This window comes from Corynebacterium sp. HMSC08C04 (assembly GCF_001807495.1).
GTDB classification, from domain to species: domain Bacteria; phylum Actinomycetota; class Actinomycetes; order Mycobacteriales; family Mycobacteriaceae; genus Corynebacterium; species Corynebacterium simulans.
The window spans coordinates 57,128-114,798 of the sequence record NZ_KV789192.1 but is presented as its reverse complement, the minus strand read 5'-3'; the positions used below and the strand labels follow the sequence as shown (position 1 = coordinate 114,798).

39 protein-coding genes, 1 tRNA gene and 1 pseudogene (2 of these 41 running past the window's edge) are annotated in these 57,671 nt (G+C 60.3%); 23 read left to right on the top strand and 18 right to left on the bottom strand.

Translation table 11 applies throughout. The annotated features are described in order from the left end of the window. A protein-coding gene (locus HMPREF3169_RS00900; RefSeq protein WP_246815571.1) for an AI-2E family transporter crosses the window boundary here: on the top strand, positions 1 to 1,304 show its 3' portion. 130 nt of this gene lie to the left of the window's left edge; only the last 1,304 of its 1,434 coding nucleotides appear in the window; its start codon lies beyond the left edge, outside the window; it ends in the stop codon at positions 1,302 to 1,304. Between the two features lie 181 nt (positions 1,305 to 1,485). Here HMPREF3169_RS00900 and HMPREF3169_RS00895 read toward each other — a convergent pair whose 3' ends face one another. The 4 genes and pseudogenes from HMPREF3169_RS00895 to HMPREF3169_RS00880 all read right to left on the bottom strand — a co-directional run bounded on the left by HMPREF3169_RS00895 (position 1,486) and on the right by HMPREF3169_RS00880 (position 5,094). After that, positions 1,486 to 2,082: a nucleosidase gene (locus tag HMPREF3169_RS00895; RefSeq protein ID WP_070455371.1), complete on the bottom strand. Its 597-nt coding sequence runs from the start codon at positions 2,080 to 2,082 to the stop codon at positions 1,486 to 1,488. A 33-nt stretch (positions 2,083 to 2,115) separates the two neighbouring features. After that, the gene (locus tag HMPREF3169_RS00890; RefSeq protein WP_070455369.1) at positions 2,116 to 3,405 is read right to left on the bottom strand and encodes a sulfate adenylyltransferase subunit 1; all 1,290 of its coding nucleotides are present in this window, start codon (positions 3,403 to 3,405) and stop codon (positions 2,116 to 2,118) included. Next, positions 3,405 to 4,312: pseudogene (gene cysD, locus HMPREF3169_RS00885) on the bottom strand (sulfate adenylyltransferase subunit CysD). Before cysD ends, HMPREF3169_RS00890 begins: the two are co-directional and overlap by 1 nt. Further along, positions 4,309 to 5,094: a phosphoadenylyl-sulfate reductase gene (locus HMPREF3169_RS00880; protein ID WP_061924955.1), complete on the bottom strand. Its 786-nt coding sequence runs from the start codon at positions 5,092 to 5,094 to the stop codon at positions 4,309 to 4,311. The pseudogene cysD and the gene HMPREF3169_RS00880 overlap by 4 nt, the downstream one beginning before the upstream one ends. Positions 5,095 to 5,266: 172 nt before the next feature. Between HMPREF3169_RS00880 and HMPREF3169_RS13305 the strand changes: the two genes are divergently transcribed. The 8 genes from HMPREF3169_RS13305 (at position 5,267) to HMPREF3169_RS00840 (ending at position 17,204) form a co-directional block, all read left to right on the top strand. Further along, positions 5,267 to 5,446, top strand: coding sequence for a hypothetical protein (locus tag HMPREF3169_RS13305; RefSeq protein WP_061924958.1), 180 nt, complete (start codon positions 5,267 to 5,269; stop codon positions 5,444 to 5,446). Between the two features lie 96 nt (positions 5,447 to 5,542). Next, positions 5,543 to 7,285: an ABC transporter ATP-binding protein gene (locus HMPREF3169_RS00870; RefSeq protein WP_070455368.1), complete on the top strand. Its 1,743-nt coding sequence runs from the start codon at positions 5,543 to 5,545 to the stop codon at positions 7,283 to 7,285. Beyond that, on the top strand, positions 7,285 to 9,252 hold the full coding sequence (locus tag HMPREF3169_RS00865) for an ABC transporter ATP-binding protein (protein WP_070455366.1): 1,968 nt from the start codon (positions 7,285 to 7,287) through the stop codon (positions 9,250 to 9,252). Before HMPREF3169_RS00870 ends, HMPREF3169_RS00865 begins: the two co-directional genes overlap by 1 nt. A gap of 169 nt (positions 9,253 to 9,421) precedes the next feature. Next, positions 9,422 to 12,121 (top strand): (Fe-S)-binding protein, encoded by a 2,700-nt coding sequence (locus tag HMPREF3169_RS00860; protein ID WP_070455364.1) that lies wholly within the window; start codon positions 9,422 to 9,424, stop codon positions 12,119 to 12,121. Positions 12,122 to 12,479: 358 nt separating this feature from the next. After that, on the top strand, positions 12,480 to 13,844 hold the full coding sequence (locus HMPREF3169_RS00855) for a cation:proton antiporter (RefSeq protein ID WP_083286025.1): 1,365 nt from the start codon (positions 12,480 to 12,482) through the stop codon (positions 13,842 to 13,844). A 48-nt stretch (positions 13,845 to 13,892) separates the two neighbouring features. Continuing rightward, positions 13,893 to 14,537, top strand: coding sequence for a DUF1707 SHOCT-like domain-containing protein (locus HMPREF3169_RS00850; RefSeq protein ID WP_246815570.1), 645 nt, complete (start codon positions 13,893 to 13,895; stop codon positions 14,535 to 14,537). 44 nt (positions 14,538 to 14,581) lie between these two features. Then, positions 14,582 to 15,811, top strand: coding sequence for a pyridoxal phosphate-dependent aminotransferase (locus tag HMPREF3169_RS00845; protein ID WP_061924969.1), 1,230 nt, complete (start codon positions 14,582 to 14,584; stop codon positions 15,809 to 15,811). Positions 15,812 to 15,905: 94 nt separating this feature from the next. Beyond that, positions 15,906 to 17,204 carry a YibE/F family protein gene (locus HMPREF3169_RS00840; RefSeq protein ID WP_083281207.1) on the top strand — a complete coding sequence of 433 codons (1,299 nt, stop codon included), beginning with the start codon at positions 15,906 to 15,908 and terminating at the stop codon, positions 17,202 to 17,204. On the opposite strand, the gene HMPREF3169_RS00835 is transcribed toward HMPREF3169_RS00840, so the two are convergent. Continuing rightward, positions 17,201 to 18,523 carry a UDP-glucose dehydrogenase family protein gene (locus HMPREF3169_RS00835; protein ID WP_070432263.1) on the bottom strand — a complete coding sequence of 441 codons (1,323 nt, stop codon included), beginning with the start codon at positions 18,521 to 18,523 and terminating at the stop codon, positions 17,201 to 17,203. The genes HMPREF3169_RS00840 and HMPREF3169_RS00835 overlap by 4 nt on opposite strands. 53 nt (positions 18,524 to 18,576) lie before the next feature. Then, the gene (gene dcd, locus HMPREF3169_RS00830) at positions 18,577 to 19,149 is read right to left on the bottom strand and encodes a dCTP deaminase (RefSeq protein WP_062036915.1); all 573 of its coding nucleotides are present in this window, start codon (positions 19,147 to 19,149) and stop codon (positions 18,577 to 18,579) included. 87 nt (positions 19,150 to 19,236) lie between these two features. Between dcd and HMPREF3169_RS00825 the strand changes: the two genes are divergently transcribed. Together HMPREF3169_RS00825 and HMPREF3169_RS00815 are read left to right on the top strand one after the other, a co-directional pair. Further along, positions 19,237 to 19,310, top strand: a tRNA-Gly gene (locus HMPREF3169_RS00825). A gap of 347 nt (positions 19,311 to 19,657) precedes the next feature. Then, positions 19,658 to 20,590 carry a class C sortase gene (locus tag HMPREF3169_RS00815; protein WP_070432262.1) on the top strand — a complete coding sequence of 311 codons (933 nt, stop codon included), beginning with the start codon at positions 19,658 to 19,660 and terminating at the stop codon, positions 20,588 to 20,590. Between the two features lie 86 nt (positions 20,591 to 20,676). On the opposite strand, the gene HMPREF3169_RS00810 is transcribed toward HMPREF3169_RS00815, so the two are convergent. The 7 genes from HMPREF3169_RS00810 to HMPREF3169_RS00785 all read right to left on the bottom strand — a co-directional run bounded on the left by HMPREF3169_RS00810 (position 20,677) and on the right by HMPREF3169_RS00785 (position 32,965). Further along, on the bottom strand, positions 20,677 to 24,168 hold the full coding sequence (locus HMPREF3169_RS00810; protein ID WP_070455359.1) for a prealbumin-like fold domain-containing protein: 3,492 nt from the start codon (positions 24,166 to 24,168) through the stop codon (positions 20,677 to 20,679). Further along, entirely contained in the window at positions 24,168 to 25,019 is an 852-nt protein-coding gene (locus HMPREF3169_RS12560) for an isopeptide-forming domain-containing protein (RefSeq protein WP_083281209.1), read from the bottom strand. Before HMPREF3169_RS12560 ends, HMPREF3169_RS00810 begins: the two co-directional genes overlap by 1 nt. 4 nt (positions 25,020 to 25,023) lie before the next feature. Continuing rightward, positions 25,024 to 25,905 carry a class C sortase gene (locus HMPREF3169_RS00805; protein ID WP_070455357.1) on the bottom strand — a complete coding sequence of 294 codons (882 nt, stop codon included), beginning with the start codon at positions 25,903 to 25,905 and terminating at the stop codon, positions 25,024 to 25,026. A gap of 216 nt (positions 25,906 to 26,121) precedes the next feature. Continuing rightward, positions 26,122 to 27,627: a SpaH/EbpB family LPXTG-anchored major pilin gene (locus tag HMPREF3169_RS00800; protein WP_070455355.1), complete on the bottom strand. Its 1,506-nt coding sequence runs from the start codon at positions 27,625 to 27,627 to the stop codon at positions 26,122 to 26,124. Between the two features lie 636 nt (positions 27,628 to 28,263). Further along, positions 28,264 to 30,048, bottom strand: coding sequence for an ABC transporter ATP-binding protein (locus HMPREF3169_RS00795; protein WP_070433132.1), 1,785 nt, complete (start codon positions 30,046 to 30,048; stop codon positions 28,264 to 28,266). A gap of 3 nt (positions 30,049 to 30,051) precedes the next feature. Then, the gene (locus HMPREF3169_RS00790; RefSeq protein WP_210385658.1) at positions 30,052 to 31,737 is read right to left on the bottom strand and encodes a VanW family protein; all 1,686 of its coding nucleotides are present in this window, start codon (positions 31,735 to 31,737) and stop codon (positions 30,052 to 30,054) included. 58 nt (positions 31,738 to 31,795) lie between these two features. After that, positions 31,796 to 32,965 (bottom strand): glycoside hydrolase family 3 N-terminal domain-containing protein, encoded by a 1,170-nt coding sequence (locus HMPREF3169_RS00785; protein ID WP_246815569.1) that lies wholly within the window; start codon positions 32,963 to 32,965, stop codon positions 31,796 to 31,798. Positions 32,966 to 33,024: 59 nt separating this feature from the next. On the opposite strand from HMPREF3169_RS00785, the gene HMPREF3169_RS00780 reads away from it, so the two are divergent. The 3 genes from HMPREF3169_RS00780 to HMPREF3169_RS00770 are packed head-to-tail and all read left to right on the top strand — an operon-like array spanning position 33,025 to position 36,935. Beyond that, positions 33,025 to 33,522 (top strand): universal stress protein, encoded by a 498-nt coding sequence (locus HMPREF3169_RS00780; protein ID WP_061925158.1) that lies wholly within the window; start codon positions 33,025 to 33,027, stop codon positions 33,520 to 33,522. Between the two features lie 33 nt (positions 33,523 to 33,555). Further along, positions 33,556 to 33,753, top strand: coding sequence for a DUF2613 domain-containing protein (locus HMPREF3169_RS00775; protein WP_061924980.1), 198 nt, complete (start codon positions 33,556 to 33,558; stop codon positions 33,751 to 33,753). Continuing rightward, positions 33,753 to 36,935, top strand: a complete 3,183-nt coding sequence (locus HMPREF3169_RS00770; RefSeq protein ID WP_070455352.1) for an alpha-(1->3)-arabinofuranosyltransferase domain-containing protein — start codon at positions 33,753 to 33,755, stop codon at positions 36,933 to 36,935. Before HMPREF3169_RS00775 ends, HMPREF3169_RS00770 begins: the two co-directional genes overlap by 1 nt. On the opposite strand, the gene HMPREF3169_RS00765 is transcribed toward HMPREF3169_RS00770, so the two are convergent. Next, the gene (locus tag HMPREF3169_RS00765; protein WP_305763936.1) at positions 36,851 to 38,011 is read right to left on the bottom strand and encodes an acyltransferase family protein; all 1,161 of its coding nucleotides are present in this window, start codon (positions 38,009 to 38,011) and stop codon (positions 36,851 to 36,853) included. The two genes, HMPREF3169_RS00770 and HMPREF3169_RS00765, sit on opposite strands and share 85 nt — an antisense overlap. A 61-nt stretch (positions 38,012 to 38,072) precedes the next feature. On the opposite strand from HMPREF3169_RS00765, the gene HMPREF3169_RS00760 reads away from it, so the two are divergent. Then, a complete protein-coding gene (locus HMPREF3169_RS00760; protein ID WP_070433128.1) occupies positions 38,073 to 39,224 on the top strand; it encodes a PorA family protein in 1,152 nt (383 codons plus the stop codon). Between the two features lie 73 nt (positions 39,225 to 39,297). After that, complete coding sequence (locus HMPREF3169_RS00755) at positions 39,298 to 40,719, top strand: MmpA family trehalose lipid delivery protein (RefSeq protein WP_246815568.1); 1,422 nt, start codon at positions 39,298 to 39,300, stop codon at positions 40,717 to 40,719. On the opposite strand, the gene HMPREF3169_RS00750 is transcribed toward HMPREF3169_RS00755, so the two are convergent. Next, positions 40,684 to 41,787 carry a glycosyltransferase family 4 protein gene (locus HMPREF3169_RS00750; RefSeq protein ID WP_061924992.1) on the bottom strand — a complete coding sequence of 368 codons (1,104 nt, stop codon included), beginning with the start codon at positions 41,785 to 41,787 and terminating at the stop codon, positions 40,684 to 40,686. The genes HMPREF3169_RS00755 and HMPREF3169_RS00750 overlap by 36 nt on opposite strands. A 24-nt stretch (positions 41,788 to 41,811) precedes the next feature. Between HMPREF3169_RS00750 and HMPREF3169_RS00745 the strand changes: the two genes are divergently transcribed. Continuing rightward, positions 41,812 to 42,597, top strand: a complete 786-nt coding sequence (locus tag HMPREF3169_RS00745; RefSeq protein WP_070433127.1) for a class I SAM-dependent methyltransferase — start codon at positions 41,812 to 41,814, stop codon at positions 42,595 to 42,597. A gap of 398 nt (positions 42,598 to 42,995) precedes the next feature. Here HMPREF3169_RS00745 and HMPREF3169_RS00740 read toward each other — a convergent pair whose 3' ends face one another. Further along, positions 42,996 to 44,813 carry a phosphoenolpyruvate carboxykinase (GTP) gene (locus HMPREF3169_RS00740; RefSeq protein ID WP_070455351.1) on the bottom strand — a complete coding sequence of 606 codons (1,818 nt, stop codon included), beginning with the start codon at positions 44,811 to 44,813 and terminating at the stop codon, positions 42,996 to 42,998. Positions 44,814 to 45,220: 407 nt separating this feature from the next. Between HMPREF3169_RS00740 and trmB the strand changes: the two genes are divergently transcribed. From trmB to HMPREF3169_RS00710, 6 genes are read left to right on the top strand one after another with little or no spacing between them, the layout of a single operon-like run. Next, positions 45,221 to 45,997 (top strand): tRNA (guanosine(46)-N7)-methyltransferase TrmB, encoded by a 777-nt coding sequence (trmB, locus tag HMPREF3169_RS00735; protein ID WP_070455349.1) that lies wholly within the window; start codon positions 45,221 to 45,223, stop codon positions 45,995 to 45,997. Beyond that, entirely contained in the window at positions 45,997 to 46,593 is a 597-nt protein-coding gene (locus HMPREF3169_RS00730; RefSeq protein ID WP_062043147.1) for an NYN domain-containing protein, read from the top strand. Before trmB ends, HMPREF3169_RS00730 begins: the two co-directional genes overlap by 1 nt. Positions 46,594 to 46,600: 7 nt before the next feature. Next, complete coding sequence (locus HMPREF3169_RS00725; RefSeq protein WP_070455347.1) at positions 46,601 to 48,898, top strand: MMPL family transporter; 2,298 nt, start codon at positions 46,601 to 46,603, stop codon at positions 48,896 to 48,898. Beyond that, the gene (locus tag HMPREF3169_RS00720) at positions 48,895 to 49,911 is read left to right on the top strand and encodes a lysylphosphatidylglycerol synthase transmembrane domain-containing protein (protein WP_062043141.1); all 1,017 of its coding nucleotides are present in this window, start codon (positions 48,895 to 48,897) and stop codon (positions 49,909 to 49,911) included. The genes HMPREF3169_RS00725 and HMPREF3169_RS00720 overlap by 4 nt, the downstream gene beginning before the upstream one ends. A 6-nt stretch (positions 49,912 to 49,917) precedes the next feature. Continuing rightward, positions 49,918 to 50,262, top strand: coding sequence for a DUF3054 domain-containing protein (locus tag HMPREF3169_RS00715; protein WP_061925014.1), 345 nt, complete (start codon positions 49,918 to 49,920; stop codon positions 50,260 to 50,262). Between the two features lie 41 nt (positions 50,263 to 50,303). Next, positions 50,304 to 51,368, top strand: a complete 1,065-nt coding sequence (locus tag HMPREF3169_RS00710; protein WP_061925021.1) for an HNH endonuclease signature motif containing protein — start codon at positions 50,304 to 50,306, stop codon at positions 51,366 to 51,368. Positions 51,369 to 51,608: 240 nt separating this feature from the next. On the opposite strand, the gene HMPREF3169_RS00705 is transcribed toward HMPREF3169_RS00710, so the two are convergent. Further along, positions 51,609 to 53,153 (bottom strand): acyl-CoA carboxylase subunit beta, encoded by a 1,545-nt coding sequence (locus tag HMPREF3169_RS00705; protein WP_070455345.1) that lies wholly within the window; start codon positions 53,151 to 53,153, stop codon positions 51,609 to 51,611. Beyond that, positions 53,153 to 57,671 carry the 3' portion of a type I polyketide synthase gene (locus HMPREF3169_RS00700; protein WP_070455342.1) on the bottom strand. It continues 263 nt past the right edge of the window, so the window shows 4,519 of its 4,782 coding nt (coding positions 264-4,782); its start codon lies beyond the right edge, outside the window — the gene reads right to left on this strand; its stop codon occupies positions 53,153 to 53,155. The genes HMPREF3169_RS00705 and HMPREF3169_RS00700 overlap by 1 nt, the downstream gene beginning before the upstream one ends.

Sequence of the window (57,671 nt, the reverse complement as noted above, 5' to 3'; positions counted from 1 at the left end):
CGCCGAAGCCGATTCGCGAGGACCTGAAGACGGAGGTCCTAGCAAAAGATTTCCGCACGCTGGCAAAAGCCTCTGGCCGCTTTATCCTCATCGTCGCAGCTGCGGCCATTGCTGGTTACCTGCTGAAATTCCTGTGGACCGGCCTCCTGCCAGTCATCCTGGCCATCTTGGTCGCCACGGTCCTCTACCCTGTGACCGCATGGATGCGCACGAAGCTGCGCTTCCCCGGCGCGCTGGCCGCTGCCACGACTCTGCTAGGCTTCTTCGCCATCGTCACCGGCATCTTCGCCGCAATGGCGCCGACCGTGAAAAACCAGAGCCAGGACCTAATCCACCAGGCCCAAGGCGGCATCGACGAGCTCATCAAGCTCGGCGAGAAGCTCCCTGTCGATATTGATGAGACCAAGGTTCAGCAACTCATCGATGATGTAACCAACGCGGTTAAGGGCCAAGCCTCCAACATCGCCACCGGCGTCATGAGCGGCTTCTCCACGGTCAGCTCCATCGTGGTGACCATCGTCATCATGCTCTTCCTGACCTTCTTCTTTATTAAGGAAGGCGAGAAGTTCCTACCGTGGATGCGCAAATACACCGGATTCCCAGCCGGTTGGCACATGACTGAGCTGTGCAACCGCATTTGGAAGACGCTCTCGGGCTACATCCAGGCCCAGGCCACCGTCGCGCTTGTCGATGCCGTTCTCATCGGCCTCGGCCTCATGGTCCTGCAGGTACCGCTGGCATTCGTCATCGGTGTCGTGACTTTCTTCGCGAGCTTCATTCCGCTGGTCGGTGCGATTACCGCCGGTGCCCTCGCCGTTATCGTGGCCCTGGTTTCCCACGGCCTGACAACCGCACTGCTTGCCCTGCTCGTGGTCGTTGCAGTCCAGCAGATTGAGGGCAATGTCCTACAGCCGATCCTGCAGTCCAAGGCTATGGGCCTGCACGCTGCGGTCATCCTTCTGTCTGTCACGGTGGGCTCTGCGCTGGCTGGCATTATCGGCGCATTCCTCGCGGTGCCGGTGGCGGCGACCATTGGCGTCACCTTCCGTTACCAGGCGCTGGTTACCGCCATTCGCGCTGGTGAAGTTGACCCGAACGAGGCGGAGATTGTCACCGGTGCCCCGAAGCCGAAGCGCAAGGCCCGCCTGCAGAAGCAGAAGGAAGACTCCGAAGCCCACATCGATGCTTCCGGCAGCAGCCCAGAGCTCGACGCCGCCCGATCCGTGGAGAAACTCGACCCGGATTCCCCACGCGCCAAGGTCCGCGAGCTCTACAACATGATTGCGCCGAAGGCTTCCGCTTAGTCCTCTTCGCGGCCCCGCTCTCCAAATGGTGAGGTCGCCCCACAACTCCTGCGGCTACAGTTACCTGCTGGGGCGCATGTTGCGTGACCTCACCATTTGTTCCTCACCATTTGGGGCCGGACCATCTAAGGCCGGACCATCTAAGGCCGGACCAAATTGCACCGGCCCCAATTCCGCCGAGCTAGGAGCGCGGTAGAAAGCCCAATTCCCGCACAGCATCAGCTAACTCATGTGCAGCTCGGGGAAGCGCATCATCCCAGGCGCCAACGGAGGACTCGTTGGCTGGGTCAGATACTTGCTTCAACAGGGTGACTGGTACGCCAAAACGCTGACACACTGCGGCGATGGCGTAGCCCTCCATGTCACAAAGTCCAGAGTCGACAGCCAAGCGGTCACGAGTAGCGGTGTCGGAAACAAACGTGTCACCAGTGGCCAGGCCCTGAACCGGGAACTTGCCGCTCGTGGGAAGCTCAATTACCGCAGGCAGCAGGTAACGGGAGATATCGCTTAACACTTTGAGCTGGAAGTCGTGTTTGACCACGCGGTCAACCTCATAGACCCCATCCAGCCCATCGCGCAGCGCGCCCACTGTGCCGATGTTGACCACGCGCTCCGGCAAAGTACCCTCCTCACGCGCGACGGTGAGGTACTCAGTAAGCGAAATTGCCGCAGGCAGAGTACCAATTCCCGTAACGAGTAAAGGCGTGCCTTCCGGAAGAGCGGCTGCTTCTTTATCGACGGCAGCAACAAACAGAATGCGGGCGCTGTAATCAATCACATTAAAGAATTCTACCGTTACACCGGTGAAGCCTTAGCCGCGCAGGCGCTTGCCCACGAAGCCCGCGGCCAGAGTGTTGCCATTGGCCTGGTCGATGAGCAAGAAGTTACCCACCGCGCCGCGCGCCGCGTAGTCCTCAACAGGCAGCTCAGCCTGCGTTTGCACGGTGATGTACGCGATATCGTTGAGGCTCGCCTTCTCCGGCGCCTCATCGTCAGCCACACCATCCAAGTCCAGGATGCGGTCTACCGATGCCACGCGGGCCTTGACCAGCGAGGTTCCATAGCGCAGCTTGAGCATCTGCCCCGGCGTGATGTCCTTTTCTGTGAGCACCACCGCAGTCGCAGCAAACTCACGGACATCGGCCGGGCGGGCGCTGCCCGCCAGCAGGTCACCACGAGTTAGGTCAATTTCATCGGCCAAACGCAGCACCACCGAATCACCAGCAGTCGCGCGCTCGTCGGGGCCAAGTTCGCCGTCGGTGGTGTCGATGTGTGTGACCGTTGTCGTCCGACCATGCGGCGCGGTCACCTCGTCACCGACCGCAACCGTGCCCGCCTTGATGCGTCCCGCGTAGCCGCGGTAGTCCGAGGCATGCTCGCGAATCACGTGCTGAATGGGGAAACGGAAATCCAGCTCCTCCGCGCGGCCACCGGCCACCGGGATGGTCTCAAGGGTTTCCAGCACCGTCGGGCCGGTGTACCACTGCATCGACGCGGATTTCTCCACGACGTTATCGCCCTTCAGCGCGGAAATCGGGATGACCGTGGAATCTGTAATTCCCAGGCGACGTGCAATCTCACCAAACTCCGCCTCAATCGCGCGGAACGTCGCTTCATCATAATCCACCAGGTCAATCTTGTTGACTGCAAAAATCACGTGGCGCACGCCCAGCAGCGCAGCCACGTTCAGGTGGCGACGCGTCTGCTCGACGACGCCGTGTCGGGCATCGATAAGCAGCACCACCGCCTGGGAGGTGGACATGCCGGTGACCGTGTTGCGCGTGTACTGCACATGGCCCGGGGTATCCGCCAAGATGAAGGTGCGCTTGTCCGTCGCAAAGTAGCGGTAGGCCACATCGATCGTGATGCCCTGCTCGCGCTCGGCACGCAGGCCGTCGACAAGCAAGCTCAAATCCATGCCGTCGAAACCGCGGTCCGCCGAGGAGCGTTCCATGGATTCTACCTGGTCCGCCAGCACAGACTTGGTGTCATAAAGAAGGCGGCCAACGAAGGTGGACTTACCGTCGTCCACAGAACCTGCAGTGCACAGGCGCAGCGTCTCGCGGGTGGTGAGGCGTTCGACGAGTGAAGAATTAGTCATCAGAAGTAGCCTTCCTTCTTGCGGTCTTCCATGGCGGATTCAGAAAGTTTGTCATCCGCGCGGGTCGCGCCGCGCTCGGACAGGGTGGAAACGGAAATCTCCGCCAGGATTTCCTCCGGGGTCGAGGCCGTGGATTCAACGGCGCCAGTGCAGGACATATCGCCCACGGTGCGATAGCGCACGGTCTTCTTTTTAAGCTCCTCGCCCTCGCGCGGGCCACCCCACTCGCCCGGGCACAGCCACATGCCATTGCGATTGAACAGTTCGCGTTCGTGGGAGTAATAGATGGAAGGAAGCTGCAGCTCGCGCGCGCCGATGTACTCCCAGATATCAGACTCGGTCCAGTTGGAGATTGGGAAAACGCGCACGTTCTCACCGGCCATCTTGCCGCCGTTGTAGAGATCCCACAGCTCTGGGCGCTGGCGGCGCGGATCCCAGCCGCCAAAGGAATCGCGGATGGAGAAGATGCGTTCCTTCGCACGCGCCCGCTCCTCGTCGCGGCGGGCGCCGCCCAGCACGGCGTCGTACTGGCGCTGCGCGATGGTTTCAACCAGCGGCACCGACTGCAGCGGATTGCGTGTACCATCAGGGCGTTCCTGCAGCTCGCCGCGGTCAATCCAATCTTGCACCTTAGCCACGTGCAGGCGCGCACCGGTCTCAGCAACCAAGCGGTCACGGAATTCGATGACCTCCGGAAGTTATGCCCGGTATCAACGTGCACAAGCTCGAAAGGCACCACCGCTGGTGCAAAGGCACGGCGCGCCAATTCGAAGACCACCACGGAATCCTTGCCGCCGGAGAAAAGCAGGCCGACCTTATCGAACTGGCCCGCTACCTCGCGCAGGATGTGGATGGACTCATTTTCCAAGTCCTTTAAGTGGGGCGAAAGTGTGTTCTTCTGTGTCATTCGTGCAACCCGCATTCTGTCTTGCCGTCTCCAAAAATCCTGCCGGAACGAGCGTCCTCGCCCTTACCCACCGGGAAGGTCAAAGGCGCACAGCCGATAGAGCGATAGCCTTTCAGCGTCAAGGGATGGATAATCAGATCATTGTCCGCGATATAGCAATCCGTATCTGCCAAATCCCAGGTAATCATCGGCGAAATCTTTAACCTTCCGTGCTGGTCCAGGCTCAGCGCTGGGGCCGTGGCGCGGTGTTCAGAATCCGCGCGGCGCAGACCGGTCACCCAACCAACGTATGGGTCCATCGCCATGTTCAGCGGTTCCACTTTGCGCATACGGTTATATGCGCTGGTATCACGTGCATATAACCTCGGACCATAGATTTCGTCCTGTTCCTCCGGGCTCAGCAGCGGTTTCACGCGGACTAGGGGGAGGTCCGCATAGCGCTCCTCAACCTCGTTGGCCACAGCCAACGTCTCCGGGAAGTGCCAGCCAGTGTCGATGAAGAGCAGGTCTGCGTCCAGCTGTGCGCGGTGCGCGAGCTCCGCCAGAACCGTGTTTTCCATCGACATCGTCACTGCCAGCCGGCCCGGCGCGTGCTCTGCAGCCCACGCCATGATGTTTTCGGCGGATTCTGCATAGAGCTTGTCCGCCCATTCATCGACAAGGCGCTCGTTTTTCGCGGCAATATCTTGGTTGAGCGGCGCGGTATCGCGCGTGCCTTCCGGGCTAATGCTGGGGTCGCGGTAGGGCTTGTCGCCGTCCAGCAGGTTTAACGATTGGGTCATGCCGACTCACTTTAGGCAAGGCGGCGCATTCGTGCAGGAGACATTGCGCGCTGAACACGCGAATAGTCCGATGAGCTTGGGGCAATGCAAGAATAAAAATTGCCATAACTGAACAGGTCAGACTAGATTATTAGACAAAACGGTCTATAAACAATAAACCAAGGAGGTTTCCATGCAGCGTGTCGCAATCGTCGGCGATGGCCCGGCGGCGCTATCCACAGCTGAAAGGCTCATCGGCGCCGGCATGTGTGTGGACCTCGTCTGCGCCAGCCCACCGAGCAGCCCGAAGACTGGGCCACCGTCACCCGCCGCGCGCAACTTGCGCCAGTCTGCCTTTAACGCTCAAACGTGATTCAGCCGATACCACCTGCACGCGGCTAGTCACATTCTTCACATTCGCATTAGACTCGACCGAGTTAATTTCAATTCTTAAGTAAAGGTCGGTCTAGTGGAGCTAGTTCGCATTCTGGTCTCTCGATCAAAACCCTATGGTGGCTTCGTGCTTGCAGTCATTGTGCTCCAAGCACTATCCACCGCCGCCACCTTGTATCTGCCCTCGCTCAACGCTGACATCATCGACAACGGCGTGGTCAAGGTGGACATCGACTACATCTGGCACACCGGCGGCATCATGCTCGCCGTAGCTTTCGCCCAAGTCATTACCGCCGTCGCCGCCGTGTGGTTTGGAGCCCGCACCGCCATGGGCGTCGGCCGCGACCTGCGCAGCGAGGTCTTTCGCCGCGTCGCTCGTTTCTCCGCCGAGGACATGGGCCACTACGGCACGCCCACCCTCATCACGCGCGGCACGAACGACGTCCAGCAGGTGCAGATGGTTTACCTGATGATGTTGGACTTCATGGTGGCCGCACCCATCATGTCCATCGGCGGCATCGTCATGGCGGTGCGCGAGGATGCCGGATTGTCCTGGTTGGTCTGGGTCGCCGTGGCGGTTCTCCTCGGCGTGATTTCCGCGCTCATCGCCAAGCTCATGCCGCTTTTCCACAGCATGCAGGACAAACTCGATTCCCTAAACGGCACCCTCCGCGAACAAATCGTGGGCATTCGTGTCGTGCGCGCCTTCGTCCGCGAGGCCCACGAGACCGAGCGCTTCACCAAGGCCAACCACGATCTCACGCAGCTTTCCTTGAAGATCGGCCAGATTTTCGTCCTGATGTTCCCCATCATCACTGTCATCCTCAACGTCGCTACCGGCGCCGTGCTGTGGTTCGGTGGCCACCGCGTGGATGAGGGCCTTGTGGAAGTCGGCGCGCTGACCGCGTTCTTGCAATACCTGCTGCAAATCCTCGCCGCCGTCATGATGGGCACGTTCATGGCCATGATGCTGCCCCGCGCCGTTATCTGCGCTAAGCGCATCACCGAGGTACTGGAGCACGAGCCTTCCATCGCCGAGCCTGCGAAGAACGTGACGCCGGAGCGCAACGACGGCGTCGTCGAGTTCCGTGACGTCACATTCACCTACGCCGGCGCCGACGCCCCGGTCCTCCACGACATCTCCTTCACTGCCCGGCCCGGCCAGACCACCGCCATCATCGGCTCCACCGGCTCCGGCAAGTCGACCTTGCTGCACCTGATTCCGCGTTTGTATCTGCCCACCGAGGGCCAGGTGCTTCTCGACGGCGCGGATGTCTCCCGCATGAACCGCCAGGACATCGTCAAGCGCGTGTCCCTCGTGCCGCAAAAGCCCTACCTGTTTAGCGGAAGCGTGGCTTCTAACCTGCGCCTCGGCCGCCCTGAAGCCACCGACGAGGAGCTGTGGGAAGCGCTGCGCATCGCCCAAGCAAACTTCGTGGAAAGGGACGAAAAGGGCCTGGACATGCCCATTTCCCAAGGCGGAACGAACGTCTCCGGCGGCCAGCGCCAGCGCCTATCCATCGCGCGCATGCTCGTTGCGCGACCGAAGGTGCTGCTCTTCGACGACTCCTTCTCTGCCCTCGACGTGGTCACCGACGCGAACGTACGTCAGGCCCTGCACGAGAGCCCGCTGCTTGCCGACGCCACGATGATGGTCGTCGCCCAGCGCGTGTCCTCCATCATGGACGCCGACCAAATCCTGGTCATGGAAGCCGGCCGCATCGTTGCCCGTGGCACCCACGCCGAGCTGGTCGAAGGCTCTGAAACTTATAAGGAAATCGTCGATTCTCAAGCCACACCAGTAGAAGGTGAGCAGTAATGGCAAGCACTGCACAAGATGCGCACGGCATGACCGAAGAAGAGCTCCACGAACTCGAAGCCAAGACCGCCGGGGACGATTGGTCCGGCAACGCCCCACGCAAGGCTAAGGCATTCTGGCCTTCCGCGAAGCGCTTGTTCGGGCTGCTCATGCCCTTCAAATCGCGGCTTATCATCATCGCATTGATGAACATCGTCTGCGTATTCCTCGCGGTCTACGCACCGAAGGTGATGGGCAAGGCAACCGACGTCATCTTCGCCGGCGTGCTTTCCAAGCAGCTGCCGGCGGGCACCAGCGAGGAGCAGGTCATCGAGGGCCTGCGGGCGGAAGGCAAGGACACCTTCGCGGACATGGCTTCCGCCATGGACCTGCGCCCAGGCCTGGGCATCGACTTCACGCAATTGGGCCGCATCATCACCATCGTCATCGCGATGTACTTGGTCTCCGCGCTCTTCCAGTGGTGGCAGGGTCATATTCTCAACTCATTGGTGATGCGCGCGGTCTATGACCTGCGCCAACGCATCCAGGCCAAGGTCAACGCGCTGCCGCTGAACTACTTCGACACCAACTCCCGCGGCGACCTGCTCTCGCGCACGACAAACGACGCCGACAATATCCAGACCGCGCTCCAGCAAGCGGTCTCGCAGGTCTTCTACGACCTGCTCATGGTGGTGGGCATTACCGTCATGATGTTCTCCGTGTCTTGGCAGCTCGCACTGGTGGCCCTGCTTTCGCTGCCGCTGACCGGCATCGTCATTGGTGTCATCGGCGCGCGCTCGCAGAAGCAATTCGCCACCCAGTGGCGTGCCACCGGCCAACTCAACGGCCAGGTGGAAGAGGCCTTCTCCGGGCACGACCTCGCCTTGGTCTATGGCCGCATGGACGCCATGACCGAAGAATTCGATGAGCGCAATGAGGAGCTTTATAAATCTGCATCGCAAGCGCAGTTCCTCTCCGGCATGATGATGCCGGTCATGCAGTTCATCTCTTATCTGTCCTACGTGGTCATCGCCGTGATGGGCGCGCTGCGCGTGGCCCACGGCCAGCTCACCTTGGGTGGCGCACAAGCCTTCATTCAGTACTCCCGCGAGTTCAACCAGCCGCTGGGCCAGCTGGGCGGCATGATGCAGCAAATCCAATCCGGTGTTGCTTCCGCCGAGCGCGTCTTCGAATTCCTCGACGCTGAGGAACAGCGCCCGGACACCGCGACCTCGCACTTCGAAGGCCGCGCGCGGGGCTTGGTGGAGTTCCGCGGCGTGGACTTCTCCTACTCGGAAGACAAGCCGCTCATCGAGGATCTCAACCTGCGCGTTGAGCCGGGCCAGACCGCCGCCATCGTCGGGCCTACCGGCGCGGGCAAGACCACGCTGGTCAACCTCATCATGCGCTTCTACGAGCTGAATTCCGGCACCATCACTATCGATGGCAATGACACCGCCGAAATGTCGCGCACCGAACTGCGCTCGCAGGTGGGCATGGTGCTCCAGGACGCTGTGCTCTTTGAGGGCACCATCATGGAAAACATCCGCTACGGCCGCCTAGATGCCACCGACGAGGAGGTCATCGAAGCAGCAAAGGCCACCTACGTGGACCGCTTCGTGCGCGCTTTGCCCGATGGCTACGACACACTCATCGACCAAGACGCCGGCGCTATCTCTGCTGGCGAGCGCCAACTTATCACCATCGCACGCGCCTTCCTGGCCCAGCCGGCGTTGCTCATCCTCGACGAGGCCACCTCCTCTGTGGATACCCGCACCGAGATGCTCGTCCAGCACGCGATGAATGCGCTGCGCGCCGACCGCACCTCCTTCGTCATCGCCCACCGTCTTTCCACCATCCGGGATGCGGACCTCATCCTCGTCATGGAGGAAGGCCGCATCGTCGAGCAAGGCACCCACGCCGAGCTGCTTGCCCGCGAAGGCGCCTACTGGCGGCTTAACCAGGCGCAGTTCGCCGAGGAAGACTAGCCTTTCGGCGAGAGCGTCGAAAAGCTGTGCCTTTTATGCTGTCCACCATGAATTGGGCCACCATGAACTGAGTCAATGTCTTAACCGCGATGAATACCGACTCCCATCTTTGCGCGCCCACCGTTTAGGCTGTTTATATCTGCGCGCAACTTTATAAGGAGTCCGTGAAATGACAGCCGTCTTCGGTTGGCTAGCCATCCTCGTTTCGATCCCCGTGTGGGGCTACTTTGCGTACCGCGCATGGGGCATGTTCGCTTTCATTCGCTCCGGCGGGCCAACCCTGCTGCAGCGTTTCGACCGCCTCGGCAAGCGCCTGTGGCGGGTCGTGGTGGAAGTATTCGGCCACACGCACTTCAAGGGCCGGCCCTTCGTCAACGCGGCACACTGGGCAGTCATGGTGGGGTTCCTCTTCGGCATCCTCGTCTGGTTTGAAGCCTATATCCAGACCTTCGCGCCGTCGCGAGGCTGGCCGCTGCTATCGCATTGGTCGGTCTATCACTTCATCGAAGAGGTCCTCGGTATCGCCACCGTTGTGGGTATTAGCTTCCTCATCGGCGTTCGCCTCAAGTATGGACACACTGAGCGCGGCTCCCGTTTCTACAACTCCCAGCCAGGCCCTGCCCGCATCGTCGAGGCCGTGGTCTTCCTGGAGGGGCTTGGAATGCTGCTGGTCAAGGCGTCGAAAATCGCGGCGTTTGGCCACGGCTCCCCGTGGGCGGATTTCCTTTCCAGCCACCTGGCCAAGCTGCTTCCCGCCTCACCGGCGCTGGTGTCCTTCTTCGCGCTGTTCAAGCTGCTTACCGGCCTGATTTTCATCTTCCTGATTTCGCGCCACTTCACCTGGGGCGTCATGTGGCACCGCTTCATGGCGTTTTTCAACATCTTCTTCCAACGCAACGTCAGCGGCGACAAGGCACTCGGCTCCCTTCCGACCCCGGACCTCGAAGAAGACATCGCCCCCGGCAGCTGGAAGATGCTGCTCGATACCACCTCGTGCACCGAGTGCGGCCGCTGCCAAGACCTTTGCCCGGCGTGGAACACCGAGAAGCCGCTGAGTCCGAAGAAGTTCGTGATGGACATGCGCGATGCCGCCGTCGAGAACTACAACCCGCACGAGGGAGTCAACGTGCTGGCTATGGCAAACGCCATTGACGACGACGTCCTCTGGTCCTGCACCAACTGCGGCGCCTGCGTGGACCAGTGCCCGACCGACATCGAGCACATCGACCACATCGCTGACCTGCGCCGCTTCAAGGTCTTGGCGGAATCCGACTTCCCCTCTGAGTTGACCGGACTGTTCAAAAACATTGAGACCAAGGGCAACCCGTGGGGCCGCAATAACTCTGAGCGCCGCGCCTGGATCGATGAGGCACGCGCCGACGGCATCGAGGTGCCTATCATCGGCGAGGACGCCACGGACTTTGCCGACATGGAGTACCTGTTCTGGGTCGGCTGCGCCGGTGCCTACGACGAACAGGGCCGCAAGACCACCCGCGCCGTGGTGGACCTGCTGCACACGGCGGGCGTGAAGTTCGGCGTGCTTTCTACTGGTGAGACCTGCACCGGCGATCCCGCGCGCCGTGCTGGCAACGAGTTCCTGTTCCAGATGATGGCGCAGCAAAACGTTGAGACCCTAAACAACGCTTTCGAAGGCGTTCCGGAAGGCCAGCGCAAGATCATCACCACCTGCCCGCACTGCTTCAACACGCTGCGCAACGAGTACCCAGATTTCGATGGGCACTTCGACGTCTTCCACCACACCCAACTGCTTAACCGCCTAGTGCGTGAGGGGCTGCTCAAGCCGATCCCGCGTACGCCGGAAAACCGCAAGCCGATTACCTACCACGATCCGTGCTTCTTGGGCCGCCACAACAAGGTCTTCGATCCGCCGCGTGAGCTGCTGGAAGCCACTGGCGTTTCCCTCCGTGAGATGGACCGTAACCGCGACGAGGCCTTCTGCTGTGGCGCTGGCGGCGCGCGCATGTTCATGGAGGAAAAGCTAGGCACCCGCATCAACGAGTTCCGCGCGGAGCAGGCCATCGCCACCGGCGCGGAGGAGATTGCCACGGGTTGTCCATTCTGCAACGTCATGTTCACCGGCGGCGTTAAAGCGCTTGCCGACGCCCCCGGTTCTGCAGCAGCGTCCGCTGCACCTGCCGTCACCGACGTTGCCCTCATGCTCCGCGCTTCCGTCGCCGACGCCGACGGCGCCCTCCCCGAGCCGCGGCCGAAGGCGTTCCTCGGCACGCCTACCCGTCTGCGTGCGTCCGAAAAGCCAGCTGCCACGGCCTCCCCGGATTCTCCTGCGTCTCCTGCGTCTTCAGATGCAACGACCGTCGACCCCGCTGCGCCGACCGAAGCAACTGCCAGCGCACCTACCACCAAGGCTGCTGCCCCGACCGCTCCCGCTCCGGCCGCACCCCCGGCTCCTGCAGCTCCCGCCGCACCAGCTGCACCAAGCGCTCCCCAAGCGCCATCCGCACCAACAGCTCCTCCTGCACCTGCAGTTCCCGCCGTGCCAGCTGCACCAGTGCCGCCGGCAGCGCCTGCAGCACCAGCAGCGCCAGCACCAACTCCGCCCGCACCGCCAGCCGCGTCGGGAGCCACACCGCCACCTGCACCTGCAGCACCGAGTGCGCCATCAGCGCCTGCACCCGCGGCACTAAAGGCATCCACACCGGCAGCGCCTGCAGCACCAGCACCGAAGGCTCCAACACCGGCGCCGCCAAGTGCGCCGGCTGCTCCTGGCGCAACTTCACTGCCAAAGGCACCTACCCCGCCAGCAGCACCACAGTCGAGTGCGGATACGCCGCAGCCACCAACTCCGCCTGCACCGCCGGCGCCTCCAGCACCACCGGCCGCTGACTAATTTCGTAAATCTGGAGCAACGACTTCCTTGAGTTGCTCCGGATTTTTGTATTTTGGGGCACCGGAAGTGTGTGGACTCTGAGGGCGTTTTTAAAAATGCACCCCTGGAAAACCAGACCTTGAGGTCGCGATTAAAAAGTTTAGCCATGAAACTATCTGCGACCTGGAGGTCTGAGTATCCAGGTGTGGGGTTCCAGGTCTGGGCTATTGCGGGGAGACGGAGAAACGCGAAACAACGGAGCCCGGGCAAGACCTTTTGCATTACAAGTTAGCCACAAGTGGGCCACAAATAAGCGACGGATAAACCAAACTTGCTGGATGAATAGGCAGTCGGGGTACTCGCCGCGTACGCTGTTCACATGATTTTCGACGCGTTAAGCGCCGCCGACACATTGGTGCTCGCATCTGGGGAAGCTGACTACACCCCCTCCCTCGTCTCCTTTGCATGGATCATGGCCGCCGCTCTTCTGGCCCCGTTGGTCTCCTACATGCTCAAGAACAAAATGCCCGCCGTGGCCCTGCTCATCATCTTCGGCATGATCATCGGCCCCTCGATGCTCGACCTCGCCCACGAGGACCCCGGTATCGGCATGGTCAAAGAGCTAGGCGTCGGCGCATTGTTCCTGCTAGCCGGCTTCGAGATCGAAATCTCTACCCTCAAGTCCAAGGAAGCCATCACCGGTTTCTCCACGTGGCTTATCTGTCTCGTCGCATGTCTGGCCGGCGCATATTTCCTGCTGCATGACATCCCTAGTGCCATCGTCATGGCAATCGCACTGACCTCCACCGCGCTCGGCACGATTACGCCGATGCTCAAGCAGGACAAACTCATCGGCACCAAAGTCGGCGACTCGGTCATGATTCACGGCGCCATCGGCGAGGTCGCTCCCATCACCGCCATGGCTCTCCTGCTGGGAACCCGCTCCACGCTAGGCACCATGCTCATCCTGCTGGCGTTCATCGTCATCGCCGTCGGCGTCGCTGTCATGCCGCGCTCGCTCATCGTCGCAGTGCCGTGGCTCAAGACCGCATTCCTTTCCGGCGCTGGCTCCACGAACCAGACCATCCTGCGCCTTATCATCCTCATCCTGGCCATCCTGATGGCCGTCACCTCGGTCTTCGAGCTCGACATCGTCCTCGGCGCATTCGCAGCAGGCATCATCCTCAACCGCATCATCCCCGACGAGTTCCATAAGGGGCTCGAGAACCGCCTCGACGTTGTCTTCTATTCCATGCTGATTCCGGTCTTCTTCGTGGTCTCCGGCATGTCCATCGACTGGCACGTCATCGTCAACAACCCGCTCAAAGTGCTTGGCATCCCCGCCCTCATTCTCGTCACCCGTGGCCTGCCCGTTTTCCTGCGCGAGAACATCCACCACACAGGGTCCGACATCGAGACCACCCGCGAGCGTCTCCAGGTGGCCCTCTACGCAGCAACGGGTCTACCGATCATCGTCGCTGTCATGACCATCGCAGTCAGCTCCGGCATCGTGGACGAGGAGACCTCCTCCATCTTCGTCGCCGGTGGCGCACTGACCGTCGCCATCTTCCCTCTCCTGTCCAGCCTCGTTAAGGGCAAGGAAGAAAACGAGCAGTCCAAGGCGAAAGCCGCCGAGTCCAAGAAAGAAGAAGAGGACTCCGAAGCAGCGCTTGACGACGCCATCGATGACGCCAAGCAAGAGGGCCGAGAGGGCACTTTACAAGAAGGCGCCGAGAAGGAATGATCGCTAGCAGCATACGCATGTGTCCTCCGGTTTTCCTATAGTAAAACCATGACGCATAGCTTCGGAGCCTCCCCTTTTGATCCCGCGAATTCGATGCGCCTATCCGACGCAGAGAAGACCGACGCCATCAACGATCTCGCCCGCGCCGTCGGCGAGGGCAGGCTCAGCATGGAGGAATTCGAGGAGCGCTCTGACGACGTCATGCGCGCGAACACGCGCCGCGAACTCGTGCCGCTGTTTGCCGATATTCCAGCCGTATCTTCCACCGAAATCAAGGTCTATTCCCGTGGCGAGGTCGAGCGTGCCTATCAGTCCAGCAAAAAGCCGCGCCTGGCCACCGCGCTGATTGGCTCGATGGCCTTAACCTTCGCCGCCACCACCTGCTTCGTCGTTTCCGAAACCGCCGGCACGATTGCTCTCCTCAGCGGCGTGGGCGCACTGTTCCTCATCCCAGCGCTGTGGATTATGCTCTACGTCGCCAAAATCGGCCCAGAGTCCTGGCACCGGCCCTCCCCGCGCAAGATTGAGCGCCAGCACCGCCGCGAGCTTTTGCAACTAACGGCCCAAGAGCGCGCCCAGCAGAAGGCTTTGGAGCAAGCGCAGTGGGCGGAGAGGCGCCGCCAAGCAGGTGAGCTGACCAGCGAGGCCATGAATCTGGCCAAGCGCAAGCTTGAGCAATGGAACAAAAAGTAGTCTAGTTGAGACCTTAATAGCCTGTAAGTGGCAGAATATTTTCCATGACTACACCGAACAACCGCATTTTTGACCAATCCACCAAGCTTCAAGGCGTCGCGTATGACATCCGTGGTGAGGTCTCTGCGGAGGCGGAGCGCATGGAGCTAGACGGCCATAGCATCCTCAAGCTGAACACCGGCAATCCTGCCGTATTCGGTTTCGATGCCCCGGACGTCATCATGCGCGACATGATCGCAGCGCTGCCGACTTCCCAGGGCTATTCCACATCGAAGGGAATCATTCCGGCGCGCCGCGCGATTGTCACCCGCTACGAGCTGGAGGATTTCCCGCACTTCGACGTCAACGATGTCTACTTGGGCAATGGTGTTTCTGAGCTCATCACCATGACCACGCAGGCGCTGCTTAACGACGGCGACGAGGTACTCATCCCAGCCCCCGATTACCCTTTGTGGACTGCCGCCACCTCCCTAGCGGGCGGTACGCCGGTGCACTACCTGTGTGATGAGGAGGATGACTGGAATCCTTCGATCGAGGATATCCGCGCGAAGGTCACAGAAAAGACTAAGGCCATCGTGGTCATCAACCCGAATAACCCAACGGGCGCCGTCTACTCCCGCGAGGTTCTGCAGCGCATTGTAGACGTAGCGCGTGAGTACAACCTGCTAATTTTGGCGGATGAGATTTACGATCGCATTCTTTACGACGGCGCGAAGCACATCTCGATCGCGTCCCTCGCTCCGGATCTGCTGACGATTACCTTCAACGGTCTTTCCAAGGCTTATCGCGTGGCTGGTTACCGCGCTGGTTGGATGGTTCTGACCGGCCCGAAGAGCCATGCACGCGGCTTCATCGAGGGTCTCGACCTACTGGCGGGCACCCGCCTGTGCCCGAACGTTCCGGCACAGCACGCAATCCAGGTAGCTCTCGGCGGACGACAGTCCATCTACGGGCTCACGGGCGAGGGCGGTCGCCTGCTCAAGCAGCGCAACGTGGCCTACGAGAAGCTCAACGAGATCCCGGGCGTTTCCGTCACCAAGCCGATGGGTGCTTTGTACTGCTTCCCACGCTTGGATCCGAATGTCTACGAGATTCACGACGATTCCAAGCTGATGCTGGATATCCTGCGCTCGGAGAAGATCCTGATGGTCCAGGGCACTGGTTTTAACTGGCCAAACCCGGACCACTTCCGCGTGGTTACCCTGCCGTGGGCTTCCCAGCTGGAAAACGCTATCGAGCGCCTCGGCAACTTCCTGGCCAGCTACCGCCAGTAGCTCAAGCCGCCTTTCTAAGTGAAAGGCCTCGTATTTGTTTGCAATTTTTGTGCGCAGTTGCCATTTGAACTGACAATCGTTCACAATAAGCTGCATGGGCAAACACACGACGGCTTCCAAGCCGGTGGTCTCCTTTCCTAGTGGAGGCCGCCTTTATTTAGCGACGAACCAAAACCCGTGGCGTCTCGCGCTGCTTATCGGGCTTGCGCTGGCCGTCCTTGTAACCATCATCGGCGCTATTTTCCTGCGCCCTACCACTTCTCCGGTAGATCACACGAGCGCAGAGTTCTCGCAGACTTACGCTCTGAACCACCCGCAGGCCGAGGGCACGGTCAAGACTGTCGACCACGCCATCTGCCAGTCGGATCAGACCGGCAAGGCCTTCGACAAGCCACCACTCATTCCGGCGGAGCCAGGTGGCGATTGCACCCGCTCCCTCATCGATATCACCTCCGGGGACAACGCAGGCAAGATGACCCAGCTGGTGCACTTTGGCGTCGCGGGTGACCCAGACTTGCAGGAGGGTGACAAGATCCTGCTCTCCGAGGCCACCGGCCCCAACGGGGACGTAGACTATGCCTTCGCCGATTATCAACGCAGCGGCAACCTCGTCCTCTGGGCCATCATCGCCGCTATCGTCATCATTGCTTTCGCGGCATGGCACGGATTGCGCTCGCTCATTGGCCTGGCAATTTCGCTCGCAATCGTATTCTTCTACTTGCTTCCCGCTCTCGTCGAGGGCACAAACCCCTTGGGCTTGGCATTGGTAACCAGCGCCGCCATCATCTTCATCGTTGTACCACTCGTGCACGGGTTCAACTGGAAGTCCGCCTCTGCTTTGGGCGGTGCACTCATCGCCCTGCTGCTGGCGGCTTTCCTGGCCAGCTCCACTATCAACTCAACGAGCCTGCAGGGACTTAGCTCCGAAGACAACCTCAAGCTCCTGCTCTACATGCCCGGAGTTTCCATCGTGGGTGTCCTGCTCTGCGGATTCATCATCGGCGCGCTGGGCAGCCTCAACGATATCTCCATCGCGCAGGCCTCCACCGTCCGCGAGCTCAATGAGCTCAACCCCGAAGCAGGCCCTGCGGAGCTGTTCAAGTCCGCCATGAAGGTCGGCCGCGACCATATCGCTTCCATGGTCTACACCATCGTCCTCACATATACCGGCGCGTCAGTGCCGCTGCTCATGCTGATTACAGCAGCTCAGCGCCCGGCGGGCCAGATTCTTTCCAGCGACCTCGTAGCCACCGAGCTCCTGCGCTCCGCCGTGGGTGCAATGGCACTGACCCTAGCAGTGCCCATCACCACTCTCATCGCAGCGCTGACCATCCCGCAGCGTGAGGCGGGTCCCGAACCTGACGCTACTAATAGCGCCCTGTCCGTTCGCTAGAGGCTGCGGCCCAGCGCCTCGATGGTCCAGCCGGCCTGCTTCCACGCCTCAACGTCGAGGACGTTGCGGCCGTCGATGATGTGTTTGTTGGTGACCAGCTCCGCCACTTCGGCGGGGTCCAGCTGGCGGAATTCTTGCCATTCGGTGGCGAGAATAACCAGCTCGCTCTCGCGCAGAGCTTCCTCACAGTCAGCGGCGTAGTTCAACGTAGGAAACACCTTGCGGGCGTTTTCCATGCCCTCTGGGTCATAGACGGTAACCGCAGCGCCAGCCAAGGACAAAGAACCCGCCACGGACAGCGCTGGCGAATCGCGAACGTCGTCAGAGTTCGGTTTGAAAGCGCATCCCAGAACTGTCACGCGGTGGCCTAACAGCGAACCCTGGAAGGCCTCTTTAGCCATGTCCACGGTGCGGTCACGGCGACGCATATTGATGGCATCGACCTCACGCAGGAAGGTCAGCGCTTGGTCCGCACCCAACTCGCCGGCACGTGCCATGAATGCACGAATATCCTTCGGCAGGCAGCCACCGCCGAAGCCCAGACCTGCGCCCAAGAACTTACGGCCGATGCGCTCGTCGTAACCGATAGCATCGGCAAGCTTTACGACGTCCGCGCCCGCAATCTCGCAGATCTCAGACACGGCGTTGATGAAGGAAATCTTGGTGGCCAGAAACGCATTCGCAGAGACCTTGACCAGCTCGGCAGTCTGCAGGTCAGTCACAATAAACGGCGTATCCTGCGCCAACGGCTTGGCATAGACTTCACGGGCTACAGCCTCGCCGCGGGACTGCCCGCCCCGCACGCCCAAAACGATGCGGTCTGGAGCGATGGTGTCCTTTACTGCATAGCCCTCGCGCAGAAACTCTGGGTTCCACGCGATTTCCACGTGGCTGCCCTCCTGGGCCAACTCATTCGCCATCTCCTGCAGCTCCGCCGCAGTTCCCACGGGAACGGTGGACTTACCAAAGATGACGTGCTCGCCTTTGAGGCGCGGTACGAGCTCCGTGATGACAGACTTCACGTAGGTGAGATCCGCGGCGTAGGAGCCGTGGGCCTGCGGGGTGCCAACGCCGAGGAAGTGCACGTTGGCGAACTCCGCGGCGTCGTCATAGCTGGTGGAAAAATCTAGGCGGCCGGCCTCGATGTTGCGCTCGAGTACCTCCGGCAGGCCGGGCTCGTAGAACGGCACGCGGCCGTTCTTGAGAGCTTCAATCTTGCTTTCATCAACATCTACACCGAGTACCTCGTGGCCGAGCTCCGCCATACAGGCGGCGTGAGTCGCACCTAGGTAGCCGGTACCAATCACAGTCATACGCATAACCGGGAATTTTAGGCGCGGTTGACCTGAAGCGCGCGGCGAGAACGAAAAGTTTAACGGAAGTTCAGATAGGACTTCGACGGCGTCGGTCCACGCTGGCCCTGGTACTTCGAGCCCAGCGCGCCGGAACCATACGGAGCCTCCGCCGGCGAAGACATCTTAAAGATAGCCAACTGGCCCACCTTCATCCCGGGCCACAGCGAAATGGGCAGGTTAGCGGTGTTGGACAGCTCGAGTGTGATATGTCCGGAGAAGCCCGGATCGATGAAGCCTGCCGTGGAGTGCGTCAGCAAGCCTAGGCGACCCAGGGAGGACTTGCCCTCCAAGCGGCCTGCCAGGTTGGCCGGCAAGGTGAACTTTTCCAGCGTGGCGCCCAGCACGAACTCGCCGGGGTGTAGGACGAAGGCATCACCCTCGGCCACCTCCACCTCACTGGTGAGGTCCGGCATCTCCTGCTTGGGGTCAATATGCGTATAGCGCGAGTTATTAAACACGCGGAAGAACTTGTCCAAGCGCACATCGATGGAGGAAGGCTGGACCATCTCGGCGTCGAAAGGGTCGATGCTCAAACGCTCGGGAGCATCAGCGGAAATGGCGGCACGGATATCACGATCAGAAAGAAGCACGGTTGATAGTCTACCTCCCCACTGGGCCTTTTATGGCCTTAGGCGGCGGCGGTGCTAAGCTTTACGACGATGCACAAGATGCATTGCGCCGACGTAGTTTAATGGTAGAACTGCAGCTTCCCAAGCTGCTGGCGCGGGTTCGATTCCCGTCGTCGGCTCCACTTATTTTCCCAGTTCATGGACTAATTTCATACTTACAGGATGGACCATGACAGCCCCTATCTTCACGCCCAAAACCACAGCGGATCTTCGCGCTGAGTGTGAGCATCTACTCCAAGAGCTTGCGCCCCGCACAATCGATGAACTCCGCGAACTGTGCGCGGTTGATCAAAACTTAGCCATCGATGAGGCCACTCTAAATCGGTATGAAGCCCTGTGCTTCGTTATCGGCGACTAGGCACAGTTTCGGATTCTCTCCGATCTAGTCTGAGGTTCTAACACTCACGTTATGTACCCCACGTCAACCCCTAGGACGCGCGGCAACAGACCCCCACACAGGCAGGACACAATGGGCAAGCACGAACCAGCGGAAATCAGCGACGCACCCAAGAAGAAGGGCGTCGTCAACCCCAACGCCATCATTGCGTTAATTCTGATCCTCGTCGGTCTCGGTGTCTTGCTCTACCCCGTCGTGGCCACGCAGTGGAACAACCACACCCAATCCCGCGCCGCCGAGGAATACGCCAAGCTGGAGAAGCAAGCCCCGCCAGAAGTACTGCACACCGCATGGGAGGAAGCACAAGCCTACAACGCCGGGTTGGGCCAAATCAGCATTGGCGACGCGTGGACCACCACCGATAACGAAGACTCCCCCGAGTACCAGCGCTACCGCCAGTACCTGTCGGTATTGTCTGAGACCGATGCCATGGGTCGTATCGTCATCCCCTCTATCGATTCCGATCTGCCCATTTATCACGGCACTTCAGAAAAGGCGCTCTCCCGCGGCGCTGGCCACCTCTACGGCACGGACCTACCTGTCGGCGGCGTAGGTGATGGCGAGGGTCGGCACGCAGCACTTTCCGCCCACACAGGCCTACAAAATGCCACGCTGTGGGACAACCTCACCAAGGTCAAGAAGGGCGATGCTTTCTACATCGCCGCCGGCGGCGAGAAGCTCAAGTACGAGGTGCACGATATTCGGGTCGTCGAGCCTGCGGACACCAGCTCGCTCCACCGTGAGCCAGGCCAGGACCTCGTTACGCTCATTACCTGCACCCCCTACGGTGTTAATACCCACCGCTTGCTCGTCACCGGCCACCAAGTGCCGATGGATCCGGAAGATGAGGCTGCGTTCAACAGCTCGGGTGTTCACTGGCAGTGGTGGATGTGGGTCATTCTGGCAGCCGCTGTCATCATCGTGCTTCTGCTCATCTACTGGTGGCGCAAATATGTCAGCAACGCCAAGGACGCCGCGCTTGACGACGACCCGCAAGATTCCTAGCCGCCAATGAAGATACAATAAGGCCCGCCCTTCCCTGGTTGTTTGGAAGAGCGGGCCTTTTCTAAAAGTAGCCGCAAGCGGTGGTTCTATACCCAGCGGCGTCGCAAAGCGAGGCACCCTGCCGCGACAATCGCGGCACCAGCGAGAGCCCACAGGCCTACGCCCTCACCACCGGTCTTGGGCAGTGCACCCTTGGTGATGTCGGCGACCTGAAGGATGCCGACCTTCTTTACGCAATTGGCAGCAGTGTCGGACTCAGCGCACCTACTACTGGTGATAGCAGTTCCTCCGGAGAGCACCTTGATGACTGCATTGCCATTCTGATCCCACTCCGTCGAGAACTTGATTGGCGCGGGCAGCAGGTTATAGCCGTTCGGCGCCTTGGTCTCGATGAGGTAGTACACGCCAGGGGCATCCAAGCCTTCGAGCTTGACGCGGCCTGTGGTGGTGGTCGTGGACTGCTTCACTACGGGGTTAGCATCAGTATTGACGGTGCCATCCGCGTTGAGCTTCAAGTTGCCGTCAGCGTCACCACGGTGGACGGTGAACTGCGCGCCGTCGAGCAACTCGTCGGTTTGAATCTTGTCCGGCGCGGCTGGATCATAGCTCACCTTTTCAAGCAGGACATCCATCTGCTTGGTCTCCAGCGGGATACAAGAGGTGTCTTTCCAACCGCCCATCTCTGCCTCGTTCATGAGGCCAAAGTTGGGTTCATGTAGGCCATCCTTGGTGTAGCAGCGGGAGTTACCGGCAGGCTGACTCGGGTACCCGGCAGGGACGGATGTGCTATTCAATTTGGTTCGATCCAGCTTGAAGCGCACCGTCACCTCGTAGACGTGCTGCCCGGAGCTTCCATTGACGCCCTTGGGCTTAATGATCTTTGGAGTGTCGTTCTTGTTGAGTTCATACGGACCGGCCCCCTGGTACGACTGCGGCTGGCTGGTCTTGTTGAACTCGTCCTTGAAGACCACAGTGGCCCCAGTAACCGTGGCGGCACCAACGAACTTCGGGGTATCCGTCAGCTTTCCGTAGATCACCTCATTGGTGTCGAAGCCGGGAGCATCCGGGGCGGCTACTACGACGTTGTACTTCGCGGTATATTCATTCGCCGCACCAGGAACAGGTTGCGGTGCACTGTCGACAGCAACCTTGCTGAAGCAGGCTTCAGTAGCAACGTTGTCGCTACCGGCCTCACCCTCAGTGGCTTGGAAAGCCACTTTGTTCGGGCTACACACCGTCTTGAGGTTGCCGTATTTATCCGTTCGCACCGGCGCAGAGACGACATACTCTACCTTCGCGTGTCCTGGAAGTGTACCAACATAGCCCTTCATGTATCGGGACTCACCGTCCGCTCCGGACGGGACAGTCATGCCTGCATAAATACCGGCCCCCGGGCCAATCTCGTTAGGCCCTGGATTACGCCCGTTGACGAGTGTGGATCCAGGCCCAAAGCCTTCGAACTTAGCAGTGGGACCGGAAGCATTCACCCCATAGTGAGTATCCGTTGGTAGGTACTCCCAGAACGTGCCTCCCGAGCTGGCGTTAGCTGTGGTGTTTTCCACCGAAATGGTCCAGAAAGTACGGACCTCGCCGTTTACCGCCTTGGTCTCGGAGCGTTGCTTCTTCACTGCAATGTTGGATTGCAGCGCTGGCGGCGGCGGCACCAGATCGGAAGCAGCATCCGTGTTAAATGAAGCAGGCAGGTTGTTCATTATGTTGACCAACTCGAACGTCGGACTTTCGGAGTCCGGGTTACTGATTTTTAGCTCAAAACCCAGCTGATTCGCAGCCGAACTACCCGATCCAAACCCTAGGTTTCCATTGGAATAGGTCCATGCCTTGCCCCACGAGGCGGAGGGGTTGGAGATAGTGCGCCCGTCCAAAGTCTTGATTCCCGTGAGATCCCAGGTCTTGACTGCCCCGGTCTGAGTATCGATGCGTTCAAGAATCAGCTTGTCGCCGGCCTGAGATCTACTCTGGAAGCCCCACATGTACTTCTGGGCTTGAGGGAGCACCGCCCAGTCCTCCGAAAAAGACTGCTGGTTTCCGAACACGCGTTTAGCAGTGACATTATCGACATCGATTCTATAAAGGCGCCGAGTACCAGAGGTAGACGTGTTAGCCACGAAGAAACCCTCGCTGGTATACACGCCCGCGTTAAGCAGATCCCGGTCGCTGCTCGTTTCGAAAGGGGTACCGGTGCTTCCGGACGTAAGGATAGGCCCAAGGTTATGTACCACACCGGTCGCCGGATTAATCTGCAGGAGATGTCCTGCTGGGTAGCAAGGATCACCATTTTCGCCGCGAATCTGGCTCACCGCGTAGAGCCAGTTGTCGCTCGAATTGAATGCTAGAGAGTTATAAACCCATGGGGTCTTCTCGCCTACTTGCCGGTAATCGCGGCCCTGGTCGATCTGCCGGCGCAGGACAGAGGTATCGCGGGTCCGGCCTGCAGGCTCACTGGTCACAACGTAGACAGGGCTACCGTCAGCAAATTCAGCTGGGGTGAGCTCGCGCTTTGGCTGCCTGCTTGTAACCGGATCTTGGCACTCTTCTTTCGCAGGAACAGTGAAGGAAGCTGTAAACACTGTATTGTCTGGCCCGCGGTGAACACCCTTAAACTGAATCTGTGCGGTGCCACCAATAGTAATCTGCGGCAGGATGACTTGGTATTCCTTGGCGCTAATCCTTTTGTAGGTCACCTTCGCCTCATACCAACCTCCGTTGGCACCGGTGTAATAGATCGTCAGGTCATCAGGGTTAGTCGATAAATAACTGTTAACGCTGGATTTGAGGGTAACCACCGTGCCTTGCGGAATGGACAGCTGGCCGCCAAAAAGCTCACCGGACGGAATCTTAAAGTTCGGGATATATCGGCTTCCCTTAAGCACGTATCCATCGTTTACCATCGTGATGGTGCGGTCGCCTGCAGCGTACGGGGTAATGTTCGGCGCCGCCATCAGACGGGCTGGGGCCGCGTCAACGTCAGCAATATCAAGCGGCTCAGTCACCTCCGAAGGGGCTTCTAAGGCTTCGCTGGATTCAGGTGATGACGTGCTGGTAGTCTCCTCGGCTACTCCACGCACGTCGACGGACATCCCGCTCAGTTCGGATTCCTCTGCGACCGCTGGGATCTTCAGTGAGAAAGCTGCCCCTGCTGGCACGTCAGTAGAAAGGCCAGCGATTCGGAAAGTCACTGAAGAACTGGTTGATTTTACAACGAGGTTGTCTCCTTCGCGGACGGGGATCACTTCGCCGTCGATAGTCAGTGTGTAGGCCGAGCCGTCGAACTCCAGTCCTGCAGTCTCAACAGTGAATTCCAACTCCTCCACGGTTCCGGCGTCAACAAAGTGGCCTTCAAATGTTGCGGAGTCGCCAACAGTCAGGCTCAGTTGGTCTGCGGAATCAAGCTCGACACGCAACGCTGTGGTTTGTGCCTCGGCGACAGCGCCAATGAAACCTGGAAGAGCAGCCGGCGCAGCGACGCTAAAAACTAGGGCCAGCACTGCAGCGAACGCCCCTACGACGCGCCAGCGATACGCTACCGGCTCGACCAGATGAGAATCTGTCCAGGACATTACCGTCCCTCGCTTTCTGAATTCTTCCTACGGCTAAAGGCAATCATCACGAAACCAGTGGCAATCAATGCCAACGCTGCGGCTACTACACCGATTACCTGTGCACCGGTCATCGCCAATGAGCCACCATTGCCCGACGGCGTTACTGGGGTTGAGGTCTTACCGGCACTTGGAGTACCCGGCGGCGTTGTCTCGGGTTGGTGAGGTGGCTTCCCTGGTTTAGTCGGTGGATAGTTCGGAGGTGTTTGCGGGGTATCCGGGCGTGACGGCGGAGCGCTCGGAGCAGATGACGACGTGGGTGGCGTCGGCGTTTCACCCGGTTTGTGGGTCTTGGCCACAATCACTCCTGGTACTGGTTTCGGGTTATCTACCACCGTGTGGAATGGAACCGCCACCACAAACGGGTTTATCTCTCGGTAGGAATCATCCGGCGCTGTAGACGTCACCACATAGAAGCCATGAGCTAGACCATCAAACGTCACCTCGCCATTGGCATTGGTGACCAGATCCACGTGCACATCGGTGCGCCAATCACGAACCTCGTCGAGATTCGCGTTCCGTACGCGGGCTGCGTCGTCAGCGTTGGTCGGGTCCAAGCCGGCAAGCCGGTCCAGATGAATTGTGACACCTTGGATTTTTCCCGAGGGCGCCTGGCCATCGTCGTTGGGATTGCCTTGTGTCAGCCGGATTGTCACTGTATCCGTAGCCGAAGTGCGTTCGGCACCAGTGGACTGCTGCCCGGCAACCTGCACCGCTTCTGCAGCAACCACGCCCGGCCCTGCGAACGAAACCGCACACGCTACTCCGACGGAAACCACTCGGGCCGACCAAGTATTTGTCAACCTCTTCATCGCCTTACTCCCGCACGCTACTTTCTTCACCAATAATTTCTTGCGCTCCGGCCGCCTTCTGCCGTCGCAGCCACCACACCAGCCAGCAACCAATGACAATCACCGCAGCCAACAGTGCGTACATCCACCATTGCCAACCCGGGCCGTGGGAGCCTTCAAATACCGACTCCTCCCCCGGCTCCATAGGAACCTGATGGCCACGCACCAGCAAGCGATGCGTGTTGATCCCGTACGGAGTGCACGTAATCAGCGTGACGTAGTCCTGATCGGCGACTGGCCGTAGGCCATCAACTTCACTCGGCAGAACCACTTGAATGCTGTCGACGACGTACTTCAATTTGTGGCCAGCAACCTGGATGTAGAACACATCTCCCTCGGTGGCAGAGTCGAGGTGATCAAACATCGTTGAATTCGCCAGGCCCGTATGCCCCGTGATGACGGAATGAGTTCCTGGTCCGCCTACCGGCAAATCAGAGCCATATAAATGTCCTAGTCCACGCTGCAGTGTCTTATCCGCGGTGCCATGAAACACCGGCAGATCAACGTCTACGGCTGGGAAGACAAGGCGAGCCATCGCTTCGGTCTCACCCAACTGTTCCAGGTAAGCCTCATAATCGGGATTATCCACACCGATACGGTTCAGCCACGGATCCAAGATCGGACCCGAAGTCTGCTCCTCGTTGTACGCATGCGCAGCATCCCATACGGAGTCCTGCACCTGCGCCGGTGTCTCTTTGTCCAGTCGCGCATACTCTTGCGCCACCTGTGAGGCATTCCAGTTGTTCCAGGCGGTCGAGACCACTGGGTACAGCATCACCAACAACCCGACGACAACGATTACCGCCGGAAGAGCTAAGCCTCCACGGCGCCTGTGCCGCCGGCCCATTTCCTGGCCTACCACCGAAGTCAACGACCCGCACCACCCAAAACAATGCCCACGCGCTAGCGCAGCGCGACCGGGATTACAACGAAAGAGAAAGATAGGGACCGGAATCTACGCCTAGTCCAGTCCCCTCATTGGGTCGGGCTGCCTACCTTGGCTACCCGACCCGCAGCGCAGACCACCATGGACAGTCTGCGCCACCGGAACTACGCCCGGCTATTAGTTGCGCGCGGTACGGCGAGCGAACCATGCACCAGCTGCGACGATGGCTGCACCAATAGCGGCCAGGATTCCGACACCGGCACCACCAGTCATCGGCAGGTTCGGGGTGTCCTGCTTGATGTTGTCGATCTCAGACACGAGGGTAATCTTGTCGTCACCGTTGAGCTCACCAGTCTTCGCGATATTCTCGCGGGTGAAGTCAATCTCGGTAACGTTCTTCTCCGGCAGTGCATAACCAGCCGGAGCCTTGGTCTCCTTCAGACAGAACTTCTTGGTTGCCGGAGCAACCTCCTTGCTGTCCTCGAAGTCGGTGACGTGCAGGCCGTCGATTGTAAAGGTACCGTCAGCGCCGGTAGTCCACTTGTTCGCACCGTTTACCCTCAGCGGGTTCTCGAGCTTATCCTGCGCGGAGGCACATCGGTAGAGCTCAAACTCCGCACCCTGCAGGACCTTACCGGCCTCCTTGCCGTCCTTCTTCACAACCTTCAGCTTGCCGTGGTAGGTCACGACCTCGTTGGTCTTGTTCTTGACCTCTTTACCGGTATTCGGGTTGTTGAAGATGACGTCAGCCTGGTTCTTCAGCTCAGTGGTGTCGCCAACCTCCTTGCGCTTGACCTCGAAGGTCAGGGACATCTTGTCGCCGGACTCAACCTTGGTCAGGCCCTGGTCAGTCAGCTTGACGATGAGCTTGTTGCTGTTGTCAGCCGGAGTGTTGACCTCGTAGTCACCGGTTTCCAGAACAGTGTCGCCAGCCTTGACCTCGGTAACCTTCTGGAAGTCCAGGCGCTTATCCAGCTGGTCTTCGAAGCGGAAAGCAGTCAGGCTCTTGCCCTCGCCCCAGGTCGGGGCGTAAGCGTTAATGGTGTAGGTGTAACCATCCTGGATGTGCTTATCTGCATCCTTGACGGTCTTCTCAGTCTTGGTCTCGGTGTTCTTTGGGTAGGCCACGACATTGTAGTTCCACGCATCGGAGGCCTCATTGACCATCGGCACCGACACGATGAACGGAGCACCAGACACGATGCCGGCAGGAGCATCGGTCTCCTCAACGAGGTAGATGCCAAGATCCAGGTTCTCGAAAGCCACCTTGCCGTCGTCACCGGTGGTCGTCTCGAAAGTTTCTTCAGTCTCGTGGCCCTTGGCATCGGCAGCCGTCTTCGGGAACTTAGACCAGTCGCCATTCTGCAGGTCGTAGTTCAGCTTGGTGATCTTGTAGGTCACACCAGCGAGCGGCTCACCCTGTACGCCTTCCATCTCCTGGCCGGTAGCTGCATTACCAGACTCGGCACCCTTCTTCTTGTAGAGGGTGATGGAGCCCTTCTTGGAAAAGTCGATGTTGGCCGGGTTAACGGAGGTGCCCGCGGGAGCCTCAGAAGTGGTAGTCGCCGAAGCATCGGCGGCGGTATCGTCCTGAGCCAGGGCGCCCGGAGCGGAGATCCCCAGGGAGAGGCCTACGACTGCTGCGAAAGTGACCGAACGAGCGGTACGAGAGATCTTGTTCACGGAAACAGGTCCTTTACATGAGTTGTGTAATGAGACACCGCGCCTCATCAGCTGTACGCAATCCACTCCCCACGGTTTACACACCATGGCCCGGCCCATCACTAAGAATCTTTCACCCACATAGAGCGACGTTCCCAAGAAGGTAAGGCACCTACCCGGGCCCCTAGCCTAAGTAACGGTAGCCTGTGGATTACATAGCTAGACCCTATACCTAGAAGAAGAAATGCGATATCGAACAAATGCCCGCTTCCCATAAAACCAGCTAGCCCTCTCAAGTAATCGCCCCCCCCCCCGCACAGATAATAATTATATTCGCAGTTAAACTGCGGTATTGGTAGCTGCCATTCCACTTTGAGTGATATCGACCTCACCGCCCCCTTACGGGGGCTCTAGCAGCCTTGCCCAGGCACATTGGTGGCAACTATCTCACTGCGAAACGCTTACCAAGAGCGCCATGCAACCACCAGCACAACCATTAACACTGTCAATATCGCCAGGTAGACGTGAATCTTCATGGGCAACCACTGGGGCGCGGCAAGAAGGTACCTCAGGACAATCCCGAAGCCATATATTTTCTCGGTCTTTAACAAACTCCAGATAGAAAGCTAGCATCCCTAGGTTTCTTGGCGGGGCTCTCTAAGAACGATCACCAGTAGTTTTCGCGGCACGAAGGAGCGCCGCATAAGCGCCGTCGCGGGCCAGCAGCTCAGCGTGGGTGCCGCGCTCGGCCACGCGGCCGGCGTCGAGGACGATGATCTGGTCGGCATCGCGGATAGTGGACAGGCGGTGGGCGATGACCAAGCGGGTAGCATCCGCGCCAAGCACTGCCTCCTGGATGGCGCGCTCCGTCTCGTTGTCGAGGGCGGAGGTGGCCTCATCCAAGATGAGCACCCGTGGTTGGCGCAGCAACGTGCGGGCAAGCGAAAGGCGCTGCTGCTCACCGCCGGAGAAGCGGTAGCCGCGCGAGCCCACCACTGTGTCCAGACCTTCCGGCAGCGCGGCGATGACCTCGTCCACGCGCGCGGCGTTAAGCGCCGCCCACATCTGTTCCTCACTCGCATTCGGCTGCGCGAAGAGGAGGTTCTCCCGCACCGTGCCGTGAATCAGGTAGGTCTCCTGGGAGACCACGCCAATGACCTCCGCGCGCTGCTCAGGTGGAATATCGCGCAGGTCGACCCCGCCCAGGTGCACGGTGCCTTCGGTCGGATCGGCAAGGCGCGCAAAAAGTGCGGCCACCGTGGACTTGCCGGACCCGGTATGCCCCACTAGCGCGGTGGTGGTGTGGGCGGGGATGGAAAGGGAGACGTCGGAAAGCGCGTCGGTGTCGGTGCCGGGGTAGCGGTAGGAGACGTGCTGGAGGGTGAGGGAGGCGTCGGCAAGCTGGGCGGGCTGGGTGGCCTCGGTGAGTTCGGGCTCCAGGTCCAGGTACTCGAAGATGCGGCTAAACAGCGCCATCGACGCCACCCACTGCGCGCCCACGTTGAGCAGGCCGGTAATGGGACGGAAGATCTGGGTCTGCAGGGTGGAAAAGGCGATGAGCGTGCCAATCGTAATGCCCGGGCGCAAGCCGGCCGCCAGGTAAATCAGGGCCGGCATCACGCCGAAGATGATTTGCGTCAGCGCCATGCGCCAGCGCCCGGCCAACTGCGATTCCAGCTCCAAACGGATGAGGGAGCGGGAGGTTTTCTCAAAGCCGTCATAGACGCGCTCCTGCGCACCCAGCGTGGCCGCCAGGCGCATGCCGGACACGGACAGGTTCTCCGAAATGGTCTGCTGCAGCGTCGCCTGCGCGCGGCTGTTTTTCTCCATGAGGCTGCGGCGCAGAACGGCGGCGCGGCGGGTCAGCCACACTGCAGGCGGCAGTACCACCAGGGACAAAAGCGAGAGGGTAGGCGAAAGCGCCACCATCGCCACCAACGTAGCCACAGTCATGGTGAGGTTGCTGGCCACGGATGTCGCGGTTGTGGTCACCATGCCGCGCATCGCCGCGATGTCATTGGTCAGGCGGGACTGGATTTCGCCGCCGCGGTTATTGGTGAAGAACTGCAGCGATTGGCGCTGCAGGTTGGCAAAGACCTGCGTGCGCAGCTCGTGCATGATGGTGTGCCCCACCCGCGCGGATAAAAAGGACTGGATAACGCCAATGGCTTGGGAGACCACGGTGATGGCCAGCATGCCGCCAACCAACCACAGAAGCAGTGCGGTGTCGTGGTTGGGAATGGCCTCATCCACGGTGCGGCGCACCAAGAAAGGCTGCACCACCGTCAGCCCAGAGGTCGCGATGATGAGCGCTACCACCACAAGCAGCGTGCCGCGGTGGGCTGCGAAAAGGCCGGCCACGCGGCGAAAGGCAATCGGGTGCTGGGCCAGCTGATCGACGTCCGCCGGGTCCTTCACCGCGGTGTGCATCGGCCGAGCCATGACCTAACCGCAGGAGACGATGGGCTGCGGGTCGTAGACCGTGGTGGTGGTTTCGCGCGAAATCTCGCGGCCGGAGAGGTCCTTAATAATGCGGGTATCCGAGGTAGTAAAGCCCGGCGCGCCTGACGACGGCGAGCAATCCTCACCCACCGACATACGGGTTGGCTGGGTAGTGGCCCAGCGACCGTTGTTGACAGACTCCACGTTGTAGGTCTTCACGCCCTTGAAGCGGACGGTGATCTTGCCGCCACCGAAGCTGGTCTCAATGCGGACCGGGGTGTTCGTGGTGTTCTTAAACTGCAGGTCGATAGCACCCTCGTACACGGTAGCCTCACGGCCCGCCGGGTAGCGTGAGATGTAGTATGAGTGCGGCGTGTGCGCCACATCTTCCATGCCAGCGAAGTAGGCAGCGTTGTACAACGTGGTGGCGAACTGCGAGATGCCGCCGCCCACTGCAGTACCGGAGTGGCCATCAATAATGATGCCGGATTCCACATAGCCCTGCGCAGTACCGCGCGGGCCGGTGTAGCCGTTAAGAGAGAAAGTCTCGCCCGGGCTGACAACAGCGCCGTTTACTTCCTCCGCCACGCGGCGGATGTTCTCACCCGAAGCGCCCGAAAAGCCACCGGTAGAAAACTCAGAAACAGTGTCGTTGAAGGTTGCCTTCTCCGCCATTTCCGTGGTGTACTCCGCCGGATCCGGCTTGTAGTCCGCATCCCAGGTGCGCTCGTCGCCCTTAACGCGCTTGTCGAAATCCTTCATGGTCTTCTCCCAGTCGATAATCGAGCCATCGACCGAAGGAGTCACGTTCATCTTGCTGCCGCTGAAGGAAATCTTGGCATTCTGGCCTGGCACCTGCGAGCCATCCATGTGCTCTTCAAACAACTGCTGCGCCTTCGGGGTATCCACCTTCAGTTCCAGCTTGCCGTCTTTTGCCTCGATGGAAACAAACTGCGCGATCTCATCCTTGCGCAGCGTGCCGGAGACATTGTTCTCACCGTTCAAGGTCAGCGGGTTATCCAAAGCCTTCGCGACGTCACCGGTGCGCATTGCTTCAATCGCGTCGTCGTTAATCGCCGGCTCCACAACAACAGGAGCCACCTCAACGCCGGCTGGGTCCAACCAGTTCTCCTTCACCGACTTCTTCAGATCCGCATCATCCACGGTCTGGCCAAGGACCGGCTTAGTTGCCTTCAGACCGCCGTTGTTTAGCTCCAGCATGCCGTCCTTCGGCTCGAAGGAAAGTTCCTTCTTTACCCGTTCCAAATTGCTGTCCAAAGCCGCTGCATCAACGTCCACGGTCACCGGGATTTCCTTGGTGGATTTCACGAAGCTGTACAGGCGGCTAAACGGATTATAGGAAGCATCAGGGATACCGTCCACGGCCTTTTGATAGTTCAAAAATAAGCCGGATTCATTCGGCACCAGCTGGGATGACTTTTCTCCAGAGGTGACCGAGACAGGCTTGGTCTCGACGTCGCCAAGCTCCCGCTCCAGCTTTTCAACCGCTGCGGTGCGCTCCATTCCGGAAATGTCGACGCCGCCAACCGACGTCGCGCGCGGGACCTTGCCCTGATTCGCAATTACATCCCACCCGTAGGCGATGCCTGCGATGAGGAGAAAGCCGACAATCACACCAAGTGTGATGCGCCAGCCTTTGCCAGTTTGCTTTCCTACTGCCTTTTTCACGCCTTAAAGACTATCGTTCAAGCTGAAACTTTCCTAGTAAGGTACTGATCAGCTCTTACTATTCGGGCAATTTTCCACCCGTAAGCCGCTGGGCGGAGGCTTGCAGCTGCGCATCGGTGAGCGTGCCGTCATCGAGTGCTGCTACCACCGCATCGACGGCCGCGGGGAATTCAGCATCCGTGGACCACAGTGGCATATCCGCGCCGCTAGCCAGCGCAGCCACCACCGCCTGCGGGACGTTCATGGTGTTTGCGATAGAGGCCATGCCGCCGATGTCATCGGTGTAGATGGGCCCGCCATAGTGCAGCTGCTCGCGCGCAAGCTGGTATGCCGCGGGATTGATGGAGGCGGGGGTTTGCCCGTCGCCCAGCCCCGGCACAACGAGGTGCCCCATCATGAGTCCCGCCGCAGGAGCCGCCGGGATCGCCTCCTGGAAAGGCACAAACTCGTGTCCGTAAAGCTCCTCCAGCGGCGGAGTCACGGCCTCGCCGAGATGGGTGTCGCCGGAAGCGCGGCCGTGACCTGGGAAGTGCTTGAACACAGCCTTTACTCCCGCCGATTCCAGGCCGCGGGCAAAAGCCGCGCCGTACTCACCGGCCAGCTTGGGGTCGGTGGAAAAGGAACGGTCGCCTACTACTTCGAGTTCGCCACCATCGACGTCGAGAACCGGCGCGAAGTCCACGTTGATGCCATGTTCTTTCAGTACGCGCCCGATCTCGGCACCCATCTGCTCGACTTCTTCTGGGCTATGCTCGGCGGCCATCTGCGCAGGTGCAGGATGCTCGCCGAGGATTTCAGAAAAGCGCTGTACACGCCCGCCTTCGAAATCAATAGAGACTTGGAAATCGCGGCCCACTGCCGCACGCAGGGCGTTAATGTCGCGTTCTGGCTCGCTGAGCAGCGCCGGGTCTGCCCAGCTGGGGATGAAGATTCCGCCGGCGCCGGCCTGCAGTTTGGCCAGCGCGTCGTCGTAGTTCACCGCGGGCGGCATGAGCACCGATGCGGCCAGCTGGCGGCGGTCCACGGGCACAGGCGCTTCCTCGCTGGGGGTTGTACTCGGCGCCGCGCTTGCCGACGCCGCACCAGGCGCCGAGCTCGACGCCGCGGGCTCCTGCGTGCTTTCCGGCTGCTCGCTATCGCAGGAAGCCAAGCAAAACCCAAGCCCAAGCGTGAGGACAGCGGCAGCCGCAGTGCGGGCCGAGAACATCGGGGACGGGGAAAGTTCCATGCCTTCCAGTGTGCACGATTTCCAGCGACATGCCCGCGTAGGGGGTTAGTATGGCATCCATGAGTAACGGTGAGACGATGTTGATTGCTTACGACGGCTCCACTCGGGCAGCCCGCGCGATGGAGCACGCAGCCCGCCTGCTGCGCCCGCGCCACGTCGAGATTTTGACGGCGTGGGAGCCGATGGCCCGTCAGGCAGCGCGTGCGGTCAGCCGTACTGGCATGCACCAGTCCACGGTGGCGCCGGAAGCGGTGGAAGATGATCCGGCCTATGAGGAAGCGCTGCGGATTTGTAGGCAAGGAGTCGAGGTTGCAGAAAACCTGGGCCTTTCCGGCCGCGCCCACTTGGTGGAGTCGGTGACCACGATTGCCTCCGCTATTGTCGACGCCGCGCAAGAACTCGACGTCGATATCATCGTCACCGGCACCCGCGCGCTCAGCGGCTTCCGCGGCTGGTGGACCAACTCCACGGCCGAGCACATCGTGCGTAACGCTGGCCTTCCGGTCTTTATTGTTCCGCCCGAGCTGGACGACGACGCGGAGGAAGAAGATAGCTAAATTTCTAGCAGGTAGCTGCTAGGATGTGGGTTTATGGCACTCGAGACGGACTCCCTCAACAAGCGCACCCTCGGCCCCGCCGTGGGCAGCACCGTCGTGGGCATCGCCCTCGGCGTCATCACCATCATCGGCATCGCGCAGTTTTCTAATGCTGATGCAGTTCCGTCGGACGGTGCAGTTTCCGCTTCTGATGCCGTAATGGGCGGCCCGGAGTACGGCTCTAGGAACTAATGAATGCGCAGTCCCGCTGGCGCATAGGCGGGCTTTTAGCTCTCGCTGTTTTTGTATTTACCCAGCCCTTTGGCTTGGTTGCGGCGGATACCAAGCACGATCTCACCGCTAACCCCCTGGGCTTTCTACGCGGGGCGACCAGCGCCTATACCGAGGTCTTTACGCTCGGCCAGTTACAGAACCAGGCTTATGGTTATCTTTTCCCGCAGGGCCCGTTTTTTCTTCTTACCTCGCCGCTGCCGGATTGGGTAGCTCAGCGCTTGTGGTGGTTGCTCGTCCTAGGCGTGGGCTTTTGGGGCTTCCACCGGCTGATTTATGCGTCTCTTCCTCCGCAGTTCAGAGACCTTAGGCGGGAGGGCCTTAGGCGGGAGTTTTCGCCCGTCTGGCCTTTTCTTGCGGCCCTGCTTTACGCGCTTTCGCCCCGCGCGCTGACTACGATAGGCGCAATTTCCTCGGAGACCTGGCCGGTCATGCTGGCGCCATGGGTCATCCTGCCTTTCTTGCGCCGGGAGCTAACGTGGCGCTGCGCCGCGGCAGCAGTTTTGCCGGTGGCAGCGATGGGCGCGGTCAATGCCACCGCTACCCTCGCTGCGTGTGTTCCGGCAGTGGTGGTGCTTTTGTACCGCCGAGCCTGGCGTCCCGGCCTTGTGTGGCTGGCCGGCTGCGCGGCGGTTTCTTTGTGGTGGATAGTGCCGCTTTTGGTCCTGGGGCGCTACGCCCCGCCATTTACTGAGTTCATCGAGTCTTCCTATGTCACCACCCGCTGGCTAAACCTGCCGGAAATTCTCCGCGGCACCACCAGCTGGGCACCCTTCGTCGACACGGAGCGCGCGGCCGGATATGCACTGGCCACCCAGCCTTTCTTCGTACTGGTCACCATGACGGTGGCAGCAATTGGCCTCTACGGCCTAGCACGACTGCCGCGAGTCTGGCCGGTCATGGCCTGCGTGGGCATCGCTATCCTCGGCACCCACGCCGCCTGGTATCTCAACGCGCTCGACGGCCCGCTTGCCGCGCTAAGAAACCTCCACAAGTTCGATCCGCTCGTGCGCATCCCACTGCTGCTCGGTTTCGCCGTGGCAACCTCCGCCCTGCCCCTGCCGCGGGTGCGGGACGAGTGGTTGCGGCCGGGGCGTCGCCAAGCGGTGGCGGTGCTGGTGGCCGCCATTGCCTGCGCGTCCTTCTCGCCCGCGTGGACTGGGCGTCTACTTCCCAAGGGCGCCTACGAAAAGGTCCCGGAGTACTGGCACGAGGCCGTGGACTTCCTCAACACCCATGCCCAGGGCACGCGCACGCTGCTGTTCCCCGAGGCTTCTTTCGCACGCCAGGACTGGGGTTGGACACGCGATGAGCCGGCACAGCCGCTTCTCGACGTCCCGTGGGCCGTCCGCGACGCCATCCCCCTCGTCCCGCCCGAGGCCATCCGCGGACTCGACGGCGTGGTGGCAGCCCTCCACGAAGATCCCGCCACCGGTAGCGCCGCGCTGCGCCGCCTCGGCATCGGTGCGGTGCTGCTGCGCCACGACTTAGTCTCTACAGAGGGCGCGAACGGCCGCGATGACTCCCAGCTGGCGGCCTGGCGCGATGCTTCCTCCTACGGCGGGCAGGTCCACTCTTTCGGCCCTGATGACGAGGTGGAGGTCATCATCCTCCCGCATGCCGACGATGCCGTAGGCACGCTGACCTCCGCCAATCCCGTCCGCGTGGCCGGCGGCGGGGAGTCCCTGGCCTTCCTGGATGCCCATGGTGACGATTCGGCTCCTGCCTACGAGCTCGTCGATCGTGACGCCGACATCGTCACCGATACGCCCACGCTGACCGACCGCAACTACGGCACCCTCGACGGGCCCATCTCCGCGCCTTTGGCCGAGGGAGATCCCTCGACGGTGAATAACCGCCTGCGCGACTACCCCTCCGCCGGGCCGCTGACAAAGGTGGTTTCGCACGGCGGCACAGTCCGCGCTTCTTCCTCGGCTGCCGACGCCGATGCCTTCGGCGGCGCCAATCCCGCGCGCTCGCGCACCGCTGCTGTTGACGGCGAAAATTCCACCGCCTGGTGGCCCGCCCCCGGCGATACCGGCTGGCTGGAGCTAAACAAGGACCCGAATACGCCGGCGTGGCACGCGCCGGTGGTCAAGCTCATGGCCACTGCCCACACCGAGGTCACCGTGCGCTCGGGAAGCGCGAAGGTCAAGGTTAAACTCAAGCCCTACCGCTCCCGCGAAGTGCGCGTGCCGGGTGGGGATACCCGCAGCATCCGCATCGATCTTTCCGAGCGCGTGGGCATCGCCAACGCGCAGGTCGTGGGCTCCCCCATCGAGCGCGTGGTCACCGTTCCGGCGACTTCCCCAGACGTCCACCAGTTCTTCTTCCAGCAGCTAGCTCAGGACACCCGTATCCTCATCCGTGACTTCACGGTGCCCCGCACCATGCGGTTGGAGCTGGATGCCCGCAAGCCCGTGCTTATCGACGGCGTGCGTTATAACCCCGGCGCGCACCTCCCCCTCCGCTCCGGCACCCACCGCGTGCGCAGCACCGGCGGATGGATCAGCCTGCGCGAGGTGGGCTGGTCACCGGCCGCCGACAGCAAACGAACCTCCGGCACCATCGAAGCCACGGGGCAGGACCGGCTGCTTATCACCGGCAATGCGTTTAACCCCGGCCTGCAGGGCCACCTCGATTCGGAGGCCGGCAGCATCGACCTCGCGCCGCGAGAGATCAACGCTTCCCTCCAGGCTTTTGTCATTCCCGCTGGTGCCAGCGGTAGCTTCCGCATGAGCTTTGCCGCAGCGCGCACCTATAAGGCCGCGCTTGGCTTGGGCGGCGCGCTGGCCTTGCTGACCGTGGCTGGCTGCCTGCTTTCTCTTCGCCGCCGCCCCACCGCGCCGTGGCAGCCAGCCGATGGCCGCGGTGCCCACACTCTCGCTGCAGTATGCGGCCTGGGTACGCTCAGCCTGCTCGGCCTGCCCGCCGTACTCGCGGGTGTTGCTGCGTGGGTGGTGTTGAAATGGACGTCGCTAGGCGCTGCTCCTTTAGCCGCCGCCCTGACGGCGGCGGCCGGGACCATGCTTGCCCGCGCTCCGTGGGCCAGCGGCAGCTATGCCGGCGATTCGGTCCTCGTGACCTGCTTGTGCGCGGCCTCGCTAGCCTGCGTCCTGTGGCCCAGCCGCCGCGCGAACTGACCAACCAACCGCTTGCCGGGTTCTTCCACCACGGCGTAGCTAGCGGCCGAAACCAGCAGGCTGCCCGCCACCGTCACCGCGAAGACCACGCAGAAGTCCATGACCTTGCCCGAAAACAGCGGCACTCCCAGCAATGGAAAGACCACCGACAACACCGCAACGTGCCACAAAAACAGCGAGTAGGACCAACGCCCCAAAGCCTGCCCCCACTGGCTGCTCAGCAGCGAAGACTCCCGTGGGGCCAAAGCCACAGGCGCCATCACGCACACCGCAAAGACCGCGCCCACCATGATGCGTCGCGCGAACTCCCCTGGCTCCGGATGCGCCAAACCCCGCGGGCCAAACCACTCGCGGCTAGCCAGCCACAGGCAACCACACGCCACCAGCCACCACGCCCACCGCATCCGCGGCGCACGTTTTAGCCACCCTGGAAACTGCCCGCGCACAGTTTCTGCTTCAGCTAGCAGCATCCCGACTGCAAACCACGAGGCATACGCCGGCGGCCAAATCTGCGAATTCACGTCCCCCTTGGCGTAATCAGCCACGAAGGGAACAAAGCCCCAGCCCCAGCTCAGCACCGCCGCCACAGCAATGGCCCACACCCTGCGCCGCCGCGACCATCCGCGCATCACCGCCGCCAGCAGCGGCAGCACCAGATAAAACGCGAACTCCACACACAGCGACCACAGTTGCGTAAGCCCCGGCGCCAAACCGTCGACTACATAAATCTGCGTGCCCGTTAGGTTGCTGAATAGCTGGGTAGCGGTGGCGGAATGGGCGTCGGGAAGCAGTGCGAAGACCAGCACCACACACACCAGATACGCAGGCGCCAGGCGTCCCACGCGGGACCACGCATAATCCCGCGGGCTGTGCAGGCCGCGCCGGCGCCACAGCAGGAAAGCGCTCAGCGCAAAGAACACCGAAACGAAGTAATCGAAACGCTCCGCAATCCCCCAACCGGTGCCCGTTTGAAAGGAGACATGCGTGACCACAATTCCCAAAGCGGCGCAGCCTCGCATACCATCCAACTCAGAAATATGGCGGGGTAGGCTCTTTAAGGAAGAATGGGAAGCCACACTAATTTTCCTTCCTCCTCATAATGCACGGCGCACGTAAACTGATTGGAACTCTACTGTAATGAAGCGGCTGATTAACTGGAGCTCGCGGATGACGAAGGTGATCGTCGCGGCAATCATCTTTTTGCTCCTCGGTTCTGTGCTGCCGCCGTTGTACAACAATCAGGCCCGGCCGCTGCCAGATGATCTAAACTTCACCATCGACACCGCCCCTACCCAGGGCACGGCTCTTAACGTCAGCCGCGCTGTGCAACACAAGAAGCCAGCGGATGCCCACGGCAACCCTGACTGCGATGCCAAGGATGCGCCGCTTTATTGCTATGTAGAGGACCGGAACGTTTCGCTCAAACGCACCACCCGCACCTCGCCTACTGCCGACGACGCCGTGGCTTCCGCCGATTCCCTCCTCCAGGTCACCTCGAATGGCCAGACTATCGCGGAGATCAAGGAAAACTCACTGCTCAACCGCGAATCCGCTTATCCGGTAGCAGGGCCCAATAGCTCACAGCAGGTTGATATCGCCCCGCTGAATATCTCTGCGGCTGGCCGCGACTTTTCGCGCGATGGCATCAGCTACTTCTTCCCGGCTAAGGCGGAACAGCGCAGCTACCCGTATTTCGATCCGATGACGCAGACCACAGCGCCCATCGACTTCACCGGTACCGAAAAGCGCGAGACAATTCCGACCTACATCTTCCACCAGGAAATTGAGCCGGTTGCCTTGGCCTATTCGCTGGGCATCTTGCAGCAGCAAACCCCCGATGAGAAAGCCACACGCACGAGCCCAGAGAAGCTACAGCGCTCCGGCCCGGCGCAGGCGATGTTCGATGAGGAGTCGCTGCGCCGTTTCGGGCTGGACCCCACCGAGCACGTCAGCCTCGAGCCTTTCTACACGGTCACGCGTGACGTCTGGGTAGAACCAACCACCGGCACCATCGTCGATGCTCATGAGGACATAAAGATTTTCCTCGCCACCGACCAGGACCAGGCGAAGAAGATGGTTGCCGAGGACGACACTGTCGACCGCTCCCTCTTCCAGGCCAGCTTGAACTGGTCCGATGCCACCAAGAAGGAACGTTTGGACACGGTGCGCACGACCATCAACAACGTGAAGATTCTCAGCATCGTCGGCTGGTTAGGCAAGGTCATCGGCGTTATCTTGCTGGCCTATGCCGCCTTTATGTACATGCGCCGCCACCGTGCCGGCGCCTAAACCCGCGCGCCACAGGTCCGCGCGATGCAGGTCCGCGCGCTGGGGCCTAGGGCTGTGGGGCACCCTGCTCGTGGTGGCAGTGTGCTGGCCGTTTTTCCTGCCCGGCGAGATGGTGTGGCGCGATATGGTTCTACTCCACAACCCCGGTTTTACCGCCTCCAACTTTGGGCTGGGCTCGCTGCCCGCCCGTAATGCGCCCCAGGACGGCGCGCTGACTTTGCTGGGTGGTGATTGGTTCGCACGCGTGCTCGTCACCGCTTCCGCAAGTGCTAGCGCATACGTTGCCGCGAAGTGGGCCCGCACTTCGCTTTCCGCCGCCGCTGCGATGGCTTGTGCGGTGGCCAATCCTTTCATCGTCGAGCGCCTGCTCCTGGGGCACTGGTCCCTTGCAATTGCGGGATGGCTCGCGCCAGTTCTGGCATGGGCGTGCCTGCACAAGCGCGCGATTCCCGCGTGGCTGAGTCTGTGGGCAAGTTCCCTTACTCCCACCGGCGGCGTATTCGGCGTGCTAATCGCCCTTGTTACTGGCCGTTTCAAGCTCGCCGCGGGTGGCGTGGCGCTGTGCCTGCCGTGGCTGGTGCCGGCGATTACCAACAACGCAGTTCCCGGTCCGGCTGCCGCGCAGGTGGCTGCATTCGCGCCTCGCGCGGAAGCTGGCGTGGGCACCGTCGGCGCTCTCCTTGGTCTCGGCGGCATCTGGAGCGCCGACGCCGTTCCCGACTCCCGCCACCACGGCTTTGCGCTCGCAGGGCTAGTGGTTGCAGCTGTTGCGCTGCTCGGCGCCCGCCGCCTCGCCCCCGCTTGCCGACGCCCCCTGCTCCTCCTCGCCGCCGTAGGCCTCGGCAGCGCGCTTATTTCCTGGGCTTGCCCCGGCGCACTGGCGTGGCTGATTGAAACGGTCCCCGGCGCGGGCCTGCTTCGCGACGCCTCCAAGCTAACGCTACTTGCCCTACCCCTCTACGTCGCCGGTATCGGCGCCCTGCCTAACCTCCCCGCAGCCTTGGCGCTCCTCGCCTGCCTGCTTCAGGCTCCCGACACTCCACGCGAGCTAGCTGTCCTCACGCCACGCCCCAGCGGCATTGATCACCAGCTCGTCGAAGAGCTAGACGGCCGGCTAGCACTCTTCCCGCAACGCCCCTCCCTCGTCACTTTGTCCGACGGCACCACCGCAGTCGACCCGTATTCGAAGGCCGTGAACAAACTGGAATCCGGCGAACTGCGCGTCGACGGCGTTGTAGTCGACCAAGCCCAGCCCGCCTACCGCGCAGCGCTGCAAGCTTGGCAGGACCAGGACTTAGATAAGCTCGCCCAACTCGGCGTGGGCGCGGTGGGTGTTGACGGCCGCATCGTCGCCGAGCCGCCCGCCCCCGCGCCCAAGGTTCCGTGGGCTCTTACCGCCGCCTGGGTGGCCAGCCCGCTGGCCTGCTTAGTGCTCTGGCTGCTGGTCCGTCCAGGCCTTCTAGCTACCCGCCGTCGCACGAGCGGTCTGCGTTAGCAACTTCTCAAAAGCGCGCCCCGTCTTCTCCCAGGAGTAATGTGCTGCCAGCTCACGGGCATTCTCGCCCAACTGACGGCGTAAACTCGCATCCGCAACAAGCTCGCGGACTGCCCGCACAAACTCTTCCTCGGTATCGACCAGCACGCCAGTCTGGCCCGGGATGACGCTATCGCGCAGCCCGAAGGAATAGCCCACCGTCGGCACACCGTGCTGCGCGGCCTCCATCACTGCCAGCCCCCAGCCTTCTTTGCGCGAGGGCATGAGGTGGACGTCGGCAAGCGCAAGCAAAGCGTGCTTATAGTCCTCGGTAACCTGCCCGCGGAAGCGAACCCGCGAGGCCACTCCAATGCGCTCGGCGTACTCACGCAGCTGCGCTTCCCACCAGCCGGAACCGATGACGTCGAGGACCGCGCCAGGCATCTTTGCCACCGTGTCCATCGCATGTTCAATCTGCTTGTGCGGAACCAACCGCGAGAGCGTCACCAGATGGATGGCCGTCTCGCGTTGCAGGGTCGGCACATGTTCTGGCAGTAGGTCGACACCATTTTCGATGATGTGCGCGCCTTTAATTCCCAGCTCTTCCAAATCCTGCTTGGAAGCCTGCGAGACCGTCACATAAGGGCTGCTCCGATAAACCCTTGGCGCAACCTTCGACTCCAAGAACCACCCCAAACGTGCCAAGAGAGGGCCCGCAACCGGCCATTGTTCGCGATGGCAATGATGGGTGAGCAAAACAGTTGGCGCCTTCGAGACCAGTTTGGCGAAGAAAGGAATGCCGTTCTGGGTATCGACAATGACATCGATGTTCTTGGCGTCGCCAAGCCCCAAGCGCCCGGCCAAAATGGCTAGCCACGCGCGCGGATACACGCTGAACTTGGCACCGCCGCGAGAATATAAAACGCCTTCGCGATGCTCACGCTTTGCAGCATTCATGTGCCGCGCGGTGCGGAAGACCACCTCGTGGCCTTGCGCCGCCAGGTACTCCCCGACGCGCTCCAGATAGCGTTCCGAGCCACCGCCTTGAGGGTGGGTGGAATCACGCCAGCACAGTAAAAGAATCTTCATGTCGAACTACTAGCCTAGTGGGTTATGAAACAAACCCGTGCCTTGGCCACGCTCGCGCGTTCGTGGCGCCTGCTCCGTTCTTTCCGCTTTGAGCAGACTGCGCCGGATATTTTTTACGGCGGTCTGGCCGAAGACACCGCACTGCTTATCGACGCCCTCTGCCACGACGCCGGCACCCAACTCACCGGCGCGCGCGTTCTCGACGTCGGCGGCGGCCCGGGCTATTTCGCAGAGGCCTTCGCCCGCCGCGGGGCACAGTATTTCGGCGTGGAACCGGACGCCGGGGAAATGTCCGCGGCGGGAATTGCCCTGGCGAGCGCCGTGCGCGGTGATGGCACGCAGCTACCCTTCGCTGCAGATACCTTCGACATCACATACTCCTCCAACGTGGCCGAACATATCCCGCATCCATGGGATATGGGAGAAGAAATGCTGCGCGTGTCCAAGCCCGGCGGATTGGTTGTGCTCAGCTACACCGTGTGGCTGGGCCCCTTCGGCGGGCACGAGACCGGCCTCTGGGAGCACTACGTCGGCGGCGCCTTCGCCCGCGATCGCTATACCCGCCGCCACGGCCACCCGCCGAAGAACGTCTTCGGCACTTCGCTGTTCGCGGTCTCTGCCCGCGAGGGCCTTAAGTGGGCGGAAGCTATCACCAGCAGTGGCGCCGCACTTGGCGGCGCCACTGTGGATGGTCCGACGCTAGTAGCGACGTTCCCGCGCTACCACCCCAGCTGGGCGTGGTGGGTAACGCGGGTGCCCGTCCTGCGCGAGTTCCTTACCTCAAACCTTGTCCTCGTGCTACGCCGTTGAGCCCGATTCCCCGCAAAATGTATCCAATTCAAACGTTCGGGAACATTGTTTCCGAACACGGTCGTCGTGGGTAACAATAGCTACAGCTGCATTAGCTTTATCCAAGGATGCAGTTGGCTGATCCGCGAAAATTGGGTTGCGCCCGTTAGCGTGGTGTACGAGTTTGTTTCACCGCCATTCTTTTTATCGCGGCTCAATCGACTTCTGTCCTTTTAGGCCTTTTGTTTGACCTACCATTTGCCCGAAATAACACAAAGGGTCTGGCTCCGATGCATGATCGGAGCCAGACCCTAGATGCCCAAACAGCCTGAATTCAGTTACTCAAGCTGTCCAGAAGTCGGCCTCTTCAGCAATCAGCTAACTGCTTTAGACTTAGCCAACCGTGGAAAGTAAGAAGATTAGGCGTTTTCCACGCGGGACTTCAAAGCATTGAACTCGTCCCACACCTCGGAAGGAACGCGGGAGCCCAGGAAGTGCAGCCACTCGGTATTGTCTTCCATGTCTCCAGCCCATTCGGAAGCGTTGACGGCCAGCGCCTCGCGAACATCTTCGATATCGAAGTCCAGGCCCTCGATGTCGATGTCCTCAGCGCGAGCGGTGTGGCCGACGACGGTCTCGACAGCCTCAGCCTTGCCCTCGATGCGATCGACAATCCATTTCAGAACGCGGGAGTTCTCACCGAAGCCCGGCCACAGGAAGCGGCCATCTTCGCCACGGCGGAACCAGTTGACCAGGAAGATGGACGGCATACGCTCGCCGCCCTTTTCACCCATGTCAATCCAGTGCTGCAGGTAGTCGCCAGCGTTGTAGCCGATAAACGGCAGCATAGCCATTGGGTCGTGGCGCAGTGCGCCGACCTTACCCTCCGCAGCTGCAGTCTGGCCAGAAGCCAGCAGGGAGCCGATCATGGTGCCGTGGTTCCAGCTGAATGCCTGAGTAACCAGCGGGACAGTATCCGCGCGGCGGCCGCCGAACAGGATGGCATCAATCTTGACGCCCTTCCAGTCATCGAACTCCGGTGCAGCGGTTGGGCACTGGGTAATCGGAACGCAGTAGCGAGAGTTCGGGTGTGCCGCATTGGTGGTGGACTCAGGGGTCCAGTCATTGCCAAGCCAGTCGATGAGGTGGGCTGGAGCCTCGCCCATGTCCTCCCACCAGACATCACCGTCGTCGGTAAGCGCAACGTTGGTGAAGATGGTGTTGCCCGGCTCCATGGTCTTCATGGCAATCGGGTTGGAATCGTAGTTGGTGCCCGGCGCCACACCGAAGAAGCCGTTCTCCGGGTTGACGGCGTACAGGCCGTCCTCGCGCAGGTGCATCCACGCGATGTCATCACCGACAACCTCTGCGGACCAGCCCGGGATGGTCGGGGTGATCATCGCGAGGTTAGTCTTGCCACAAGCAGACGGGAAAGCCGCCGCAACGTGGTAGTTCTTGCCCTCTGGGTTGGTCAGCTTCAGGATGAGCATGTGCTCAGCCATCCAGCCCTCTTCTTTGCCCATAACAGAAGCGATGCGCAGCGCGTAGCACTTCTTGGCCAAGATGGCGTTTCCGCCGTAACCGGAACCATAGGACCAGATTTCCTTGGTCTCTGGGAACTGGGTGATGTACTTGGTCTCGTTGCACGGCCAAGCCACATCCTCCTGGCCCTCCTCCAAAGGAGCGCCGACAGAGTGCAGAGCGTGCACGAAGTCGCCGTCCGCACCGATCTTCTCCAGTGCCTGTGCTCCCATGCGGGTCATGATGCGCATGGACAAAACGACGTACTCGGAGTCAGTCAGCTGCACACCCAGCTTTGGCTCTGGGTCGCTGATTGGCCCCATGCAGAAAGGAACGACGTACATGGTGCGGCCCTTCATGGAGCCGCGGAATGCCTCTGCCATCTCCTCCTTCATCGCCGCTGGCGGTGCCCAGTTGTTCGTAGGGCCCGCATCTTCCTCAGACTCAGTGCAGATGAAAGTGCGGGACTCTACACGCGCGACGTCGGAAGGGTTAGAGCGAGCCAAGTAGGAGTTCGGGCGCTTTTCCTCGTTCAGCTTGATGAGCGTGCCCTTTTCGACGAGCTCGCCTGCCAGACGATCTGCTTCTTCCTGGGAGCCGTCTACGAAGACCACGCGCTCCGGTTGGAAGAGTTCAACACTTTCGCTAATCCAAGAAATGAGCTTTTCGTTGCTCGTTGGCAACTCGCCGACGAGGCCTTTAATGGTGGCGGTCATCTAAGAATCTCCTAGTGGTCCGGTTCGTGAGGATTTTTACCGCCGAGGAACATCTACCGGGTTCTTGGCCGGAGCACACGTCCCCCACGGGTCTTTCACCACAAGATTAACCCCACGTCGCCGCGAATTAGGGTCAAAATTAGGCATTCAAAGCCAATATGGTTATAACCATGCCGTTCACCACAACTTAACCAAGCGTATGCCGTTGTGACATACAGCATACAGCCCCTCACTCCACCCCAATACGGGGCTGAAATGTTCAGAAGTGGGCGCAGCTTTGTCTGGAATAATCCACCCCCTCGAGACTCAACCCGGTTATATCCACCGCGTAAAGTTCCCTCCACCACCCAGCGAAAAGCGGCGCGGCACTTTGTTAGAGGCATAAGCACAGGGAACAATAAAGAGCAATGAATACTGCAGATAATCCTCAAAACTCCCCAGCCGGCGAAATGCCTCACGGCCGCCCGCTGCAGACCGACTTCAACGCTGAATTCGGCAACGACCTCGATTACCCACGCCTCGGCAACGTCACCTTCCGTCGCGGCACACTCACGGACAACCAGAATGCCCTCTTCGAAGAGCACTGGCCACGCCTAGGAGCAATGCTTGCCGACGAACGCCTCGACATCGATTCCTGGTTCGGCCGCACCGGCGCCAAGACCATCGTCGAAATCGGGTCCGGCACCGGCACTTCCACCGCCGCTATGGCACCGCTCGAGCAGGACACCAACATCATCGCCGTCGAGCTCTACAAGCCGGGCCTAGCCAAGCTCCTAGGCTCTGTCGTTCGCAACGACATCGACAACATCCGCATGATCCGCGGCGACGGCATCGAGGTGATGGTCCGCATGTTTGCGCCAGAATCCTTGGACGGCATCCGTGCCTTCTTCCCTGACCCATGGCCGAAGGCCCGCCACCACAAGCGCCGCATCATCCAATCCGGCACCCTCAACCTCTTTTCCTCCCGCCTGAAGAAGGGCGGTGTTCTGCACGTCGCTACCGACCACGCGGGGTACGCAGAGTGGATCAACGAGCTTGTCGACGTCGAGCCCGCCCTCCGCTACAAAGGCTGGCCATGGCCCGAGTGCCCGCAGCTGACTGACCGCCAGCTCATCACCAAGTTCGAGGGCAAGGGCCTCGACAAAGACCACGTCATCACCGAGTACCTGTGGGAGAAAATCTAATGCAAGGTTCCTACCTACTCATCTGGGACGCCCCCAACATGGACATGGGGCTAGGCGCCATCCTCGGTGGCCGCCCAACTGCAGCGCACCGCCCACGTTTTGATGCCATCGGCCGCTGGCTCGTCGATATCGCTCTGCAGAACGACGCCCAGCCAGAAGCTGCCGTCTTCACCAACGTCACCCCCGGCGGCGCTGACGTCATCCGCCCGTGGGTCGAGGCGATCCGTAACGTCGGCTTCGCAGTCTTTGCCAAGCCGAAGCTGCACGAGGACGACGATGTCGATCCAGACATGGTGGATTACATCCAGGCCAACCGCGACAAACTCGAAGGCGTCATCGTCGCCTCCGCCGACGGCCAGAATTTCCAGTCCCTCCTCGAAGAAATCGCAGCCGAGGGCAAGCCCGTCTGCGTTCTCGGCTTCCACGAGCATGCCTCTTGGGCCGTGACACACGATGACATCGAATTCGTCGACCTCGAGGACATCGAAGGCGTCTTCCGCGAGCCACTGCCGCGCATCAACCTCGACAACCTGCCAGAAGGCGGCGCCTGGTTGCAACCATTCCGCCCGCTCACCGCCCTACTCAAGCAGCGTTAGGAGGACCATGTTCTACGCTTGGGGCCGCTTTTCCTATGCGCATCGCAAAGTCGTCCCGCTCGTCATTGTTGGCATCATCCTGCTGCTTTTCATCGGCTTCGGTACTCGCTTAGGCGAGCGCATGAGCCAGGAAGGCTGGGAGGATCCCGGCGCGGCGTCGACAAGCGCAGCCCGCATCGAACAGGAAACCTTCGGGCGCGATAACTCCGGCGACGTCATCCTGCTGTTTTCTGATCCCGATCAGAACTTTGCCGCAGCAAAGGACCACCTCGCAACGCTAAAAGAACAGCACCCGCAGGAAATCGATGGCATCACCAGCTACTTTGATACCAAGAACCCAAACTTGGTCAATCGTGACCACAGCACTGCCTTTGCCGCTATCAGTCTCAAAGGCGACGGCGAACAGACGCTGAAGGACTTCCGCGCGATTGAAAGCGACCTCACCGCCACCGACATCCCGGTCAAAGTCGCTGGCGCTACTGCCGTCGCTGACAGCCTCGATGAGGGCATGGCGCACGACATCTCCCGCGCTGAAAAAGCAGCCCTTCCTTTGGTTGGTCTCCTACTGCTGATTGTCTTCGGCTCGGTTGTCGCTGCCTGCATGCCGCTTGTTGTAGGTGGCCTTTCTATCTTGGGCTCGCTGGGTATTTTGTCTGTGCTCGCTGGCTTCCAGCAGGTCAACGTCTTTGCCCAGGCCGTCGTAACGCTGCTCGGTTTGGGCCTTGCTATCGACTACGGCTTGTTCATGGTCTCTCGCTTCCGCGAGGAGCTGGATAAAGGCCGCTCGACCCCCGATGCCGTTGCCACCACTACCGCCACAGCCGGCCAAACCGTGGTCTTTTCCGCGGGCATGGTGACCGTGGCGTTGTCTGGTCTTTTCCTATTCCCGCAGGCCTTCCTGAAGTCCGTGGCTTATGGCTCGATTTCTGCAGTAGGCCTAGCAGCGCTGTTGTCTGTGACCGTCTTGCCGGCGCTTTTCGGCCTGCTGGGCAAGCGCATCGACAAGTTCTCCGTGCGCAAGACTTCTCGAAAAGCCCGCCGTTTAGAAGACACAGTGTGGTACAAGCTTCCTCGTTGGGCCATGCGCCATGCCAAGCTCATGACCGTGGCCATCTGCGGCCTGCTCATTGCCCTTACCTTGCCGGTTCTTGGCGTTAAGTTCGGTGGCATCAACGAGACCTACCTGCCGCCACAACATGAAACCCGCATGGCTCAGGACGAGTTCAACGAGCAGTTCCCGTCCTTCCGCACTGAACCGGTAAAGCTAGTGGTAACTAACGCCACCAATCAGCAGCTTGTCGACGTCGTCATGCAAGTACGCCAGCTCGAAGGCCTCACCAAGCCGATGGGCCCTGTTACTCCAACGAAGGACGGCACCACCGTCCTTGCTGCGGGTATCAAGGATCGTGATGACTACGCCCGTATCGTCCACGAACTCGAGCAGGTGGAAGCACCGGAGGGCGTTGAGCTCTATGTGGGAGGCACTCCGGCCATGGAGGTTGAGTCTTTGGATGCCCTCTTCCACAAGCTGCCGTGGATGGCACTCTACGTCGTCCTGGCAACATTCGTGCTGATGTCTCTAGTTTTCGGCTCTTTCATCTTGCCGATTAAGGCCATTTTGATGACGCTGCTCTCCCTCGGCGCAACGCTCGGCATTTTGACCCTGATGTTCGTCGACGGCTTGGGAGCGAGCGCTTTGAGCTTTACTGCCGGCCCGCTGATGAGTCCAATTCTGGTGCTTATCATTGCCATCGTCTTCGGTCTTTCCACCGATTACGAGGTCTTTCTAGTCTCCCGCATGGTGGAGGCAAGGCGTCGTACGGACGGTGCCGATACAGATGAAGCCATCGCCATCGGCACTGCGCACACCGGTGGCATTATTACGGCTGCGGCTCTCATCATGATTGTAGTGGCAGGCGCTTTCGGCTTTTCCGACATCGTGATGATGAAATACATCGCTTTCGGCATGATTTTTGCACTGCTTATCGACGCCACCATCGTCCGCATACTGCTCGTCCCCGCCGTCATGCACTTGCTGCGGGAAGACAACTGGTGGGCGCCCCGCTTCATCCATCGCGCTTACGACAAGTTGGGTCACGGCCGCGAACCCGCCCCAGCTTCCAGCCAGCCAGCTTCGGTCTCTGCACCGTCTGCTGCCCAACCAACCGCTGCCGCGATGCCATCTAAAGACGAGGACGAAGGCCCCGAGCGCAGTGGCCGTTCCCTCGCGGAAGACTCTTCCCTCATCCCATTCAGCGAGCTCATGCAGCGCCTCCAAGCCGATAAGCGCACGGGAGAGCGATGAAGAAGAACTGGTTAACCTGGATTGTTTCGCTGCTCATCCTGATCGCACTCGGATGGTTCTTTCGTGGCCACCTGAGTTTTATCGCCGAGGGCCTAACACGCCTTCGGCATGCGGAGCCGCTACCAGTCGTGCTGGTTGTACTCTTCGCATTCGGGTCTATTGCCGGCATGGCAGAGGTCATGCGTCTGCTCATCAAGGCCGGCAAGATTGAGGTCCCGCTGCGGGAAACTTATGCAATTACGCTGGCCTCCAATTCCTGGTCCACCACCCTTCCCGCAGGACCGGCCTTCGCTGCGATCCTGACATTCCAGGTACAGCGCGGGTGGGGCGCATCGGTGGCATTGTGCAGCTATTTCCTGTTCCTGTCATCGATCATTTCCTCGATGTTCCTGGCTCTCATCGGCGTCGCCGGTGTGTTTTTCTTGAACGCGGATATGGCATTGGGGTCGTTGCTGACCACCATCGTCCTGATGCTGGCGGCAATGGGCGCTATCTTCTGGATTACATCCCACCCGGCAACCATTCAGCGCTGGCTAAACCACCAGCGAGTTCTCAAGGGTGCGAAGCTAGCGCGCGTCCGCAAGGAAGTAAACAACCTTGACGAGGTGCACTTGAGCCGCGGCCCGTTTGCGGTCATTTGTATCTCCTCGCTCTTGCACCGCCTGTGCGACATGCTCGCTTTGTGGGCCAGCGTGTGGGCCATTACTGGAGAAATTCCTTGGCTACGCGCTGCTGAAGACCACACAACGATGGCCGGCATCGCCCTCGCTTTCCTCGCCGCAAAGCTGGCGGGCTCGGCGCAGGTTACGCCGGGCGGTCTTGGAACGGTGGAGGCCGCCCTCATTGCGCCGCTGGTGGCTACGGGCCTGACTGCCGCACATGCCACCTCCGCAGCGATTATCTACCGCCTTATTTCCTTTGCTCTGGTCACTATCATTGGCTGGGTCATCTACTTTGTGCATTACGCCAGCAAGGGGCTGACCTACCAAGCGCTGAATCGAAAGGACACTTAAACACTCATGCGCACAGCACCGATTATCGACATCATCGCCCTCGCCATCTTCGCAGTTCTCGCCCGCATTGCGCATGGAGGGCTCTCCTTCAGTAGCTGGGTTGATGCATTCTGGCCGTGGACCGTCGGCGCTCTTCTCGGATGGGTTATCATCCTCGCTGCAAAAATCGGTGGTCGTTGGAAGGAAGGCCTCGTAGTTTGGCTTTCTGCTGTAATTGGCGGAATGGCTCTATGGATGCTGGTGAACGGCCGCCTTCCGCACTACAGCTTCCTTATCGTTGCAACCACGATGTCGGCACTGTTCTTCTTCGGCTGGCGCGGTATCGCCGCACTCGCTTCCCGCCGCCACTAGTTCCAGTTGCGGGGCCACCCCACGCCGTTTATGGTTTGGGCATGAAGTTGGGGGACTTACTCGGGGTACTTGCGCGCGGTATGCACGTGGTCTCGTTATGTGCGGGCCACAACCGCAGCGAGTTGGTGGCGATGGGCGCCACCGAGTCTTTTGCGCAGTCCTTGTTGTCCTTGCATGAAATCTATTTTGGAAAGACTGCTTTCAGCGCCATGCAGCGCGCAGCGCGAAATACTTCGCACTCTTTGGAATCGCTGCGAGAGATTGAAAAGTACGTCGGCCGCGTTAGGGATAAGCGCAAAGCTTGGCGCCTACGAGAAGAACTGTGTGCCACCAGGGAGCGCGATATTGCCAAGGTGGCTGTCGCCCGCCTGAAAGAGCTAAGGAAGCCACCGCAGGTTGCCCGCGGGGTAAAGGTGCTACGGCGCGATAATGGCCCGCACAGTCTCGTCATTACTGACTCCCCGCGCGCTATTGCTGATTTATTCGGCACCATCAAAGCCACTGCTAAAGACCCCACTGCCGCCGCAACTGCGGCTGAAGAAGCTGCAGCCGGCCTCGACTTGCTCGGAGCAGTCCGCCAAGTATTTAGCGGCGCTGGCTCCAGCTCGCCACAGCTGCATGCGCACGTGATTGTGCGCTTGGAACAGCTAGATAAAATCGCCCGCGGTGACGGCGACGATATCCAGCTTCTGGCCACAGATGGCGGAACGCTAAGCGGCGCAGAGTTCATCCAGAAGCGTTTCGCAGACATCGGCTTCGTTACCCTCGTTCATCCAGAAATTGGCCCGGTTAACTTGTACCGCACGCGGCGTTTTGCGTCGGCAAAACAGCGCACCATGTTGGCGGCTGAGCATCCCACCTGCGCATGGCTGGGCTGCCGGCGCCCAGCCAACGAATGCCAATTCCATCACCTGGATAGATGGGAAGACGGCGGAATGACAAACATCGACAATTTGGTTCCGTTATGCCACTACCACAACGCCATCAACGATGATTCACCCGATAAACCCACCGGCCGCGGAAGAATGGCCCGCTTGAGAGGTCGAATATGTTGGTTGCCTCCCGGCGGTGGCAGACCAGTCGTAGTTCCCAGCCCTGCAATATAAACCCCGCTATACAAAAAGAGTCTTCCCACAAGTTGCCCTGTGGGAAGACTGCTTTCGGCTGCCAGAAAGGCTTCTGGCAAAAGTTCTTAGCTGGACATTGCTGCGCCATAGTTGAAAATCATAACGACGTAGTTGATGATTTCACCGACAATATCGAGTGCGCTAGACAGCAACATTTACTTTCTCCTTCATTTCTGAGGTCGTTTCATCCACCTTTATCGTCCGCTCCCCTTTAGGGCGTTACATCGGCGCGATGGTGTGCTTCTTAGGCAAGTCACTTTCGGTCTTCGTGGCCAGCTGGCGCAATGCCTGACGCAATGCCAAACGCGACTGGCTCGGCTCCACCATTGCATCGAGATATCCACGCTCCGCCGCCACGTATGGAGCAGTCATGGTTTCGTCGTAGAAGTCCATAAACATTTTCTTTGTCATGGCGCGCGCTTCCGGCGTTTCGGCGGCTTCCAACTGCTTGCCTGCAATCATCACAACTGCGGCCGCAGAGCCCATCACAGCGATCTGCGCGGTCGGCCAGGCCAGGTTAATATCACCGGTCAGGTTCTTTGAACCCATAACCGCATAAGCGCCGCCATAAGCCTTTCGCACAATCAGCGAAACCTTCGGCACCGTTGCTTCCACGACCGCAAAGGCGAACTTTGCACCGCGGTGGATAAGCCCCGCCTTTTCCTGCTCAACGCCCGGCAGGTAGCCCGGAGTATCAACGACGAAGACGAGCGGAATGTTATAAGCATCGCAAATACGGATAAAGCGCGCGCCCTTATCCGCAGCATCGGCATCGATACAACCGGCCAGATGCATCGGGTTATTGGCAACAAAACCGACAGCCTTGCCATCAATTCGGCCAAAGGCGGTAATCATGTTCGGCGCGTAGTTTTCTTGTAGCTCGATGATTTCTTCGTCATCACCAAGCTGTGCCAAAAGCTCCAACATGTCATAGCCCGCGTTTGTGTCGTCAGGCATGAACTCATTGAGCTCTGGATCTTCGAGCTCCGAATCCTCGGGAGCTGCAAACTCCGGCGCCTCATCGAAACAAGTCAGCGGCAGATGGTCCAGCAAGTCTCGTACCAAATCGAAAGCATCGTCTTCCGAGGCAACCACAGCGCTAACGTTTCCGTTTAGCTCCTGCTGGCGCGCAGAACCAAGGTCATGGGAAGTAATCTCCTCACCCGTGACCTCCTTGATGACGTTAGGGCCGGTCACATACATCTCGGCCTCACCATCGACTGCGATAACGAAGTCAGTAGTAACCGGGGCGTACACAGCACCGCCAGCAGACTTACCCATCATGATGGAAATCTGCGGGCTACGACCACTAAGTGGCAGCTGGCGACGCGCAATTTCCGAATACATCGCCAGCGAAGTCACTGCATCCTGAATACGCGCGCCACCGGAGTCCTGAATACCAATTACTGGGCAGCCGATCTTGATGGCCATGTCCATAATCTCGGTAACCTTCTTACCGAAGATAACGCCAACCGAGCCGCCATAAACCGTCTTATCGTGCGCATAGATGCACACTGGGCGGCCATTCACGCGGCCATAACCGGTGACAACGCCGTCCGAGTAAATCGCGTCCGGGTCACCCGGGGTCTTTGCCAAGGCACCCGTTTCAACGAAAGAACCTTCGTCGAGCAGCGCATTAATACGCTGACGCGGGGTTGAGCGGCCGGCGTCATCGCGGCGCTTGCGGGAGCGCTCGCTGCCTGGGTCCTGCGCGCGCTCCAGGCGCTGGCGCAGGTCTTCCAGCTTATGAGCAGTAGTAGTCACTACCGAATCTTCTCCTCGATCCAATCATTGATGTGCTTGCCCACGATACCGATAGCCGGCTCATCAGGAACTGCTAGGTGATCGCCCTGCAGCTGCACGATTTCCAGATCCTCAACGATAGCGCCCCAGCCACCATCCGGGTTAATCTCGGCATACCGCGGTTCGAGTTCAATGGCACCTTCATGCATGCGCTCCGAGCGGAACAAAATCACCGGGACGTCAACATCAGCCCAACGCTGCATATCCAACTTGCCCAGAATCTGATTGTCCACGAAGGACGCGCGCTGATGCTCCAAGACACCAGCAGCCAAGCCGTGCTCAGATGCATCGGTGTTAGACAGGAACTCTGCGAGCATGGTCATCAAGGCATCCTCGCCCATGGTCTCGAGCATCTCGTATGGCGGCTCGAAGTCTAGGCCATAAGTTTTCTTTGCGAAGGCAGCGTAACGACCCCACCGCGCCTTAGTCTCCTCGAGAGTATCCGGAGCAGGATCTGAAGGCTGAGTGGTATCGAGCAACGCGATGAAAGCAACCTCTGCGCTTTCCTCACCGCGCTTTGTGCGGTCCGCTAGCTGGTAGGCAACCTCATAGGCTAAAGCACCACCGAAGGACCAGCCGCCGAGAACTACCTTGCGGCCGCGGGCGTACTTGATGATGTCATCGATATAGGCAGTAGCGCGCTCCTCCAAGGAGCCTTCGATCCTTTCGACGCCGTAGACTGCGACATCACTTGGCAGACGACGCGCCAGTGGTTGGTAGACAACCGTCGTTCCGCCGGCAGGGTGGAACATAAAGACAGCGGGTCCCTCGGCTTCGCGGAGAACGCGGATGTTGCCTTCGACTTCGGTCTCCAGCCCCTCGCGAACAAGGTCCGCCAAAGGTTCGAGGGTCTCGGCATCGAGGACTTGCTGAGTTGTGACTTCAATGCCAGCACGCTCGCTCAGGCGCTGCGCGATATCCGCCGCTACAGATTCATCAATCTGCGGAAGCTGAGAGGTCACGCCCGCTGCTGCCTTGCCGGTAAAGGTTGCCCAGGTGCCAAAGACCATGCGCTCAGAGGCATCACGAGGGGCAACACCCACGCCTTCAGCGCTGTTTTCTGCATCGTGCTTGTCGACGCCGTCCTTTTCAGCGTCGGCTTCTACAGCGCCAACCTCCGCAGCGCTGGTCTCGGCAGCACCAGCAACAGACTTACCGGCGACGGCATCCTCGACCATGGTGATGACATCGGCGAGAGAGGCGTCGCGAAGCGCTTGCACCTGCATCGGTGGAATCTGGAAGTCATTTTCCACGCGATTCTTAATACGCATGCCCATCAACGAGTCCAGGCCTAGGTCGATCAGCGGCAACTCACGCGGCAGGTCAGAAACGTCGTAGCCCATTGACTCAGAGACGATCAGCGAAAGCCGCTCCTCCACCGTCTCCTTCGATGGGTCCCAACGCACAGCTTCTACGTCGCTGACGTCAGTAAAGGATGCCGGTGCACTCGGTGCGGCAGGTTCGGCAATCGCAGCCACACCCGGAATGCCGGTTTCAGCCAAGTTCAATGCGGAAGCGAAACCCTCTGCAACCAGCTGCGTAGCCGGACCGTTCACAAAGTAAACCGCAATCGACAGGCCGCCCAATGACTTCGACACCACAGTGGTTACCTCACCCTGCGGTGGCAAGTCACCGTGCTCCTCCGAAGCCACAATCTGTGCCCCCGGAGTAACCGCCTCAGCAGCAGCCTCCAAAATTGCCAGAGCAGAAGGAGCTTGGTCTGCATTCGTCGAGAACGCAACCTTGCCCTCCGGCAGGTTAACTCGCGCACCTGGCAAACCAGAGATGCCAGAAGAAGGACGGGCATTCGTCCAGAAGCGCTGGCGCTTGAACTGGGTGTGAGGGGCGTCGACAAGCGCGCCCGAACCAAAGACCGCGGTGTAGTCCACCGGCGCACCAGCCACATACAGCTTCGCCAGAAGGTCTAACAAAGACTCCGTCGGATCAACTTTCCGCTTCAAGCTAAACAGCAACTGTGCGTCAGACTTACCAACTGCAAAGGCAGTCGACATTAGCCCCATCAACGCAATTGGGTTCGGTGATATTTCCACAATCTGCGTATGTCCAGAGGCAAAAGCAGCTTCCGTAGCATCCTGCAGCATGACCGGCTGGCGAGTCATACGAATCCAGTAATCCTCATCGTGGACAAGGGCACCTGGGCGGTAGATTTCACCGCGATCAACAGAGCTGTACAGCGTCGTGTGCAGCGGCCGTGGTTCGATACCAGCGATATCTGCATACAACTCGCCCAGAATTGGGTCCACAGCCGAGGTATGTCCTGCACCTTTCACGTTAAGAGCGCGTGCGAACTTTCCTTCTGCATCCAGCTTTTCCACCAAAGCGAGGACCTCAGGGCGCGGACCGCCAACAGTTGTCATACCAGGGCCGGTGTAGACGGCAGGTTCAATGTTGCCGTCAAGAGCTTCGATCTCGGCAGAAGTCAGCTCAACGACAGCCATTGCGCCTTGTTCTTCCTCACCGAGCGAGTTTTCACCTTCGCCCATCAAGCGGGAACGGTGAGCGGCGATAAGCATGGCGTCTTCTGCAGTGATACCGCCGGAAGCGTAGGCAGCGGCGATTTCGCCCATGGACATACCGATAACACCCGCCGGACGAACGCCGAAGGATGCAAGAAGGTCCGTCAAAGCAATCTGGATTGCGGTAATCGCTACCTGGGCGGTTTCAGTGTTATAGGTTTGGGCGTCGTCGGCAACGATGTCAAGGATGGACCACCCGGACTCGAATTCGACGATTCGGTCGAGTTCTTCCAAGCGTTCCTTAAACGCTGGAGAAATCTCGAGCACATCCTTAACCATCTTGCGGTGCTGGGAACCGAAGCCGGAGTAGATAAAGACAGGGCCTGGTACAGACGGGGAATCTGCAGAGGCGATTCCCATGGAGACCTTGCCGTCGGCTACCTGACGCAAACGCTTGACGACGTCTTCTTCACTGACGCCCGTCACCACTGCACGGGAGCGTGCATGGTTTCGGCGCGCAAGCGTGCGCGCGAGAGAAAGCAGGTCAGGATGTTCTTGCTCGATGTAGTCAGCGATCTGGCCTGCAGCAGCCGCGCGACGGGATGGCAGAAGACCGGAAATCGGCAGGGAGACTGGAGCGCCCTCGTCGATGTTGACCTGCGCTGCGGTCTCGGCAGTCAGGCCGCGGTAGTCGGTGAGGACGACGTGCGCGTTGGTTCCACCGAAGCCGAAGCCTGAGACACCGGCGACCTTCTGGCCCGAGTATTCCGGCCACTCGCGGGGATCCTCAACGACTTCGAGGTGCTCGTTGTCGAAATCGATGTAGCGGTTTGGGGCGGAGAAATTGATGCTTGGCGGGATGACACCGTGGCGCATCGACTCGATGACCTTAATGAGGCCAACTACGCCAGCAGCGGATTCAGAGTGACCGATGTTCGACTTCGCAGAACCGAGAAGCATCGGCGCTGCCGTTTCGCGCCCGGAACCGAGAACACGGCCAAGGGCGGTGGCCTCGATTGGGTCTCCGAGGATGGTGCCGGTGCCGTGGGCTTCGACGTAGTCGACTAGCTGCGGGTCAATACCAGCGTCGGCGTAGGCGCGCTCAAGGACGTCAACCTGCGCGTCTGGGTTCGGGGCGGTTAGTCCGTTGGAGTGGCCGTCGGAGTTAACGGCAGTGCCCTTGATGACGGCGAGGATGTTATCACCATCGCGCTCGGCATCGGCGAGACGCTTGAGCACCAAAACGCCGGCGGCATCAGAGCGGACGATACCGTCGGCGTCGTCGGAGAAAGCGTGGATAGCGCTGGTCGGGGAGATAACTCCAAGTTCGCTAAAACCAGTCGAGGCATGCGGAGCTGCGAGGATATTAACGCCGCCGGCCAAAGCTACGTCAGAGGCACCTGTGCGCAGGTCATTGACGGCTTGGCTAACAGCGACCAGCGAGGAGGAGCATGCAGTGTCCACGTTGATGGAAGGGCCACGCAGGTCCAGTGCGTAGGAGATGCGGTTGGCCACCACTGCAGAAGAGGTGCCGGTCATGGCATAAGGGTGCATCTCTGCAGGGTCAGCGACGATGAGCATGCCGTAGTCATTGTTAGTCGAGCCCATGTACACGCCCGTTGCAGTGCCGCGCAGCTGGTTGGCTGGAAGCCCTGCGTCCTCGAGCGCTTCCCAAGCTAGTTCGAGAAGAATGCGCTGCTGAGGATCCATGTTCGCGGCTTCGAGGGGAGAAAGCCCAAAGAACTCCGCATCGAAGCTAGCAATGTCTTCGAGGTAACCGCCATCGGTGTTCTGGTTAGCGATCTTTTCCGAGACCGTCGGCTCTGCGGCGTACTCCGACCAGCGGCCCATAGGTAGCGGGCCGGTTCCGGCACGGCCTTCGACCAACATGTCCCAGAACTCTTTGACGTTCTGCGCGCCGGGGAAACGGCCAGCTTCACCGATAATCGCGATATCGCCGCCAATGATGCCGGCATTGCGCGAGGAGGCGGTACCGCTGCTG

Coding starts and splice junctions, on each gene's coding strand:
- HMPREF3169_RS00890 (WP_070455369.1), bottom strand. CDS start 3,405: ATGACTAATTCTTCACTCGTCGAACGCCTCACCACCCGCGAGACGCTG.
- HMPREF3169_RS00880 (WP_061924955.1), bottom strand. CDS start 5,094: ATGACCCAATCGTTAAACCTGCTGGACGGCGACAAGCCCTACCGCGAC.
- HMPREF3169_RS13305 (WP_061924958.1), top strand. CDS start 5,267: ATGCAGCGTGTCGCAATCGTCGGCGATGGCCCGGCGGCGCTATCCACA.
- HMPREF3169_RS00865 (WP_070455366.1), top strand. CDS start 7,285: ATGGCAAGCACTGCACAAGATGCGCACGGCATGACCGAAGAAGAGCTC.
- HMPREF3169_RS00860 (WP_070455364.1), top strand. CDS start 9,422: ATGACAGCCGTCTTCGGTTGGCTAGCCATCCTCGTTTCGATCCCCGTG.
- HMPREF3169_RS00855 (WP_083286025.1), top strand. CDS start 12,480: ATGATTTTCGACGCGTTAAGCGCCGCCGACACATTGGTGCTCGCATCT.
- HMPREF3169_RS00850 (WP_246815570.1), top strand. CDS start 13,893: ATGACGCATAGCTTCGGAGCCTCCCCTTTTGATCCCGCGAATTCGATG.
- HMPREF3169_RS00845 (WP_061924969.1), top strand. CDS start 14,582: ATGACTACACCGAACAACCGCATTTTTGACCAATCCACCAAGCTTCAA.
- HMPREF3169_RS00840 (WP_083281207.1), top strand. CDS start 15,906: ATGGGCAAACACACGACGGCTTCCAAGCCGGTGGTCTCCTTTCCTAGT.
- HMPREF3169_RS00835 (WP_070432263.1), bottom strand. CDS start 18,523: ATGCGTATGACTGTGATTGGTACCGGCTACCTAGGTGCGACTCACGCC.
- HMPREF3169_RS00815 (WP_070432262.1), top strand. CDS start 19,658: ATGGGCAAGCACGAACCAGCGGAAATCAGCGACGCACCCAAGAAGAAG.
- HMPREF3169_RS00810 (WP_070455359.1), bottom strand. CDS start 24,168: ATGTCCTGGACAGATTCTCATCTGGTCGAGCCGGTAGCGTATCGCTGG.
- HMPREF3169_RS12560 (WP_083281209.1), bottom strand. CDS start 25,019: ATGAAGAGGTTGACAAATACTTGGTCGGCCCGAGTGGTTTCCGTCGGA.
- HMPREF3169_RS00805 (WP_070455357.1), bottom strand. CDS start 25,905: ATGGGCCGGCGGCACAGGCGCCGTGGAGGCTTAGCTCTTCCGGCGGTA.
- HMPREF3169_RS00795 (WP_070433132.1), bottom strand. CDS start 30,048: ATGGCTCGGCCGATGCACACCGCGGTGAAGGACCCGGCGGACGTCGAT.
- HMPREF3169_RS00785 (WP_246815569.1), bottom strand. CDS start 32,965: ATGGAACTTTCCCCGTCCCCGATGTTCTCGGCCCGCACTGCGGCTGCC.
- HMPREF3169_RS00780 (WP_061925158.1), top strand. CDS start 33,025: ATGAGTAACGGTGAGACGATGTTGATTGCTTACGACGGCTCCACTCGG.
- HMPREF3169_RS00775 (WP_061924980.1), top strand. CDS start 33,556: ATGGCACTCGAGACGGACTCCCTCAACAAGCGCACCCTCGGCCCCGCC.
- HMPREF3169_RS00770 (WP_070455352.1), top strand. CDS start 33,753: ATGAATGCGCAGTCCCGCTGGCGCATAGGCGGGCTTTTAGCTCTCGCT.
- HMPREF3169_RS00760 (WP_070433128.1), top strand. CDS start 38,073: ATGAAGCGGCTGATTAACTGGAGCTCGCGGATGACGAAGGTGATCGTC.
- HMPREF3169_RS00750 (WP_061924992.1), bottom strand. CDS start 41,787: ATGAAGATTCTTTTACTGTGCTGGCGTGATTCCACCCACCCTCAAGGC.
- HMPREF3169_RS00745 (WP_070433127.1), top strand. CDS start 41,812: ATGAAACAAACCCGTGCCTTGGCCACGCTCGCGCGTTCGTGGCGCCTG.
- HMPREF3169_RS00740 (WP_070455351.1), bottom strand. CDS start 44,813: ATGACCGCCACCATTAAAGGCCTCGTCGGCGAGTTGCCAACGAGCAAC.
- trmB (WP_070455349.1), top strand. CDS start 45,221: ATGAATACTGCAGATAATCCTCAAAACTCCCCAGCCGGCGAAATGCCT.
- HMPREF3169_RS00730 (WP_062043147.1), top strand. CDS start 45,997: ATGCAAGGTTCCTACCTACTCATCTGGGACGCCCCCAACATGGACATG.
- HMPREF3169_RS00725 (WP_070455347.1), top strand. CDS start 46,601: ATGTTCTACGCTTGGGGCCGCTTTTCCTATGCGCATCGCAAAGTCGTC.
- HMPREF3169_RS00720 (WP_062043141.1), top strand. CDS start 48,895: ATGAAGAAGAACTGGTTAACCTGGATTGTTTCGCTGCTCATCCTGATC.
- HMPREF3169_RS00715 (WP_061925014.1), top strand. CDS start 49,918: ATGCGCACAGCACCGATTATCGACATCATCGCCCTCGCCATCTTCGCA.
- HMPREF3169_RS00710 (WP_061925021.1), top strand. CDS start 50,304: ATGAAGTTGGGGGACTTACTCGGGGTACTTGCGCGCGGTATGCACGTG.